The sequence below is a fragment of the Nocardia wallacei genome (genome assembly GCF_029869545.1).
In the GTDB taxonomy this organism is placed as follows: Bacteria; Actinomycetota; Actinomycetes; order Mycobacteriales; family Mycobacteriaceae; genus Nocardia; species Nocardia wallacei_A.
Genome location: NZ_JARWQD010000090.1, coordinates 1 through 56465, shown reverse-complemented (window position 1 = coordinate 56465; position 56465 = coordinate 1). Strand labels below are relative to the sequence as shown.

Annotated in this window: 58 protein-coding genes (1 of these 58 running past the window's edge); 21 read left to right on the top strand and 37 right to left on the bottom strand. The window is 70.4% G+C overall.

The window, feature by feature from the left end; genetic code table 11:
* From QH290_RS05820 to QH290_RS05805, 4 genes are all read left to right on the top strand, one after another.
* Window positions 1–766, top strand: the 3' portion of a protein-coding gene (locus QH290_RS05820) for a phytoene desaturase family protein (RefSeq protein WP_280382183.1). It extends 821 nt beyond the left edge of the window; only the last 766 of its 1587 coding nucleotides appear in the window; its start codon lies off the left edge, out of view; it ends in the stop codon at window positions 764–766.
* Window positions 763–1527 carry a carotenoid biosynthesis protein gene (locus QH290_RS05815; protein WP_280382182.1) on the top strand — a complete coding sequence of 255 codons (765 nt, stop codon included), beginning with the start codon at window positions 763–765 and terminating at the stop codon, window positions 1525–1527. Before QH290_RS05820 ends, QH290_RS05815 begins: the two co-directional genes overlap by 4 nt.
* A gap of 251 nt (window positions 1528–1778) precedes the next feature.
* Complete coding sequence (locus QH290_RS05810) at window positions 1779–2429, top strand: LppM family (lipo)protein (RefSeq protein ID WP_280269922.1); 651 nt, start codon at window positions 1779–1781, stop codon at window positions 2427–2429.
* A gap of 43 nt (window positions 2430–2472) precedes the next feature.
* Complete coding sequence (locus QH290_RS05805) at window positions 2473–3687, top strand: glycosyltransferase family 2 protein (protein WP_280382181.1); 1215 nt, start codon at window positions 2473–2475, stop codon at window positions 3685–3687.
* A gap of 41 nt (window positions 3688–3728) precedes the next feature.
* Here the strand turns inward: QH290_RS05805 and QH290_RS05800 are convergent, their stop codons facing one another.
* Together QH290_RS05800 and QH290_RS05795 are read right to left on the bottom strand one after the other, a co-directional pair.
* Window positions 3729–4241, bottom strand: a complete 513-nt coding sequence (locus QH290_RS05800) for a hypothetical protein (protein ID WP_280382180.1) — start codon at window positions 4239–4241, stop codon at window positions 3729–3731.
* 282 nt (window positions 4242–4523) lie between these two features.
* Entirely contained in the window at window positions 4524–5522 is a 999-nt protein-coding gene (locus QH290_RS05795; protein WP_280269908.1) for a methylenetetrahydrofolate reductase, read from the bottom strand.
* A gap of 164 nt (window positions 5523–5686) precedes the next feature.
* Here QH290_RS05795 and QH290_RS05790 point away from each other — a divergent pair, with 164 nt between their 5' ends.
* The 4 genes from QH290_RS05790 (at window position 5687) to QH290_RS05775 (ending at window position 10997) form a co-directional block, all read left to right on the top strand.
* Entirely contained in the window at window positions 5687–6796 is a 1110-nt protein-coding gene (locus QH290_RS05790; RefSeq protein WP_280269907.1) for a polyprenyl synthetase family protein, read from the top strand.
* Entirely contained in the window at window positions 6793–8385 is a 1593-nt protein-coding gene (gene crtI, locus QH290_RS05785; RefSeq protein ID WP_280382179.1) for a phytoene desaturase family protein, read from the top strand. Before QH290_RS05790 ends, crtI begins: the two co-directional genes overlap by 4 nt.
* An 84-nt stretch (window positions 8386–8469) precedes the next feature.
* Window positions 8470–10074, top strand: coding sequence for an alpha-(1->6)-mannopyranosyltransferase A (locus QH290_RS05780; RefSeq protein WP_425301902.1), 1605 nt, complete (start codon window positions 8470–8472; stop codon window positions 10072–10074).
* Entirely contained in the window at window positions 10071–10997 is a 927-nt protein-coding gene (locus tag QH290_RS05775; RefSeq protein WP_280382178.1) for a phytoene/squalene synthase family protein, read from the top strand. The genes QH290_RS05780 and QH290_RS05775 overlap by 4 nt, the downstream gene beginning before the upstream one ends.
* A gap of 61 nt (window positions 10998–11058) precedes the next feature.
* Here the strand turns inward: QH290_RS05775 and QH290_RS05770 are convergent, their stop codons facing one another.
* Entirely contained in the window at window positions 11059–11427 is a 369-nt protein-coding gene (locus tag QH290_RS05770; protein WP_280269904.1) for an Rv2175c family DNA-binding protein, read from the bottom strand.
* 163 nt (window positions 11428–11590) lie between these two features.
* Here QH290_RS05770 and pknB point away from each other — a divergent pair, with 163 nt between their 5' ends.
* On the top strand, window positions 11591–13543 hold the full coding sequence (pknB, locus tag QH290_RS05765; protein WP_280382186.1) for a Stk1 family PASTA domain-containing Ser/Thr kinase: 1953 nt from the start codon (window positions 11591–11593) through the stop codon (window positions 13541–13543).
* On the opposite strand, the gene QH290_RS05760 is transcribed toward pknB, so the two are convergent.
* The 3 genes from QH290_RS05760 to QH290_RS05750 all read right to left on the bottom strand — a co-directional run bounded on the left by QH290_RS05760 (window position 13518) and on the right by QH290_RS05750 (window position 15748).
* Window positions 13518–13928, bottom strand: coding sequence for a hypothetical protein (locus QH290_RS05760; RefSeq protein ID WP_280269903.1), 411 nt, complete (start codon window positions 13926–13928; stop codon window positions 13518–13520). The two genes, pknB and QH290_RS05760, sit on opposite strands and share 26 nt — an antisense overlap.
* A 132-nt stretch (window positions 13929–14060) precedes the next feature.
* Window positions 14061–14360: a hypothetical protein gene (locus tag QH290_RS05755; protein ID WP_280269902.1), complete on the bottom strand. Its 300-nt coding sequence runs from the start codon at window positions 14358–14360 to the stop codon at window positions 14061–14063.
* Between the two features lie 2 nt (window positions 14361–14362).
* Complete coding sequence (locus QH290_RS05750; RefSeq protein ID WP_280269901.1) at window positions 14363–15748, bottom strand: class II 3-deoxy-7-phosphoheptulonate synthase; 1386 nt, start codon at window positions 15746–15748, stop codon at window positions 14363–14365.
* Between the two features lie 162 nt (window positions 15749–15910).
* Here QH290_RS05750 and QH290_RS05745 point away from each other — a divergent pair, with 162 nt between their 5' ends.
* Window positions 15911–16408 (top strand): polyadenylate-specific 3'-exoribonuclease AS, encoded by a 498-nt coding sequence (locus QH290_RS05745; protein ID WP_280269919.1) that lies wholly within the window; start codon window positions 15911–15913, stop codon window positions 16406–16408.
* Between the two features lie 12 nt (window positions 16409–16420).
* Here the strand turns inward: QH290_RS05745 and QH290_RS05740 are convergent, their stop codons facing one another.
* From QH290_RS05740 to QH290_RS05695, 10 genes are all read right to left on the bottom strand, one after another.
* On the bottom strand, window positions 16421–17146 hold the full coding sequence (locus QH290_RS05740; RefSeq protein ID WP_280269918.1) for a lysophospholipid acyltransferase family protein: 726 nt from the start codon (window positions 17144–17146) through the stop codon (window positions 16421–16423).
* Window positions 17147–17279: 133 nt separating this feature from the next.
* Window positions 17280–18386 (bottom strand): ROK family protein, encoded by a 1107-nt coding sequence (locus QH290_RS05735; RefSeq protein WP_280269900.1) that lies wholly within the window; start codon window positions 18384–18386, stop codon window positions 17280–17282.
* The gene (locus QH290_RS05730) at window positions 18383–18970 is read right to left on the bottom strand and encodes a hypothetical protein (RefSeq protein ID WP_280382177.1); all 588 of its coding nucleotides are present in this window, start codon (window positions 18968–18970) and stop codon (window positions 18383–18385) included. Before QH290_RS05730 ends, QH290_RS05735 begins: the two co-directional genes overlap by 4 nt.
* Window positions 18967–20256 (bottom strand): ArsA family ATPase, encoded by a 1290-nt coding sequence (locus QH290_RS05725; RefSeq protein ID WP_280382176.1) that lies wholly within the window; start codon window positions 20254–20256, stop codon window positions 18967–18969. Before QH290_RS05725 ends, QH290_RS05730 begins: the two co-directional genes overlap by 4 nt.
* A gap of 8 nt (window positions 20257–20264) precedes the next feature.
* Window positions 20265–20702: an SRPBCC family protein gene (locus QH290_RS05720; protein WP_280264962.1), complete on the bottom strand. Its 438-nt coding sequence runs from the start codon at window positions 20700–20702 to the stop codon at window positions 20265–20267.
* A 55-nt stretch (window positions 20703–20757) separates the two neighbouring features.
* Window positions 20758–21165, bottom strand: coding sequence for a polyketide cyclase / dehydrase and lipid transport (locus QH290_RS05715; protein ID WP_280382175.1), 408 nt, complete (start codon window positions 21163–21165; stop codon window positions 20758–20760).
* A gap of 79 nt (window positions 21166–21244) precedes the next feature.
* Window positions 21245–22396, bottom strand: a complete 1152-nt coding sequence (locus tag QH290_RS05710) for a glycosyltransferase family 4 protein (protein WP_280382174.1) — start codon at window positions 22394–22396, stop codon at window positions 21245–21247.
* A gap of 67 nt (window positions 22397–22463) precedes the next feature.
* Entirely contained in the window at window positions 22464–23471 is a 1008-nt protein-coding gene (locus tag QH290_RS05705; RefSeq protein ID WP_280264965.1) for a hypothetical protein, read from the bottom strand.
* A 48-nt stretch (window positions 23472–23519) separates the two neighbouring features.
* Window positions 23520–24530: an NlpC/P60 family protein gene (locus QH290_RS05700; RefSeq protein ID WP_280382173.1), complete on the bottom strand. Its 1011-nt coding sequence runs from the start codon at window positions 24528–24530 to the stop codon at window positions 23520–23522.
* A 303-nt stretch (window positions 24531–24833) separates the two neighbouring features.
* Window positions 24834–25433, bottom strand: coding sequence for a C40 family peptidase (locus QH290_RS05695; RefSeq protein ID WP_280382172.1), 600 nt, complete (start codon window positions 25431–25433; stop codon window positions 24834–24836).
* 551 nt (window positions 25434–25984) lie between these two features.
* Between QH290_RS05695 and QH290_RS05690 the strand changes: the two genes are divergently transcribed.
* Both QH290_RS05690 and QH290_RS05685 read left to right on the top strand, forming a co-directional pair.
* Window positions 25985–27802, top strand: a complete 1818-nt coding sequence (locus QH290_RS05690) for a DEDD exonuclease domain-containing protein (protein ID WP_280382171.1) — start codon at window positions 25985–25987, stop codon at window positions 27800–27802.
* Window positions 27803–27825: 23 nt separating this feature from the next.
* Complete coding sequence (locus QH290_RS05685; RefSeq protein WP_280264968.1) at window positions 27826–28101, top strand: Lrp/AsnC family transcriptional regulator; 276 nt, start codon at window positions 27826–27828, stop codon at window positions 28099–28101.
* Window positions 28102–28158: 57 nt separating this feature from the next.
* On the opposite strand, the gene qcrB is transcribed toward QH290_RS05685, so the two are convergent.
* The 4 genes from qcrB to ctaE form a co-directional block, all read right to left on the bottom strand.
* Window positions 28159–29790: a cytochrome bc1 complex cytochrome b subunit gene (gene qcrB, locus QH290_RS05680; protein WP_280264969.1), complete on the bottom strand. Its 1632-nt coding sequence runs from the start codon at window positions 29788–29790 to the stop codon at window positions 28159–28161.
* Window positions 29787–30932 (bottom strand): cytochrome bc1 complex Rieske iron-sulfur subunit, encoded by a 1146-nt coding sequence (gene qcrA / locus QH290_RS05675; protein WP_280264970.1) that lies wholly within the window; start codon window positions 30930–30932, stop codon window positions 29787–29789. The genes qcrB and qcrA overlap by 4 nt, the downstream gene beginning before the upstream one ends.
* Window positions 30933–30952: 20 nt before the next feature.
* On the bottom strand, window positions 30953–31834 hold the full coding sequence (gene qcrC, locus QH290_RS05670; protein ID WP_425301627.1) for a cytochrome bc1 complex diheme cytochrome c subunit: 882 nt from the start codon (window positions 31832–31834) through the stop codon (window positions 30953–30955).
* Between the two features lie 69 nt (window positions 31835–31903).
* Entirely contained in the window at window positions 31904–32515 is a 612-nt protein-coding gene (gene ctaE, locus QH290_RS05665; protein ID WP_280264971.1) for an aa3-type cytochrome oxidase subunit III, read from the bottom strand.
* A gap of 239 nt (window positions 32516–32754) precedes the next feature.
* Here ctaE and trpD point away from each other — a divergent pair, with 239 nt between their 5' ends.
* From trpD to QH290_RS05650, 3 genes are all read left to right on the top strand, one after another.
* Window positions 32755–33810, top strand: coding sequence for an anthranilate phosphoribosyltransferase (gene trpD, locus QH290_RS05660; protein ID WP_280264972.1), 1056 nt, complete (start codon window positions 32755–32757; stop codon window positions 33808–33810).
* 293 nt (window positions 33811–34103) lie between these two features.
* Window positions 34104–34565, top strand: coding sequence for a nitroreductase/quinone reductase family protein (locus QH290_RS05655; protein WP_280264973.1), 462 nt, complete (start codon window positions 34104–34106; stop codon window positions 34563–34565).
* A gap of 195 nt (window positions 34566–34760) precedes the next feature.
* Window positions 34761–35417 (top strand): ElyC/SanA/YdcF family protein, encoded by a 657-nt coding sequence (locus QH290_RS05650; RefSeq protein WP_280264974.1) that lies wholly within the window; start codon window positions 34761–34763, stop codon window positions 35415–35417.
* A gap of 18 nt (window positions 35418–35435) precedes the next feature.
* On the opposite strand, the gene QH290_RS05645 is transcribed toward QH290_RS05650, so the two are convergent.
* The 3 genes from QH290_RS05645 to QH290_RS05635 form a co-directional block, all read right to left on the bottom strand.
* The gene (locus QH290_RS05645) at window positions 35436–35888 is read right to left on the bottom strand and encodes a MaoC family dehydratase (RefSeq protein WP_280264975.1); all 453 of its coding nucleotides are present in this window, start codon (window positions 35886–35888) and stop codon (window positions 35436–35438) included.
* A 55-nt stretch (window positions 35889–35943) separates the two neighbouring features.
* Complete coding sequence (gene fabG, locus QH290_RS05640) at window positions 35944–36702, bottom strand: 3-oxoacyl-ACP reductase FabG (RefSeq protein ID WP_280264976.1); 759 nt, start codon at window positions 36700–36702, stop codon at window positions 35944–35946.
* Between the two features lie 81 nt (window positions 36703–36783).
* Window positions 36784–37935, bottom strand: a complete 1152-nt coding sequence (locus QH290_RS05635; RefSeq protein WP_280382170.1) for an acyl-CoA dehydrogenase family protein — start codon at window positions 37933–37935, stop codon at window positions 36784–36786.
* Between the two features lie 93 nt (window positions 37936–38028).
* Between QH290_RS05635 and QH290_RS05630 the strand changes: the two genes are divergently transcribed.
* Complete coding sequence (locus QH290_RS05630) at window positions 38029–38751, top strand: TetR family transcriptional regulator (RefSeq protein ID WP_280382169.1); 723 nt, start codon at window positions 38029–38031, stop codon at window positions 38749–38751.
* A gap of 25 nt (window positions 38752–38776) precedes the next feature.
* Here QH290_RS05630 and QH290_RS05625 read toward each other — a convergent pair whose 3' ends face one another.
* The 5 genes from QH290_RS05625 to cysD are packed head-to-tail and all read right to left on the bottom strand — an operon-like array spanning window position 38777 to window position 44751.
* Window positions 38777–39913: a sulfotransferase family protein gene (locus QH290_RS05625; RefSeq protein ID WP_280269309.1), complete on the bottom strand. Its 1137-nt coding sequence runs from the start codon at window positions 39911–39913 to the stop codon at window positions 38777–38779.
* Between the two features lie 15 nt (window positions 39914–39928).
* Entirely contained in the window at window positions 39929–40714 is a 786-nt protein-coding gene (locus tag QH290_RS05620; protein ID WP_280382168.1) for an SDR family oxidoreductase, read from the bottom strand.
* A 17-nt stretch (window positions 40715–40731) separates the two neighbouring features.
* Window positions 40732–41925 (bottom strand): hypothetical protein, encoded by a 1194-nt coding sequence (locus QH290_RS05615; protein ID WP_280382167.1) that lies wholly within the window; start codon window positions 41923–41925, stop codon window positions 40732–40734.
* A gap of 40 nt (window positions 41926–41965) precedes the next feature.
* Window positions 41966–43846, bottom strand: a complete 1881-nt coding sequence (gene cysC, locus QH290_RS05610) for an adenylyl-sulfate kinase (RefSeq protein ID WP_280382166.1) — start codon at window positions 43844–43846, stop codon at window positions 41966–41968.
* Window positions 43846–44751: a sulfate adenylyltransferase subunit CysD gene (cysD, locus tag QH290_RS05605; protein ID WP_280269313.1), complete on the bottom strand. Its 906-nt coding sequence runs from the start codon at window positions 44749–44751 to the stop codon at window positions 43846–43848. The genes cysC and cysD overlap by 1 nt, the downstream gene beginning before the upstream one ends.
* Before the next feature lie 165 nt (window positions 44752–44916).
* On the opposite strand from cysD, the gene QH290_RS05600 reads away from it, so the two are divergent.
* Entirely contained in the window at window positions 44917–45741 is an 825-nt protein-coding gene (locus QH290_RS05600; RefSeq protein WP_280382165.1) for a helix-turn-helix domain-containing protein, read from the top strand.
* Between the two features lie 115 nt (window positions 45742–45856).
* Here QH290_RS05600 and QH290_RS05595 read toward each other — a convergent pair whose 3' ends face one another.
* The 3 genes from QH290_RS05595 to QH290_RS05585 all read right to left on the bottom strand — a co-directional run bounded on the left by QH290_RS05595 (window position 45857) and on the right by QH290_RS05585 (window position 48378).
* Window positions 45857–46756: an SGNH/GDSL hydrolase family protein gene (locus QH290_RS05595; protein ID WP_280382164.1), complete on the bottom strand. Its 900-nt coding sequence runs from the start codon at window positions 46754–46756 to the stop codon at window positions 45857–45859.
* Window positions 46757–46868: 112 nt separating this feature from the next.
* Complete coding sequence (locus tag QH290_RS05590) at window positions 46869–47777, bottom strand: cutinase family protein (RefSeq protein ID WP_280269316.1); 909 nt, start codon at window positions 47775–47777, stop codon at window positions 46869–46871.
* A gap of 181 nt (window positions 47778–47958) precedes the next feature.
* Window positions 47959–48378: a DUF4440 domain-containing protein gene (locus QH290_RS05585; protein WP_280382163.1), complete on the bottom strand. Its 420-nt coding sequence runs from the start codon at window positions 48376–48378 to the stop codon at window positions 47959–47961.
* A 248-nt stretch (window positions 48379–48626) separates the two neighbouring features.
* Here QH290_RS05585 and QH290_RS05580 point away from each other — a divergent pair, with 248 nt between their 5' ends.
* Window positions 48627–48923: an excalibur calcium-binding domain-containing protein gene (locus QH290_RS05580; RefSeq protein WP_280382162.1), complete on the top strand. Its 297-nt coding sequence runs from the start codon at window positions 48627–48629 to the stop codon at window positions 48921–48923.
* A 37-nt stretch (window positions 48924–48960) separates the two neighbouring features.
* Window positions 48961–49830 (top strand): alpha/beta fold hydrolase, encoded by an 870-nt coding sequence (locus tag QH290_RS05575; protein WP_280382161.1) that lies wholly within the window; start codon window positions 48961–48963, stop codon window positions 49828–49830.
* Window positions 49831–49839: 9 nt separating this feature from the next.
* Here the strand turns inward: QH290_RS05575 and QH290_RS05570 are convergent, their stop codons facing one another.
* From QH290_RS05570 to QH290_RS05545, 6 genes are all read right to left on the bottom strand, one after another.
* Window positions 49840–50070: a hypothetical protein gene (locus tag QH290_RS05570; RefSeq protein ID WP_280382160.1), complete on the bottom strand. Its 231-nt coding sequence runs from the start codon at window positions 50068–50070 to the stop codon at window positions 49840–49842.
* 106 nt (window positions 50071–50176) lie between these two features.
* Window positions 50177–50509, bottom strand: a complete 333-nt coding sequence (locus tag QH290_RS05565; RefSeq protein WP_280382159.1) for a hypothetical protein — start codon at window positions 50507–50509, stop codon at window positions 50177–50179.
* Window positions 50510–50560: 51 nt separating this feature from the next.
* Complete coding sequence (locus tag QH290_RS05560) at window positions 50561–50947, bottom strand: hypothetical protein (RefSeq protein ID WP_280382158.1); 387 nt, start codon at window positions 50945–50947, stop codon at window positions 50561–50563.
* A 121-nt stretch (window positions 50948–51068) separates the two neighbouring features.
* Entirely contained in the window at window positions 51069–53021 is a 1953-nt protein-coding gene (locus tag QH290_RS05555; RefSeq protein ID WP_280382157.1) for a VWA domain-containing protein, read from the bottom strand.
* A 36-nt stretch (window positions 53022–53057) separates the two neighbouring features.
* On the bottom strand, window positions 53058–54452 hold the full coding sequence (locus tag QH290_RS05550; protein ID WP_280269324.1) for an ATP-binding protein: 1395 nt from the start codon (window positions 54450–54452) through the stop codon (window positions 53058–53060).
* 96 nt (window positions 54453–54548) lie between these two features.
* Window positions 54549–54887 carry an MmcQ/YjbR family DNA-binding protein gene (locus tag QH290_RS05545; RefSeq protein WP_280382156.1) on the bottom strand — a complete coding sequence of 113 codons (339 nt, stop codon included), beginning with the start codon at window positions 54885–54887 and terminating at the stop codon, window positions 54549–54551.
* 190 nt (window positions 54888–55077) lie between these two features.
* On the opposite strand from QH290_RS05545, the gene QH290_RS05540 reads away from it, so the two are divergent.
* Both QH290_RS05540 and QH290_RS05535 read left to right on the top strand, forming a co-directional pair.
* Window positions 55078–55803 (top strand): DUF6008 family protein, encoded by a 726-nt coding sequence (locus tag QH290_RS05540; protein ID WP_280382155.1) that lies wholly within the window; start codon window positions 55078–55080, stop codon window positions 55801–55803.
* A gap of 104 nt (window positions 55804–55907) precedes the next feature.
* The coding region (locus tag QH290_RS05535; RefSeq protein WP_280382154.1) for a cytochrome b at window positions 55908–56465 on the top strand (558 nt) is incomplete at its 3' end.

The window sequence follows — 56465 nt, the reverse complement described above, 5'->3', positions numbered from 1 at the left end:
GGGGCGAAACCTGCGGGCGCGCACCGTGATCGCGGGCACGCACATCGTGACCACCCTGGAATTGCTGCGGCGCGGCGGCTTCGATCCGGCCACCCTGGACGACTGGCGGCGGCGCATCCGGATCGGGCCCGGCATCGGCATGGTGGTGCGGGCGGCGACCGACGCGCTGCCCCGCTATCCGGGCGCGGCCACCGAGGAATCGGCGCACGGGCTGCAACTGCTGGTCGGCGATCGGCGGCAGCTGCGCCTCGCGCACGGCGCGGCGCTCGCCGGGGAGCTGCCGCCGCGGCCGGTGGTGCTCGCGATGAGCTTCAGCGCCCTGGATCCGTCGATCGCACCCGCGGGCCAGCACCAGCTGTCGCTGTGGTCGCAGTGGCACCCGTATCGGCTCGGCGACGGCTCCGACTGGAGTGCGCACGCGGAGCGGGAGGGGGACCGCATCATCGCCGAGGTCGATTCCCTCGCACCGGGTTTCGCCGATTCGGTCCTGCGGCGGTTCGTGCAGACACCGGCGGATCTGGAGCGGGAGATGGGGTTGATCGGCGGCAATGTGATGCATGTGGAGATGTCGCTCGACCAGATGTTCCTGTGGCGGCCGGTGCCGGAGCTGTCCGGGCAGCGCGTGCCGGGCGCGCCCGGCGTGTATCTGACCGGCGCCTCCACCCACCCCGGCGGCGGTGTCTCGGGGGCCAGCGGCCGCAGTGCCGCCCACCTGGTGCTGCGTGATCTGCGGCGGCCTCGGCTGCCCCGGCTCGGACGGCGATGACCGCCCGGCGGCTGCCCGCGCTCACGGCCGCCGCGCTGGTGCTCGCGCAGATCGCCTACCCGCTCACCGAGGGGGCCGGGCGGGACCGGGTCACGGTCGTGGTCGTGTTGCTGTCGGCGGCAACGGCTCTCGCGCACGCCGCGACTACCCGGGGCCTCCGCTTCGCCGCCGGATTGCTCCTGATCGTCTCGGGGCTCGGGCTCGCCGCCGAGATCCTCGGCACCGCTTCCGGATTCCCGTTCGGCTGCTACGCCTACGCCTCCGGAAGGCTGGGTCCGGCGGTGGCCGGGGTCCCGCTGGTGGTGCCGCTGGCCTGGACCGGCGGGCTGTATCCGGTGTGGGTGGTGGCCGGTCGGCTGTATTCCCGTGCCCGCCTGCGCATTCCGATGACGGCCGTCGGCGCGGTCGGCTGGGATCTGTTCCTGGATCCGCAAATGGTCGCCGACGGCCGGTGGACCTGGTGCGCGACCGCGCCGGGACTGCCGGGCCTGCCGGAGATTCCGTGGACCAACTACCTCGGCTGGCTCGTGCTCGCCGCGCTCATGGCCGCCCTGCTCGAACTGCTCGCCCGCCGTTCCCCCGTGACCACCGGCACCGCCGCAATCCCGACCGCCGTCTTCCTGTGGACCTGGCTCGGCTCCACCCTCGCGCACGCGGCCTTCCTGGACCTACCCGCCTCGGCCCCCTACGGGTTCCTCGGTATGGGGATCCTCGGAATGCCTCTGGTAAGTGGATTCCGGCCAAAAGCGTGCCGGAAATGATGGAGGGGGCACACGCGGCGTGCCGGAAATGATGGAGGGGGCACACGCGGCGTGCCGGAAATGATGGAGGGGGCACACGCGGCGCGCCGGAAATGATGGAGGGACGGTAGGTCCCGGCCCGTCGCGTGCCGGGAGGACCGGCGTGTCATGGCACGATGTGAGCCGTGCAGCCGAGTCCGACAACATCGAAGCCCGGCGGCGCGCGCGTGGTCGCGCCGCGTCGGCGTCGTCATCGTGCCTGGTCCATCGTGATGCTGGCGGCGTTGCTGCTCCCGTTACTGACCGGCTGCCTGCGGCTGCAGGTATCGATGGGCGTGTCGACCAACGACCGCGTGTCGGGGCGCATCGTCGCGGCGGCGGTACCCGCCACCGACAAGGACAAGGGCCCGCAGCTCAAGGTGCCGGAATCGCTGTCCAGCAAGGTGCGGGTGGAGCCGTACACGCAGGACGGATACACCGGCAGCCAGGTCTATTTCGACGATCTCACCTTCGGCGAGGTGCAGCAGCTGGGCCAGCTGTCGGACCAGACGCAGGGGATGTTCAACCTCTCGTTCAACCGCACCGGCGACCTGGTCACCCTCAGCGGCCGGGTGGATCTGCGCAATGTGCCGCCGCAGGGCTCGGACGTGCAGTTCACCGTCGCGTTCCCCAACCGCGTCGCCACCACCAACGGCACCCGCGAGGGCGATTCGATCGTGTCCTGGAAGCTGCCGCCCGGCGATGTGAGCACCGTGCGCGCCGAGGTGAAGTACGCCGACCCCAACACCCGCTCGTTCGCGGGCTGGGCCGGGATCGTCGGCGGCATCACCCTCGCCGTCGCCGCCATCGTCGCGGTCCTGGCCTACGTCAACCGCAATCCCGCCCCGCCGCCGCCCGCGCCGCGGCCACGCCAGCGCGCGTAACGCGCGAGACAGCCGCCGCCGGGTGTGGAAGGCTGGACTTCGCATGATGAGAACACGTGAGGAAGCGACGAATCGGCGGATTCGCTCCGCGTTCGACGGACTGGTGGCCGGAGGCACCCTCATCGCGGGCGCCGGCGCCGTGCTGGCGGCGGTCAACCGGGCGACGATACGGCAGCTCGACCCGGTACCCACCACCGTGATCGAGCCGGTGACGGTCTGCGTTCCGGCCCGCGACGAGGCCGGGCGGCTCCCCGAGCTGATCGCGGATCTACGCGCGCAACACGGGGTTTCGCGATTGCGGGTGCTGATCCTCGACGACCGCTCGGGCGACGGGACCTACGCGGCCGCCGTGCACGCGGTGGGCGGCGACGAGCGATTCACGGTGATCGCGGCCGAATCCGAACCGGAGCCCGGCTGGACGGGGAAGAACGCCGCGTGCGCCCGGCTCGCCGAAATCGCCGGGGTCACAGCCGATTCCGACGCGGCACCGGCGGGTGTGCTGATATTCCTCGACGCCGATGTGCGGCTCGCGCGGGGGGCGATCGCCGCCGCGGTCGGCGAATTGCGCAGGGCCCGTGCCGGATTGGTCTCGCCCTGGCCGTATCAGCGGGCCGGATCGGTGACCGAGGCGCTGGTGCAGCCGCTGCTGTGCTGGTCCTGGGCGGCGACGCTGCCCATCCAGATCACCGATCGCGGCCTGCGGCCGTCGACGGCCGTGTCGTGCGGTCAGTTTCTGATCTTCGACGCCGCCACCTATCGCGCCGTGGGCGGGCACAGCGCCGTCGCCGGGCAGGTCACCGAGGATCTGGCGCTCGCGCGGGCGCTGCGCCGCGCGGGGCATCGCACCGTGCTGGTCGCGGCGGGACGCGTCGCCACCACCCGGATGTACCGGAGCGCGGCGGCGCTCGAGGCCGGGTACACCCGCTGGCTGTGGTCCGCGTACGGTTCGGCCGCCGGTAGCGCGGCCGTCGGCACGGTGACGGCCCTGGCGTTCTGGTCTCCCCCGCTGGCGGCCCTGTTCGCCCGCGGCCGCACCCGGCATATCGGGCGGGTCGGCTACGCCTGCGCGATCACCGGACGCCTCCTGGCCCGTTCCCTGGAATCCGGCGGCGCGCCCAAGGCCGCGGATATCGTTGCCGCCGTGGCACATCCGCTCTCGATCGCCGCCTACCTGCGACTGTCGGTGCGCTCCCACCGCCTGCACCACGCGGGCTCACTGAGCTGGAAGGGACGGTCCCTGCCCGCCCGCGCCATGTGATCGGCCGCGGCGGGCGACGATGCGTCGGGCGATACCGCCGCTCAGGACACCGGGACGATGCCGACCGTCGGCAGGAAGAAACACGTGTGGTTGCCGTTGCGGACCGAGCCGAAGACCGCCGCCAGCACGGTGCCGGACCCGGTGTTCACCGGGACCGCGCGAACACCTCCGGCCGGGAGGGCGGCGGCGAAGAAGTTCTGCACGGCCTGTTCGGCCAGCGGGCGGATCTCGGCCGGGACCTCCGGCGGCACCATCGCGCGCACCACCTGCGACAGCGGGTTCATGGCGGCGAATCCGCCCCGGCCGGTGCTGGTGTTGAGCCACGCCACCTGCATGCCCGACGTGTCGGTGCCGTCGGGGCCCAGACCGTAGGGCACGAACGCGAACATCGTCTGCCCCTTCTTGACCGCCGACAGATCCAGCCCGGGCATCGACACCGTCGTCTTCGGCCATGGGCCGGGCAGCGCTCCGGCCAGCGCGGGCACCAGGCCCAGGGTGGTGCCGTCGTGGCACAGCGCCGACGCGGACGGGTACAGGAACGGCTGCACTCCCACCTGCTGCAGGCTCTGAACCGCGGTCTGGTAAGCGGTGAGCAAATCGCCGACGCCGATGTCTCGACCCGGCCCGCCGCGGCGATGGCGGCCTCCGGCCCGGATGGCCCCGCCACCGCGGTGACGGATCCGACGCAGGCCAGCGCGACGGACGCGCCCACCACAGCGGAGACACGGAGCAGACTGCGCAACACGGTCATCGGAGTACTCCTCGTCGTCACGGTCGAGACGTGACGGTACTCCGAGAATGGGGCACACCCCTCGCTATCGGCCGCGAAACGCCGATCAGGCGCTCACCGGGGTGGCCGTCACCGTGTAGCCGAGATTGGTCAGCACCTCGGTGGTGGCCTTGGCGAAGTTGAGCGTGATGAAGTGCAGGCCGGGCGCGCCCTCATCGATGAGCCGCTGCCCGATCTCGGTGGCGATCTCGATGCCGACCGCGCGCACCGCGTTGCGGTTGGCCTCCGGGTCGTTGCCCGCGGCCTTCTCCAGCCGCTGCAGCAGCCGCGCGGGCAGCGGGCGGCCCGACAGCTCCTCGGCCCGCTGCACCGTCCGCAGCGAGGTGATCGGCATCAGCTCCGGGATGATCGGCTTGGCGCCCTCGACCGGATCACACGCCACCACGCGGTCGCGCAGGCGCAGGTAGTCGTCCACGTCGAAGAACATCTGGGTGATCGAATATTCCGCTCCCGCACGCAGTTTCGCGCACAGGTAGGCGGTGTCGCGGTCGAGGTCCGGGGAACGGTGGTGCCCCTGCGGGAACGATGCCACGCCGACGTGGAAGTCGCCGAGCCCGCGCACCATGCGCACCAGCTCCTCCGCGTACTCCAGCCCCTCGGGATGTTTGCGCCACTCCCCCAGCGGATCCCCCGGCGGATCGCCGCGCAGCACCAGCAGGTTGCGGATGCCCGCGTCGGCGTAGGTGCCGACGATCGAGCGCAGTTCGGCGACGCTGTGCTCGACCGCGGTCAGGTGCGCCACGGTGAGCAGCGTGGTCTCGCGGGCCAGCTGCCCCGTCACGCGGGCGGTGCGGTCGCGGGTGGATCCGCCCGCGCCGTAGGTCATGGACACGAACGCCGGGTGCATGCGCTCGAACTCGCGTGCCGCCCGCCACAGCCGCGCCTCGGCGGCCGCGTCGCGGGGCGGATTGAACTCCACGGAGAAGGGAATGGTGCCGTCGGGGCGCCGCACCAGCTGCTCCACGATGGACGGAGTTCCGGAAACCTGCGGCGTCCGGGAAGGTCGGCCTGGGGTCGAACGTCCCCGTACGTTGTCGAAACTCACCGAACCAGTGTAATCGGCACGACGCCCCATCTCGGGGGCGTGGGCCTGTGCGGGACGAATCGGGAGGTCGGTAAGGTTCGATGGCGGGGTGCTGGTGCCCCGAACCATATGTCGCTGCGCACGATCGGCTTGCCGACGCGTCGGATCACCTTGGGAGGTTCCTGATGGCCGCCGGACCGGGTACCCCGACACGGCCGGCTCCGGCCGGTGCCGCCCTGGTGGGGGCCGTCGAGGGCGCCCTCACCGACTTCTTCGCCGCGCGCCGCGAGTCCGTCGCCGAACTCGGCCCGGTCTTCGTGGACGCCGTCGCCGAGCTCGAGGATTTCGTGCTGCGCGGGGGCAAGCGCACCCGCCCGTCCTTCGCCTGGACCGGGTGGCTCGGCGCCGGTGGCGACCCCGCGGGACCGGAGGCCGACGCGGTGCTGCGGGCCTGTGCCGCATTGGAACTGGTGCAGGCCTGCGCGCTGATCCACGACGACATCATCGACTCCTCGCGCACCCGGCGCGGCTTCCCCACCGTGCACGTGGACTTCGAACGCCGCCACCGCGACCGCGAATGGACCGGCGACTCAGCGCATTTCGGCATCAGCGTGGGCGTGCTGATCGGCGATCTGGCGCTGGCCTGGGCCGACGACATGGTCTCCGACGCGGGGCTGACCCCGGCGGCCCGCGCCCGCTTCGCCCCGGTCTGGGCGGCCATGCGCACCGAGGTCATGGGCGGGCAGCTGCTCGACATCCACGGCGAGGCGGGCGCCGACGATTCGGTGGAGGCGGCGCTGCGCATCAATCGCTACAAGACCGCGGCGTACACGATCGAGCGGCCGCTGCACCTGGGCGCGGCCCTGGCCGACGCGGGCCCGGACCTGATCGCGGCCTACCGCGAATTCGGCACCGACATCGGCATCGCCTTCCAGCTGCGCGACGATCTGCTCGGCGTCTTCGGCGATCCGGAGGTCACCGGCAAGCCCTCGGGCGACGACCTGCGCGAGGGCAAGCGCACGGTGCTGGTCGCCGAGGCGCTGCGCCGCGCCGACGCCACCGCCCCCGCCGCGGCCGAACTGCTGCGCACCTCCCTCGGCACCGACCTGACCCCCGACGAGGTGACCCACCTGCGCGACCTCATCACCGACCTCGGCGCCGTCGACGAGGTGGAACGCCGCATCGCCGACCTCACCGACCGCGGCCTGTCGGCCCTGGCATCCAGCTCGGCCGCCCCCGAACCCAAACAACGCCTACGCGACATGGCCCTCGCCGCCACCCGACGCGTCGCATGACCCCGCCCGAAACTTCCCGCACCGGGGATGCGTCAGGTGCGGGGCGGGTGGTTGTGGTCGGGGGTGGGCTGGCCGGGTTGTCGGCGGCGCTGTATCTGGTCGGCGCCGGGCGCACGGTGACGCTGGTCGAGCGGGGGGATCATCCCGGTGGGCGGGTCGGGTTCTATCGGGGGGCCGATTATGAGATCGATTGTGGGGCGACCGTTCTCACGCTGCCGGGGTTGATCGATGAGGCGCTGGGGGCGGTGGGGGCGAGTGCGGACGCGCAGGGGTTACGTATTCACCGGCTTGCGCCTGCCTATCGCGCGCGGTTCGCCGATCATTCGACGATCGATGTCTTCGACGATCCGGACGAGATGGCCGCGGAGGTGGCCCGGGCCTGCGGGGGCGCCGAGGCCGGGCGCTACCGGGAGCTGCGCGACTGGCTCGGCAGCATCTACGGCGCCGCCTACGACCAGTTCATGGACACCAACTTCGACTCGCCGCTGGACATGATCCGGATCCCGGAGAAGCGGGCGGCGCTGATCGAACTGATCCGGCTGGGGGCGTTCGGGCGGCTCGGGCCGCGGGTCGGGCGCATCCTGCACGACGAGCGGCTGGCCCGGCTGTTCACATTCCAGGCGCTCTACGCGGGCATGGCACCGGCGCAGGCGCTCGCCGTCTACGGCGCCATCCCGCACATGGACACCTGCCTGGGCGTCTATTTCCCCGAGGGCGGGATGCGCGCGATCCCCGCCGCCATGGCCGCCGCGCTCACCGCCGCGGGCGGCGACCTGGAGCTGAACACCGAGGTGACCGGCATCGACTACGCCGATGGCCGGGCCCGCCGCGTGCGCACCGCCGACGGCCGCGCCTTCGACTGCGACGCGGTCGTGATCACCGCCGACCTCGGCTCCCTGGACCGCTTCGGCATCGCCCGCCGCCGCCCGCTGCGGGCCGCGCCCTCGGCGGTCGTCGCCCACGGCACCGTCCCGGCGGACGTGGCGGCCGCCTGGCCGGTGCAGGCCCATCACACCATCGACTTCGGCGCCGCCTGGGACCGCACGTTCGCCGAGATCGCCGCCCGGCCCGGCCGCGGCCGCACGATGAGCGACCCGTCGCTGCTGCTGACCCGCCCCGCGCTCAGCGATCCGGCACAGTTCATCGACCGCCCGACCGGCCGCCACGAACCGCTGTCGCTGCTGGCACCGTGCCCGAATCTCGATGCGGCCCCGATGAATTGGACCCGGCTGGGCCCCGCCTACCTGCGCGAGCTGCTCGGCGTCCTGGAGCGGCGCGGCTACCGCGGCATCGCCGAGCATTTCACCGTCGACCACCTCGACACCCCGCAGACCTGGCGCGACCAGGGCATGCTCGCCGGTACGCCGTTCTCCGCGGCACACCTGTTCCGCCAGACCGGCCCGTTCCGCACCCGCAATCTGCCCCGCACCGCCGAGAACATCGTGCTGGCCGGGTGCGGCACCACCCCGGGCGTAGGGGTTCCGACGACGCTGCTGTCGGGAAAACTGGCCGCGCAACGCATCACCGGCGCGCGCCGACCGTGCGATCTCCGACATGCCAGGCATGATCCGTGCCGACCGACGCGCTAGGGTTCCGGTCGACCAATTAAACTAGCGGCCGACCTGTTGACAGCGGTTACGGCCGCACCGATTTCCGGGGGGAACCGACGACCTATGCCTACCCCCGAACCCGATACCGCCACCGTGGCGGCCCCAGTGATCACCGCGGCACCGCATCCCGGCGCCACGGCGACACCGCACACCCTCCGCTGGTGGATGCGGTTCGCCGCCGACTTCTTCCGCAGCCCCGAGGGCCACGCCGCGCTGCTCGGCTGCGCCGGGTCGCTGATGATCACCTGCGGCGGCCTCGGCGCCGGTGCCACCCGCCGCAGCGACCCGCTGCTCGAGGCGGCGCACCTGTCCTGGCTGCGGTTCGGGCACGGCTACGCGCTGGCCACCATGGTCGTCTGGCTGGGCGTGCTGGCGATGATCGTCGGCTGGGTGCGCCTGGGCCGCATCACGATCGGTAACGGCAGGTACGGCGGCAACGTCACGCTCAACGAGCTGCGCGGGATCGTGGGCCTGTGGGTCTTCCCGCTGCTGTTCGCGGTCCCGATGTTCAGCCAGGACGTCTACTCGTATCTGGCGCAGGGCGCCCTGCTGCGCGACGGCTACGACCCCTACACGGTCGGCCCCGTGGTCAACCCGGGCGTCCTGCTGGACAACGTGAGCTCGGTGTGGACCACCACCACCGCGCCCTACGGCCCGATCTTCCTGCTGCTGGGCAAGTGGATCACGATGATCACCGGCGACAACGTGGTGGCGGGCACCTGGGCGATGCGCCTGGTCATGCTGCCCGGCCTGGCGCTGATGATGTGGGCGGTGCCGCACCTGACCAAACACCTGGGCGGTAAGCCGACCGTCGCGCTGTGGCTGGCGGTGCTCAACCCGCTGGTATTGATCCACCTGATCGGCGGCGTGCACAACGAGATGCTGATGGTCGGCCTGATGGCCGCGGGCATCGCGCTGGTACTCGAGCGCCATCACGCGGCCGGGATAGTGGTGGTCGCGATCGGCGTGGCGATCAAGGCCACCGCGGGCGTGGCGCTGCCGTTCCTGGTGTGGATCTGGATGATTCACGAACGCGAGCGCCGCGCCGCGGAGAACAAGGGCCCGCTCCCGCACCCGCTGTGGACCTTCGCGAAGATCGCCGGGCTGGGGCTGTCGGTATTCGCGGTGGTGTTCGCCGCCGCCTCCGCCGTCGCCGGGGTCGGGATCGGCTGGCTCACCGCGCTGTCGGGCTCGCAGAAGATCATCAACTGGCTGTCCCTGCCGACGATCATGGCGCACATGGTGACCTGGGTGACGCCGTTCCAGCTCGGGTCGATCCTGGATTGGACCCGCGCCCTGTGCGGGATAGCGCTGGTGGCGGTCCTGGCGTGGACGTGGTGGCGGTTCAAGCACAGCGAGCGCGAGGCGGTGCTGGGCATCCTGATCGCCTTCGTCGCGATCGTCATCCTCTCGCCCGCCGCGCTGCCCTGGTACTACTCCTGGCCGCTGGCCCTGGCCGCCGGATTCGCGCTGTCGACCTCGACGCTCATGGTGCTGGTGGGGCTGTGTACCTGGCTGATGCTGGTGTTCCAGCCGGGCGGCGCGATCGGCCTGTACAACATCTGGCATGTCGCCGTGGCCACGTTCATCGCGGTCGTGGCGGCGCTGTCGCTGCGCACGGTGGACCCGCTGCGGCTGCGCGCCGACGCCGGTAAAACCAAGCAATGAGCGGCAGCGCGGCCGGAACACCTGCCGCGTACCGGCACTGCCGGGCGATCGCCGCCGAACACGGCCGCACCTACTACCTCGCCACCCGGCTGCTCACGCCCGAGCAGCGCCCGGCCGTGCACGCGCTGTACGCCTTCGCCCGCACCGTCGACGACATCGTCGACCACGGTGCGAACGATGCCACGGAGCAGCTGGACCGGATCGAGAAGCAGCTGCGCGAACGGCTGGCCGCGCACCCGGAACCGATCCCGCACGCCGACTCGCCGGACCGCGAGCTCGTGCTGTCGGCCGTGGCCGACACCATCACCCGGTTCGGCATTGCGCCGCAGCACTTCTGGACCTTCCTGGACGCCATGCGGATGGATGTGCCGGACAGCCCGCTGTTCCGCAATCGCTACGCGACGATGGCCGAGCTGCGCGAGTACATGCGCGGGTCGGCGGCCGCGATCGGCCTGCAGCTACTGCCGGTGCTCGGCACGGTGGTGCCCGCCGCCGAGGCGGAACCGGCGGCCGCCGCGCTGGGCGAGGCGTTCCAGCTGACGAACTTCATTCGCGACGTCGGCGAGGACCTGGACCGGGGGCGGGTGTATCTGCCGTCGGCCGAGCTGGCCGCCTTCGGTGTCGACGAGCAGCTGCTGGCCCACTGCCGCCGCACGCACCGCACCGATCCGCGACTGCGCCGCGCGCTCGCCCACCTGATCACCACCAACCGGGCACTGTACCGCCTGGCCACCCCGGGGATCGAACTGCTGCGGCCGCGCGTGCGCCCCGCCATCCGGACCGCCGCCGTGCTCTACGCCGCAATCCTCGACGAGGTGGAACGCTCGGAGTACGCGATCTTCGACCGCCGCGCGACGGTCCCCCGGCGGCGCCGCCTGCGGGTGGCGGCAGCCGAGTTCGCCGCCGCGGGCCTGAGAAGGTAGCGACAGCGCGCGTCCGTGCCCCCTGTCGTTCCGGCATGCCCTCGGCCGGAATCCAACCGCCTCAGAACGGCTCGGCCGCGGCGCGGCGCACGACCTCACGGGCCAGCGGGCCGTGGATCGCGTCGACGGGACGGCCGGGCAGGCTGTCGTCGTCGGTGTAGATCCACTCCAGGATTTCCTCGTCGGTGTATTTGGCGTCGCGCATCACGGTGATCAGGCCGGGCAGCGGCTTCACCACCGCCCCGGTGGAATCGAAGAAATCCTTGGGGACCCCGGCGACTCCGTCCCGGCGCACCGCGAGCAGCTGATGGTCTCGCAACATCTGATGCACCCGGGTCACCGCGATACCGAGTTGCTCGGCCACATCCGGCAGCGGGAGCAAGGTCACCGACTCCGGAAGAACATCGTCGCTGCAAGGAAATGCACTCACCCGCATAACGGTAGCCGGTTCTCCCGCGCACGTCGTGAGAGACCCGGACCCGCCGCGCCTATACCATCGGGAGTGCCGCCACCGGGGCGGCATTCGCTTGTCGCAGCCGAAGCGAGAGGTGAGAGCTTTTGTGAAAGTCGGAGGACATCTGTTGATCGGCCAGATGCTGGACGGGCGCTACCGCATCGACGCGCCGATTGCGCGGGGCGGCATGTCGATGGTGTTCCGGGGGGTGGACACACGCCTGGACCGGCCGGTCGCGATCAAGGTGATGGATCCGAAATTCGCCGGCGACCCGCAGTTCCTGAGCCGGTTCGAATTCGAGGCCCGCTCGGTCGCCAAGCTGAAGCACCCCTCCCTGGTCGCGGTCTACGACCAGGGCATCGACGGCGACTACCCGTTCCTGATCATGGAGCTGGTGGAGGGCGGCACCCTGCGGGAGCTGCTGCGCGAGCGCGGCCCGATGCCGCCGCACGCGGTGTACGCGGTCGCCGAACCGGTGCTGCAGGCCATCGGGGTGGCGCACGCGGCCGGGCTGGTGCACCGCGACATCAAGCCGGAGAATGTGCTGATCTCCGACGCCGGTGAGGTGAAGATCGCCGACTTCGGCCTGGTCCGCGCCGCGGCCGGGTCGAATATGACCTCCGCGAGCGTGATTCTCGGGACGGCCCAGTACCTGTCGCCCGAGCAGGTCACCGACGGCAATGCCGACGCGCGCAGCGACGTGTACTCCTTCGGCGTCCTGATCTTCGAAATGCTCACCGGCCGTACCCCGTTCACCGGCGACACCTCGCTGTCGATCGCGTACCAGCGGGTGGAGAAGGACGTGCCGAGCCCCGGCCGCCTCATCGCCGGGGTGCCACCGGAATTCGACGAACTGGTCGCGCACGCCACCGCCCGCGAGCCCGCGCACCGGTTCGCCGACGCCACCGCCATGGCGGGTGAACTCCGGCACATCGCCTCCGAGCTGCAACTGCCCGAATACCGCGTGCCCGCGCCGAAGGAGTCGGCGGAACATCTGTCGTCGCGCTACCGCATCGGCCCGACGCCCGCCCCCGCCCCGCCGCCCGGACCGGCCGATGCGACGACCCGGTTCGCGGCCGAACAGCCCGGCCCGCAACGCACCCGCGTAATGACGGCCACGCAGCCGCGCGCCGAGCCGCACCCGCCCGACTACGCCCCGGCGCCGGATCACCGGCAGCCCTATCCCCACAACTTCGACGCCGACCGCGAACGATCCCGGCGGCGGGTGCTGATCTGGGCGGCCATCGTCGTCGCGCTGGCCCTGCTGCTCGGGGCGGGCGGCTGGTGGCTGGGCGTCGGGCGATATTCGGCGGTACCGCCGATCGCGGGCATGGACACCGACCGCGCGACCGTCGCCCTGCGCGATGCCGGATTCGATACCACCATCCGCAACAGGGCCTCCGACACCATCCCCGTCGGCGGCGTGGTCGGCACCGATCCCGCGGCCGGTACCCGGGTGGTGAAGGGCTCCACCGTCGCGGTGCTCGTCTCCAGCGGCAAACCGCGGGTGCCGCAGTTTCAGCCCGGCGACGACGTGAAGACGGTGGAGCAGGCCATCCGCGACGCCGGGCTGAAACCGGTCGCCAGCGGCGAGAGACCCAGCACCGCACCCAAAGGTTCGGTGGCACACCTGGAGCCGGGTCCCGGGACGGTGCTGCCGATGGGTGCGTCGGTCAAGGTGTTCCGCAGCAAGGGGTCCGCGCCGGTGAAACTGCCCGATGTGCGGGGCAAGACCGTCGACGAGGCGCGCGCGTCGCTCGAGCAGGCGGGAATCACCGTGCAGGACACCAGGACCGAGTTCGATCCGAAGGTCAAATCCGGTGACGTCGTCGGCACCGACCCCGCCGCGGGCACCAGCCTGCTGTCCGGCGCCGCCGTCACCCTGCTCGTCTCCAATGCCGTGCTGGTCCCCGATGTGGGTGGCAAGAGCGTGACGGCCGCCCGCAGCGAGCTCGAGGGCCTCGGGCTGCAGGTCGTGCTGAGCAATATCTTCACCGGCAACGACCGCGGCACCATCCGCGGCCAGACCCCGATCGCCGGGGCGCACGTGGCGCCCGGCAGCACCGTCACACTCGTCGTTCTGCCGTTCTGACCGGCGAGTCCGGCCCTCGTTCACCGCGGCGCGACATCGGCAGATCCGAACCCACGCTGGCACCGCCGAGCACCTCGGCCACGGTCAGCCCGACGCGCGCCGCGACCAGATCCAGGGCCTGCTCCAGCACCGAATTCGCGCTGGTCCCGACGACCTGCGACTGTTCGAGCCGGCCGATGCCGCGGGCGATCCGGATCCGGCAGCGCCAGGCGCGCGCGGGGCGATCCGCCTCGGGTCTCTCGATGACCACCGACGCCGGGACGCCGTCGATCACCAGATCGTGCTGCACCAGGGCGGCCCGGTCTCGTCCTACGAATCGGCCGCGGCCACCGCCGAGCCGATCGGCGCCGGGTAGTAATTCCTCGGCCACCGTAACCACCTTCATCGGTCCTCCCAGGGCAGATCCCGCAATCAGCCCATTGCCGCCGGCAACGGACGGGATAAACCTAACCCAACCGTCCGGTATCAGCAACAGTTCAGCTAACTTCGGCGGTGTGAGCCTGTCCTGGACAAACGCTCAGGCGACGGCGAGCAACGGCGTCCCGGTCTCCGGATCGTTGATCGCCACGACGGCCGCGGTGCTGAACACGTCGACCGGCATACCGCCGATGCTCGGGCTGATATTGGTCGTCACCTGGGCCGAGACGACGGCCGGGTCGTAACCCCAGGAGATGTTGAAGATCAGCAACCGGCTGCCGTCGCGCAGCACCACCTCCGACGGGATCCCGTCGCGGTCGCGATCGCGCAGCAACCGCAGAATGGTGCGGTCCGTCCCGTCGACCTGCAGGGCGCCGACACTGCGAAAGACGACGTTCACCGCTACCGCAGCATCTCCGCGACCAGGAACGCCAGTTCCAGCGACTGCTGGGTGTTCAGGCGCGGGTCGCAGGCCGTCTCGTAGCGGTCCTCGAGGTCCAGATCGGAGATGTCCTGGGCGCCGCCGAGGCATTCGGTGACGTTCTCGCCGGTCAGCTCGATATGCAGGCCGCCCGGGTGGGTGCCCAGGGCGTGGTGCACCTCGAAGAAGCCCTGCACCTCGTCGACGATGCGGTCGAAGTGGCGGGTCTTGTAGCCGGTGGACGACTCGTGGGTGTTGCCGTGCATCGGATCGCACTGCCAGATCACCTGGTGCCCGGTGGCCTGCACCTTCTCGATGATCGGCGGCAGCACGTCGCGCACCTTGGTATTGCCCATCCGCGCCACCAGGGTGAGCCGCCCGGGCTCGTTGTTCGGGTCGAGCCGCTCCACGTACTCCATCGCCTGCTCCGGCGTGGTGGTCGGCCCGATCTTGAGGCCGATGGGGTTGGCCAGCAGCTCGGCGAAGGCGATATGGGCGCCGTCGAGCTGGCGGGTGCGCTCGCCGATCCACAGGAAGTGCGCCGACAGGTCGTAGAGCACCGGATCGCCGGCGGCGTTCTCGGCCAGCCGCAGCATGGCGCGCTCGTAGTCGAGCACCAGCGCCTCGTGGCTGCAGTAGATCTTCGCCGACTGCAGGCTCGGGTCCTGCACCCGGCAGGCGCTCATGAACGCCAGGCCGCGGTCGATCTCCTCGGCCAGCTGCTCGTAGCGGGCGCCGGCCGGGGACTGGGCGACGAAGTCGCGGTTCCAGTCGTGCACCTTGTGCAGGTCGGCCATGCCCGCTCCGGTGAGCGCGCGCACCAGGTTCATCGCGGCGCTGGCATTGGCGTAGGCGCGGACCAGCCGCGACGGGTCGTGCTCGCGCACGGCGGCGTCGGCGACCAGCGAATTCACCATGTCGCCGCGGTAGGACCGCAGGCCCAGCGCGTCCACATCGGCCGAGCGCGGCTTGGCGTACTGCCCGGCGATGCGGGCCACCTTCACCACCGGCAGGCTGGCGCCGTAGGTGAGGACCACGGCCATCTGCAGCAGCGTGCGGATATTGCCGCGGATATGCGGTTCGGTGTTGTCGGCGAAGGTCTCGGCGCAGTCGCCGCCCTGCATCAGGAATGCCTCGCCGCGAGCCACCTCGGCCAGGCGCTCGCGCAGTTCTTCCACCTCGGCGGGCACGCAGATCGGCGGCACGCTCTCGAGTACGGTGCGCATCTTCCCCGCCAGGTCGGGGTCCCACGACGGCTGCTGCAGGGCGGGGCGCGCGAGCGCATCGTCGAGCCGCCGACGGAGTTCGGCAGGCAGCGGAGGCAGTTCCGGCAGGCGGTCGATCGGTACGTCGACGGTCCAGTTCACCAGCTCAGGATAGTGACTTCCCGCGACACTGTGGTAACGCGGAGGTAGGGGGGTGCGCAAGCACACTGTGGCGGGCCGTAACCTCGAAAAGCCCCGCGGCATCGGATGCGGGCGACGCCGCCGGTGGAGATTCCGTCCGGCCGACCACGAGGAGCGATCGCGCTGAAATACTTTTACGACTGCGAATTCATCGAGGACGGCAAGGTGATCGACCTGGTCTCGATCGGCGTGGTCTGCGAGGACGGGCGCGAGTACTACGCGGTGTCAACGGAATTCGACCCCGGGAAGGCGGGACCGTGGGTGCGGCGCAATGTGCTGCCCAAGCTGCCCGCGCCCGCGTCGCCGCTGTGGCGCAGCCGGGCACAGATCCGCGACGACCTGTACCGGTTCCTGGTGCCGCGGCCGACCGTGGAGCCGGAGATGTGGGCCTGGGTCAGCGCCTACGACCACGTGGCCCTGTGCCAGCTGTGGGGTTCGATGGTCGACCTGCCCAGCACGCTCCCCCGCTACACCAACGAACTGCGCCAGCACTGGGAGATGTCCGGCCGCCCGCCGCTCCCCCCGGTCCCGCCCGACGCCCACGACGCCCTCGCCGACGCCCGCCACAACCTGGCGAAATACGAAGCGATAGAGGCATTCCGCCGCCGCGAGGCCTCCTAGCCACGGCCGGAATCAGCCCGCGAGGGTCTCCGGCATGCGGTCGGCGTCGGGGCGGGCGTCCTTCGGGGCGCCCTTCTTGAGGCTGGAGGCGTAGACGTCGACGTATTCCTGGTCGCCCATGCGCATCAGTTCGTACATGATCTCGTCGGTGACGGCGCGCTCGACGAAGCGATTGCCGCCCATGCCCTCGTAGCGGGAGAAGTCGATCGGCGCACCGAATTTCACGGTGACCTTGCGCGCGCGCCACTTGAACGGCCCGGGCGGGCACACCTCGTCGGTGCCGATCAGCGCCACCGGGATCACCGGGACACCGGTCTCCAGGGCGAGGCGTGCCACACCGGTCTTGCCCTTGTACAACCGGCCGTCGGGCGAGCGGGTGCCCTCCGGGTACAGGCCCACCAGGCGCCCCTCGCCCAGCAGCTTGCGGGCGGTGTTCAGGGCGCTCTCGGCGGCGTCGGCACCGCTGCGGTCGATCGGGTACTGCCCGGCGCCGGAGAAGAACCACTTCTGCAACCGGCCCTTGAGGCCGGGGGTGGTGAAGTACTCGGCCTTGGCCAGGTAGGTGATCCGGCGCGGGCTCATCAGGGGGGTGAACAACCAGTCGGTGAACGACAGGTGGTTACCGGCGAGGATGGCTGGGCCGTCGACCGGAATATTCTCGACACCCTCGGCCTTGGGCCTGTTGACCAGGTGCATGAACGGTCCCGGAAACACGAACTTCAGCAGCCAGTAGAACATCGCGTCCTTTCCCAGGTGAGCATGTACGGGACCGGCCTCCTTGCAGGCACCTCCGTCGGTGCCGACTCTACCGCCGCCGACCAGCTGTGACCAAGCCCGCACGGGCGATTTCATACGGCCCGAACCACACTCGTCAGCGCCGCGCCCCGGCGCGGCCGTCCGCGGCCGACCCGCGTCGCGCGCGCTTGCCGTCTCCGCTCTCGGCGGCGCCCTTTCCACCGGATTTCGCGGAGCCGACCGCGTAATCGCGCCGCGCGCCCTTCGCCCCGGGCTGCAGCGCGGCCCGCGCCAGTTCCGCCGCGCCGATCATGCCCGCCGCCTCGCCCAACTGCGTGGTGCGGATGCGGGCCAGCGGCCGATGCCGGGCGCCGGTGATCGCGCCCGCGTAGTGTTCGCGCGCGTCGTCGAGGAACAGCGGCGCCGACGAGCTCACGCCGCCCGCGATCACGATCAGGTCCGGATCGAAGATGTCGCCGACGAAGGCCAGCCCGAGCCCGAGCCAGCGCGCGAAGTCGGCCATCACCTCCGCGGCGACCGGATCCCCGTCCTGCGCGGCGCCCGCCACCCTGCGCCCGGTGAGCGAGCCCGGATCGCGAAATACCTCGCGTGCCAGGATGGTCGAGCGCATCGGGTCGGTGGCCAGCATCTCGATGGCGGTGTCCACCAGAGCCGTTCCGCTGCAATACCGTTCCCAGCAGCCGCGTTTGCCGCACGGGCAGGCGCGGCCGTGCGGCACCACCTGCAGATGCCCCAATTCCGGTGCCACACCGTAACTTCCGCGATACAACCGGCCCTCGACCAGCAGTGCCGCGCCGATTCCGGTGCCGATCGCCACCAGCACGCCGTTGTGCGCCCCCGCGGCGGCGCCGAACCGGTATTCCGCCCACATCGCCGCGTTGGCATCGTGTTCGAGGATGACCGGCAGCCCGAGCCGCCCGGTGAGCCGGTCCGCGACGGCGCTGTCCTCCCACGGCAGGTGCGGCGCGAACCGCACCGCCGACCGGGTCTCGTCGACGAATCCGGCCACGGCCAGGCCGACCGCGCCGATGGTGTGGCGGGCGCGCAGTTCCCGCACCGCGCGGTCCAGCCCGTCCTCCAGGGCCTGCTCCGAATGCGGGGTCGGGGCCTGCACGGTGTCGAGCACCTCCCCGGCGCCGTCGACCACCGACGCGCGAATGTTGGTGCCGCCGACATCGATGCCGACGGTCAGCGGTGCCTCCCGCCCGATGCGTGTGGTCATGCCTTGATCTGCACCGGAATCGAGACGTATCCGGACCCGCCCGAGCGGGCACCGGGCGACGGCGCCGGGCCGCGCGAACCACCGTGCGGCGCATCGCTTTCCGGATCGCCGACCACCGGGTCCACCGGGACCCCGGCCAGGGCCTCGCGCAGCACCGTCACCACGGCGGTGCCGTGCTCGGCGACCGCGGCGACGACGTCGTGATGCTCACCGCGGATCAGCGCGGCCGCGGCACACACCGGACACCAGCTGCAGCCGCCCCACTCCGCGCGGCCCTCCGCGGCGGCCCGGCGCAGCACCGGCTCCACCCGCTCCAGCACCGCCTCCGCCAGCAGGCGCATCTCCTCGGTGAATTCCCCCAGCTGGTCGCCGTGCCGGTGTTCGCCGGTCGCCGCGCCGCCCGCCCGCGGGCCGTCGTGCGGTCCCGTCGATCCACCGCGTTCGCCGGAATCCGTTGCGCCCACCGGGGATTCGTCCGCGCGCCGACGCCGGGCTTCGATGAATTCGTGGTCCGGGCCGCCAGGTGTCGCGCGGTCGGCCCACGGCCGCTCCGGCGCTTCCCTGCCGTCCTCGAACTCACTCATCGCGGCCATACCTCGGGGTCGGGGCGGAAGCGGACGATCAGCTGGTCGCCGTCGAGTTCGGCGGCGTCGACCGTGCACCGGCGCAACACCGGGGCCAGGCGCATGCGGCGCCGCACTCCGTCCGCTCCCACGATCAAATCGTCCTCCACTCGTCCCAGTCGCAACGTCGCCGGGTCGACCACGGGCAACCGCATCCGCAGCGTGTACACCGACTGCGGGCCGGTGCCCGATTCCCGCCGCACCACCGGTTCGCCGTCCCGCGCGCGCTCGGTGTTCGTGTCGTCGCCAAGCATAGGGTCTGCCGGAGTTACTACCCGGTTCCCGCGCGAATCCACCGCATACGACAATTCGGTCAGCGAATCGATACCGACCGGTTCCGGGCCGCTGTGGTGGGCCACCGTCACGGTGACATCGGGCAGCCGCCCGCGCAACTCGCCGATCACGTCCAATTGCTCGGCGCGGCGGGCCAGATACCACTGCACGGCAGGGTGGTCGACACCGTCCGGCGCGGGCATCGGCGCCAGCACCTTGTTCACGATCACCTCGTCCAGCCGCAGGCCCAGCAGCGCCGCCGCCGACCGCACCCGCGCGGTCTCCGCGAGCGCGACCCGCTCGGCGCCCGTGATCAGCCGGGCACCGGTGCGGTCGCGGTCGCCCAGCAGGTCCCGCACGCCCGCGACCGCGGTCGCGATCCGTTCCACCGCCGCCGCCAGCACGGCCCGCCGCAGGTCCGGGCCCCCGGCGCTGAGCGCACGGGACTGCGCCGGCCACAGCCGCTCCAGATAGCCGAGCAGGGTCTCCGGGGCGGTCACGATGCGCAGCATGTCCGCCGAGGGCGGGCAGTCCACCACGATCACGTCCCAGTCGTCCTCGTCGGCGAACTCCGCGATCTCGGTGAGCATCAGCAATTCCTGCACGCCCGGCAGCCCGGTCAGCTCGGCGGGATCCAGCGCCGCCAGATCCACCCCGTGCTCGTGCCCGGACCCGCTGCCCAGCATGCCGACCACGTCGCGGAACCGATCCTCGAGCAGCGCCAGCGAATCGATCTCGATCACATCGAGTCCGGGCAGCACCGTGGCCACCCCGGCGACGGTGCCCGGATCGTGCGGGAACCGGAAGCCGAGGGCATCACCGAGCGAATGGGCCTGGTCCAGGGAGGCGATCAGCACGCGGGCGCCCGCGCGGGTGTGCGCCATCGCCGTGGCGCAGGCCAGGGTCGTCTTCCCCACCCCGCCCTTGCCGATGAACAACTCCAGGCGGGTCCGGCCCGCCGAGCGATCAGCCACCCGCCCCGTCAGCCTTCGACCCGTTTCTTGAGTTCCTTCAGCGCCGTATCGGTGATCACCTTCTCGGCCTTGCGCTTGAACATCCCGATCATCGGGATCGTCAGGTCCACGGTCAGCTCGTAGATCACCTGGGTGGTGCCGTCGGGCTGGTCGATCAGCTCGTAGGTGCCGTCCTGCGCCTTCTGCAGATCGCCGCTGACCAGCTGCCAGCTCACGGCCTTACCGTCCGGGCGCCAGGTGTAGGACAGCAGGTAGGTGTCCTTGACGACACCGGCGTCGAGCACGAAGCGGGCCGTGCGCGCGCGGCCGTCGGGGAATTTGTCGACGACCTCCACCGACCGCGCGGCCGACACCCATTCCGGATACGACTCCAGATCGGCGATGACGCTCATCACCCGATCCGACGGGGCGTCGATGATGATCGACCTCTGGGTCCGGTCGGCCATGAGTGGCTGGGTGTCCTTTCCGGCTTGCGGTGCGGGAGAACAGGATTCGGACGAGCTAGGGCGAGACTGCGGTGATGCGGGACGGCCCGGGGGCGATCCCTGCCGCCCGGCCCGCCTCGAGGCGGGCCTTGATCTCGAACGACATCTTCTTGCCCGCCACGCGCCGCGCCCGGTTGGCGGCCATCAGCTCGCGCATCGGCAGCCGGGACGCGTCACCGGGCTCGGCGTGCAGGAAGTAGTGCAGGATGACGCCGTCCAGGCAGGGCTGCAGCCACACCTCCATCGTGCCGTCCAGGGGGCCGCTCACGCTCCAGCGAATTCCCTTGTCGCCGCGGTCTTCCCGCAGTTCGAGGGTGAGGTCGGGCCACCACTGCCGCCAGCGGGAACGATCGGCCAGTACCTCGGCGACCGCGGCGCCCGGCGCGGCGACGAACGTCTGATCGGCGACCTGGATGGTGCTCATGCCTCCGCCTCGCCAGCGCTGGCTGTGCCGATGATTCGCTCGCTTCGCTCCCTCATAAACGCTGAGCCTAACCCAACCGCTACCGCCGCCCCGATCTCGCGTTCGCATCCAACAGGGTACGCAGGCGGCCGCCGAGCACATCCCAGCGCCACTGCTCGGCGACCCAGGCGCGGCCCGCGGCGCCCATGCGGGCGGCGGCGTCGCGGTCGCTCAGGATGCCCACGATCGCGTCGACGATCTCGCTGTTCGAACGCCCGTCGACGACACGCCCGGTCCGCCCCTCCTGCACGGTTTCCGGTGCGCCGCCGGAATTTCCCGCCACCACCGGGACCCCGCTCGCCGACGCCTCGAGGTAGACGATGCCCAGCCCCTCCACGTCCAGGCCCGCCCCGCGGGTTCGGCAGGGCATGGCGAACACGTCGGCGAGGGTGTGGTGTGCCGCCAATTCCGACGACGGCACCCGGCCGGTGAACACCACGTGGTTGTCGAGGTCGAGCGCGTGGGCGAAGGCGCGCAACTTCTCCTCGTAGGGCCCGCCACCGGCGATCACCAGCACCGCGCCGTCGATGCGCTGGATGATCTCGAGCATCGCGATGAGCAGCATGTCCTGCCCCTTGCGCGGGACCAGCCGCGACAGGCACAGGATGGTGGGCCGGTCCCCCAGCCCGTAGCGCGCCCGAAGTTCTTCCCGCGCCGCCGGATCCGGGCGGAACACCGTGGTGTCGACGCCGGGCGGCAGGTACTCGAGCGCCGCGTCCGGGCCGAACGCGGCCGCGAACCGGCGCCGGGTGTACTTGCTGACGTAGGTGACGACGTCGGTGTGGTTGCCGATCGCCCGCAGCGACTGCCGCGCCGCCGGCAGCATCGACCAGCCCACCTCGTGGCCGTGCGTGCTGGCCAGGATCCGCCGCGCGCCCGCGCGCCGCAGCAGCGGCGACATCAGCGCCAGCGGCGCCGCGGCACCGAACCACACCGTCTCGCACCGCTCGTCGCGCAGCAGCTTGGCCGCCCGCCGCAGCACCAGCGGCGTCGGCAGCATCAGCGTCGTCGGGTGGCGGACCACCTGGAACGGCTGCTCGGCGTCGAATCGCAGATGGCTGTCGCCCTTCCACCGCGGCGCGTACACCACCAGTTCGTCCGGGGGTAATTGCAGCGCCAGCGAATGCACGTACGACTGGATACCGCCCGGCCGCGGCGGGAAATCGTTGGTAACCAGCAGGGTACGCGCCATGGGGGCAATCCTATCCACGCCGCCGCGCGCCGCGGTCGTGGGACGGAGGAGGCGTAATCCCTTGGCGCTAGGCGAGGATGCGGGAGCGGATCCAGTCGCGCCAGCGGACGACGAAATCGTGGTGGCCGATGCCGAGACAGGAGCGCAGGGTGCCGTCGAGGGCGTGCGCGTCCTTCGGCCCGCTGGCCATGCGGTGGTACAGCTCGACCAGCTTCGGCTCCCCGAACTGGCTGGCGGTGAAGGCATTGACCGACCATGCCTCCTCGTAGGCGAGGACGGCGTCGTTGCCCGATCCCGGCGCGAAGGCGGCATCGGGGGGCAGATCCTCCGGCAGGTCGCCGGTGCGGGCGCGGGCGGCCAGGGTCGGCGCCTGCTGCGCGAACGGGTCCCGCTCCTCGCGCCGGGCCGAATATTCGGCGAACCCCTCCAGCACCCACTGCGGCGAGCCGTCGGTGGTCCGCGCGCGGGCGGCGACGTGGGTGAGTTCGTGACGCAGGGTGTCGCGCAGCCCCTCCGGGCCGAGCCGGCGGATCGCGTCGGGGGCGAACACCACGCGCTGCCCGGTGGGCCGGCTGCCGGGCAGGAACGGATCCGAGACCGACGCCGCCGCCACGGCGGCGGACACCGTTCCCGTCGCGTGGGTGAGCGCGGCGAATTCGGCGGGGCCCGAGGCGATCGCCACGACCGCCGACTGCGACCAGTCCGGCCCCCACAGGCCGGTGATCTCGGCGACCGCGGGACCGATCTCGCGGGACAGGGTGTCGACGTCGCCGCGCTGGCGCGAATGCCCGAACACCGTCGACAGTCGGCCGTCCTCACCGGAAACCTGCTGGGTGACAACGGGTCCGTAGGATTCCATGACCCGGCGCAGCTCGGCGAGCTGTGGATCCGGATCCACCGGGGCGGCGGCCTCGGCGGCCGCGGGCGCCGGATGAATTCTGGTCAGCGCCGCCTTGGGCAGCAGGACCAGCGCGCCGCCCGCCGCGGTCAGCGCGACGATCATGGCGACGGTGGCGACGAACTCGAATCGCCGCCGCGCCCGCATCCACTGACGGACCCGCCACCGCGCGGTCATACCGCGCCCGTGCTGCACTCGTTCATGCCTCGGCTCACCTCGGTGTGATTAGGACATGCCCTTCCAATATCGCCGCGCGGAGTGGTACGGGGTCGAATCCATCGGCGCCACCGCGACCGGAACGCCGAAGGTCGAGGCGTGCAGCATCAGGCCGTTCCCCGCGTAGATCCCCACGTGGGTGATGTCGGGATAAAAGAAGACCACATCCCCCGGCTGCAGGTCTTGTTTGCTCACCGGCGTGCCGACCGACGCCTGCGCCTGGCTGGTCCGCGGCACATTGATGCCGACCTGGTGGAAGGCCCATTGGACCAGGCCCGAGCAGTCGAACTGGTCGGGGCCGGTGGCGCCCCAGACGTACGGGTCGCCGATGCGGGTGAGCCCCGCGGCCAGCGCGCTGGTGCCGCTGCCGGGGACCAGGCCGTTGAGCAGCCGGTCGCGGTCGAAGCCGGGCGGGAACAGCGACCCGGCCAGCGCGGATTTGTCGCCCGCCGACAGCTGGCCCCAGGCGCCGATCACCTGCGCGATCGACCCTTGCAGGTCGGCGCGCTTGCGCTCCAGATCCGTGCGGACGGTGTCGGCCTGCTGCGCGGCGGCGCGCGCGGCGTCGGCGGCGGTGCGGGAGGTGGCCTGCGCCGCGGTGGCGGCGTCGGTGGCCTTCTTGTATTGCGAGACCTGGGCGGCGGTCTGGGTCGACAGCACGTCGAGGGTGGACATCTGGTCCAGCAGTTGCTGCGGCGAATCGCTGACCAGCACCGAGAACAACCGGTTGGTGCGGGCGCCCTGGTAGGCGGCCACCGCGGTGCGGTCGATGGCGGGCTGGAACTTGCGCACCTCCGCCTGCGCCGCGTCGACGACCTCGGTGGCGCTGGCCAGCTCGGCGTCGGCGTCGCGGGCCACGGCCTGCTTGGCGTCGAGGTCGGACTGGGCGGCGAGGGCCTGCTGGTTGAGCTGCTCGGCCTGATGCGACAGCTCGATGAGCCGCTGCACGGCGTCGCTCGCGCTGGTCGGCTGGGCGACCGGATCGGCGACGGCGCCGCCGCCGGTACAGGCCCCGAACACCAGGGCTCCTACCGCGAGGGACCCACCCACCACGCGTCTGGTTCGATAGTTGCGGTGCTGCGCTGTCACTGCCTGCCGTGCCCCGTTCTCGCTGAAATCCGATGCGGTGTCCGCGGAATCCTGCTGCGCGGAAATCACGAAGGTCTCGATCAGGTTACGGAACGGCTACCGTGGATGTCCAGTAGGCCACGAAACGATCACAGCCGCCGAGGTCGGAGGCCGCCGCACGGGCGTGACGGCAGCTCGCGCGCACAACGCCGGGCACGCGAGCGCCGCCGTCGGCACCACCCGATCGAGCAGAGATCAGTAGCGGCTGGCGCCGTCGACCGGCATCGAGGAGATCGGCGCGACGGCCACGGGCTGGCCGTAGGTGGAGGCGTGCACCACGTTGCCGTCGCCGACGTACAGGCCGGAGTGGCCGCCGCCGTAGAACGAGACCACGTCGCCGGGCTGCAGATCGTCCATCGACACGGGGGTGCCCGCGCTGGCCTGCGCCTGGCTGGTGCGCGGCAGGTCCACTCCGGCCTGCCCGTAGGACCACTGCACCAGACCGGAGCAGTCGAAGGCGTCCGGACCGGTGGCGCCGTAGGAGTACGGGGTGCCGACCCGGCTCAGCGCGGCATCGGCGGCGCGCTGGCCCGCCGACTGCTGCGGGGCGGGCGCGGGCGCGACGCCCGGCAGCTCGACGCCCGGGGGCAGCACGCCCGGCGGGATGGCGCCCGGCGGAATCGCGGCGAGCATCTGGTCCGGCACGTCGACGGTGCCGACGCCCGGCACGGTGACCGGCGCCGCCGAGGCGGGCGCCGTGGGGAGCAGCAGTGCGCTGAGGGTGGCTGCGCCAACGGCTCCGGCAGCCACGGCCCGGTGTGCGATGCGCCCCTGGCCCTGTCGCTTGTTCGCCATGATGCGGTACTCCTCATCTGCCCCACGACGCCGCACCCGGTGGTGCGTCGGACTCCGTGAGGTCTCAGGAAGATTACGAGCACATAACGGTGTGTTGTAAAGCCGCGAACAAGCGAAACGGGACTGGACAAGATTTGCGGGCCACGCGGGCTGCGACATATCTCACAGCAATCACGAAACGATAACGTGGCGCAGCTACCAGGGCGTTTTCCGGCGGCAACCGAACCCCGCGAGCGGCGCGCCGATCTTGTGTTTACACCGCGGTAATTCGGGAAATCAGCATGTCGGGAGGAGCCTTCCAACCCGAACACGACCGATCAGTTTGTGTTTTGTGATCGCCCACGACGACACGTCGTAGCACGCCTCGGGCAGTGCCCCGCCGTTATCCGCGAAGTCCCGCGAATTGATCCGGACTACGCATGAATGTGACCCTGGTCTCATTTCCCGAGATTCCGGCAATTCGAACCTCGCAGCCCGAACACTCGACCGGAACTTCAGGCAAATACCACGTCGCGGCGTATCTGTCGGACCTCGCCGTTACGCTCCCCGCCGTGCCCGACACCGCGTTCGATGCGACGTCCGGATCCGCCGCGCCCCGTCCGGCCCAACTGGCGTTCGACGACCTGGATACGCCGCTGTACGCCACCACGTTCGTCGTCGTGGACCTGGAGACCACCGGCACGAGCCCGGAGCGCGACGCCATCACCGAGATCGGTGCGGTGAAGGTGCGCGGCGGCGAGGTGCTGGGCGAGTTCGCCACCCTGGTCAATCCGGGCTGCGCGATTCCGCCCCAGATCGTGCACGTCACCGGGATCACCACGGCCATGGTCATGGAGGCCCCGCGCATCGATGCGGTGCTGCCCGGATTCCTGGAGTTCGCCGCGGGCGCGGTCCTCGTCGCCCACAACGCCCGGTTCGACACCGGATTCCTGAAGGCCGCGGCGGCCCGCTGCGCCGCCGCCTGGCCCGCCTTCCAGGTGCTGTGCACGGTGCAGCTGGCGCGGCGGATCCTGGCCCGCGACGAGGCGCCGACCGTGCGGCTCTCGGCGCTGGCGCAGCTGCTGGGCGCGTCCACCCGTCCCACCCACCGCGCGCTGGACGACGCCCGCGCCACCGTGGACGTGCTGCACGCCCTGATCGAACGGGTCGGCAACCAGGGCGTGCACAGCCTGACCGAACTGGTCGACTATCTGCCCGAGGTGAGCCGGCGGCAGCGGTCCAAGCGCTTCCTCGCCGCCGATCTGCCCGCCGCGCCCGGGGTGTATCTGTTCCGCGGGCCGTCGGAGGAGGTCCTCTATATAGGGACGGCGGTACACCTGCGCCGCCGAGTGCGCAGCTACTTCACCGGATCCGAAACCCGCACGCGCATGCGGGAAATGGTGGCGCTGGCCACGCGGGTCGACCATGTGCGATGCGCGCACGGGCTGGAGGCCGGGGTGCGGGAGCTGCGGCTGCTGGTCGCGCACACCCCGCCCTACAACCGCCGATCGAAGTTTCCCAAGCGGGCCTGGTGGCTCACGCTCACCGCCGAGCCCTTCCCCCGCTTCGCGATCACCCGCACACCGACCTGGGACGCGCTGGGCCCCTTCGGTTCCCGTGCCGAGGCGGCCGAGGTGGCCGCCACCGTCGCCGAGTACTGCGGGCTGCGCACCTGCACCGCGCGCATACCGCGGCACGGCCGCCACGGGGCCGACTGTCCGCCGGAGGCGGTCGGGGGCTGTCCGGCGGGCACCGGCGAACTCCGCGACGCCGCGCAGTACGCCCCCGCGCCGCAGTCCGTGCGCGAGCTGTTCACCGGGGTCAGCGACGCGGCCCTGCACGCCATCCGGGACCGCGTCGAAACCTACGCCGCCGCCGAGCATTTCGAGGCCGCAGCCCGGCTGCGCGACCGCCTGAAGGCGGTGATCCGCGCGCTGCGCCGCACCCAGCGCCTCGCCGCGGTGGCCCGCCTCGCCGAACTGGTCGCCGCCCGGCCCGACGGTTCCGGCGGATGGGAATTCGCGGTGATCCGCTATGGTCGCCTCGCCGCCGCGGGCACCGCCGCCCGAGGCATCTCCGCCATGCCCGTAGTCGAATCCCTCGTCGCGTCCGCGGAAACCGTGGTGCCCGCACGGTTCGAAGACTCACTCGATCTCGGTTCCGCCCACGTCCTCGCCGACCCACGCCATCCCCCGCTGCGCGGCGCCTCGCCGGAGGAGACCGGCCTCATCGCCCGCTGGCTGGAACAGCCGGGCACCCGCATCGTCCGGACCACCGACGGCTACCACGAGCCCCGCCTGGGCGCCGGTCCGTGGCTGCGCTGGCTCGACCGCGCCGAGGCCGCCACGCGCACGGAATCCGCCAGCCACGACTACCTCGCCCACACCTGAACCACGGCAATAGACTCGGCGGCATGATTACCGCGATCGTATTGATTCACGCCGAGGCCGCGCGCATTCCCGAGACCGCGCAGGCGCTGGCCGACCTGGACGGGGTGGCCGAGGTGTATTCGTGCGCCGGAGACGTCGACCTGATCGCGGTGGTGCGGGTCCGCGACCACGAGCAGATCGCCGAGGTGGTGACGGGCCGCATCAACAAGACCCCCGGCGTCCTGCGCACCGCCACCCACATCGCCTTCAAGTCCTACTCCCGCGCCGACGTCGAGGCGGGCTTCTCCATCGGCGAATAGCCCGGCACAAAGCGAAGGCCCCGAGCCGATATCGACTCGGGGCCACGCTGAGCGGGGTCAGTGGCCGTGTTTGCCGCTGCCCTCGCCGCTGCTCTGCTCCTGGTACTCGGCCAGGATCTCCAGCTGCTTGTGGTGCTCTTCCTTCTCGTAGGCGGTGAGTTGCTCCGCCTGCGGCGCCGGGTCGGCACTGAGGAACGAGCCCAGGCCCGGCTTGCCCGCCCAGCCCAGCTTGTTCATCTTCTTCGGCACCGGCGCACCCTGGTACTCCAGCGGAATCGGATGACCGTGGTCGTCCACCGGGCCCAGCGGCTGGTGCACCTCGATGTACTCGCCGTGCGGCAGCCGCTTGATCACACCGGTCTCGATGCCGTGCTCGAGCACCTGCCGGTCGCTGCGCTGCAGCCCCAGGCACATCCGGTACGCGAGGAAGTACGCGATCGGCGGGCCCACCAGCAGCGCGATGCGGAAGAACCACGTCGTCGCGTTCAGCGAGATGTCGAACTGCAGCGAGATGATGTCGTTGACACACGCCAGGGTCAGCACCAGGTAGAAGGTGATCGCCATGGCGCCGATCGCGGTGCGCACCGGCACATCCCGCGGCCGCTGCAGCAGGTTGTGGCGGGCGTCGTCACCGGTGAGCCGCTTCTCGATCCACGGGTAGGCGATCAGCACCGTGAACACCAGGCCCATGACCAGCGCCACCCAGAACGCCGCCGGAATGGTGTAGCGGCCCAGGTACAGCTCCCACGGCGGCATCAGGCGCGCCATGCCGTCGGTCCACATCATGTAGAAGTCGGGCTGCGAACCCGCCGACACCTGAGAGGGGTTGTAGGGACCCAGGTTCCAGATCGGGTTGATCTGCAGCACGCCGCCCATGATCGCGACGATGCCCAGGGTGAACATGAAGAACGCGCCCTGGTCGGCGGCGAACACCGGCACGATGCGGGCACCGACCACGTTCTTCTCGGTGCGGCCCGGGCCGGGGAACTGCGTGTGCTTCTGGTACCACACCAGCGCCACGTGCGCGGCGATGAGCGCCAGGATGATGCCCGGCAGCAGCAGCACGTGCGCGATGTACAGGCGCGGGATGATGATGTCGCCGGGGAAGTCGCCGCCGAACAGCAACCAGTGCAGCCACGTACCGATCACCGGCACACCGATCGTGATGCCCGAGAACGCCGCGCGCAGACCGGTTCCCGACAGCAGGTCGTCGGGCAGCGAGTAGCCGAAGAAGCCCTCGAACATCGCCAGGATCAGCAGCAGCGAACCGATCACCCAGTTCGCCTCGCGCGGCTTGCGGAACGCGCCGGTGAAGAAGATGCGGAACAGGTGGATGATGATCGACGCCGCGAACAGCAGCGCCGCCCAGTGGTGCACCTGCCGCACGAACAGACCGCCGCGCACCTCGAAGGAGATGTTCAGCGCGGTCTCGAACGCCCGCGACATGGTCACGCCGCGCAGCGGCTGATAGGACCCGTTGTAGACGACCTCGCTCATCGACGGATCGAAGAACAGGGTCAGATACACGCCCGACAGCAGCAGGATGATGAAGCTGTACAGCGCGATCTCACCGAGCAGGAACGACCAGTGCGTCGGGAAGACCTTGTTGATCGACCGCTTGACGAACGCCGCCATGTGGTAGCGCTCGTCCATTTCGTTGGCCTGTGCGGCCGCTTTCGAGGGACTCATGAACGACGCTCCCAGTAGGCCGGGCCGAGCGGCTCGATGAAGTCGCCGTTGGCGACCAGGTAGCCCTCGGAGTTGACGGTGATCGGCAGCTGCGGCAGCGCACGGGCGGCCGGACCGAAGATCGGCTTACCCCACTCGGTCGCCGAGAACTGCGACTGGTGGCAGGGGCACAGGATCCGGTTGGTCTGCTGCTCGAACAGCGAGGTCGGGCAGCCCAGGTGGGTGCAGATCTTCGAGTAGGCGAAGTAGTCGCCGTAGTTGAAGCTCTCCTGGCCCTTGCGCTTGATCGCCTTCTGCGCGTCCTCGGTGCGCAGCCGGATCAGCATGACCGCGTTGCGGATTCCGCGCAGCGACTCGAGGGTCTCGTGCTCGTTGCCGCGCCATTCCTCTTTCCAGGGGAACACGGTCTCCATGGCGCCGGCGTCGAGATCCTCCGGCCGCACCAGCACGACGTCCTCGGGGCGGCCGGTGTCCTTGCGGATGTAGATGGTCTGCCCCGGGAAGTCCGGCGTCCAGCCCGACACCCACAGCGGCGACTTGTCGCCCTTGGCCCACGGGTTCTTGACCAGGCCGCCGACGAACAGGAACAGCGCGCCGATGCCCAGCACGCCCACGCCCAGACCGGCGGTGCGGGTGATCATCTTGCGGCGGCCCAGCGTCGAGGTCTCGAGCGCGTCCTGCAGCTCGGCGACCAGGGTGCGCCGCTCCACCTCGTCGGACTTGCCGTCGTGGCGGTCCTGGATGGAGATCTCCGGCGGGATGAACTTCTTGCGGATCAGCACCACGGCGACGCCGATGGCCAGCACCGCCACGCCCAGCGTGATGCCGTAGAGCGGGGTGGTCAGCGAGTAGATCCCGGCGCCGTCCTCGTGCCGGCTCTTGTACTGCCAGGGCCAGAACAGGAACACGCCGATCAGTGCGAGGGCCGCGATCGCCGAGATGGCGAACCACAGCGACACCTGCCGCTCGGCCCGCTTCTCCGCGCGGGTCCCCGGAACCGGCCAGCGCGGCGAGCGGTAGGCGACGTCGACGCCGTCGCGCTTGGTGCCGAGCTCGACCAGCTCGGACTGCGACATCGCGTCGAGCTGCTCCTCGGTGGGGCTCAGGTCGTCCCCCGGCTTGCCGTCAGCAGGCGCGCCCATGTCGTTTTGCTCCTTATCACTCATGAGCGGGATCCGATCCACATCGCCGAGCCGACCAGCGCCACGATGCCGACCACCCAGATGGCCAGGCCCTCGGTCGCGGGGCCGAAGCCGCCGAGGCCGTAGCCGCCCTCCGGCTTGGACTCGGTGCGGTCCTTCACGTAGGCGACGATGTCGCGCTTCTCCTCCGGCGTCAGCTGCCGGTCGGAGAACTTCGGCATGTTCTGCGGGCCGGTCAGCATCGCGGTGTAGATCTGCTGCTCGCTGGCGGGGCCGAGCGGCGGTGCGAACTTACCGGACGACAGGGCGCCGCCCTTACCGGTGAAGTTGTGGCAGGACGCGCAGTTCATCCGGAACAGCTCGCCGCCGCGGCCGAGGTCGCCGCCCTGGATCAGCGACTCCTGCGCGATCTCGCCGTTCGGGTCGCGCACGACGGTCGGACCGCCACCGTTGGCCGCGATGTAGGCGCCCAGCGCATCGGTCTGGCGCTCGTCGAACTTCGGGGGCTTGCGCTCGATCTGCGCGCCGTTGACCGCGGCGGGCATGCGGCCGGTGGAGACCTGGAAGTACACGGCGGCCTCGCCGACGCCGATCAGGCTGGGACCACGGTCCTGCACGCCCTGCAGGTTCGCGCCGTGGCAGGTGATGCAGGAGGTGTCGTAGATCTGCTTGCCCTCGCGGATCATCGCGGACTTGTCCTCGTTCGCCGTCGCGACCTGCGCATCGGGGGTCAGCGCCGACGCCGCGAAACCGGCTCCGACGAGGCCCATCAGAAGAACCAGACCGCCCGCGACCTTGCGGCGCATCCGGCGCTGCCTGCGGGTCTTGGTGGCCTGGTTATTCCGAGCGCTGCCGATCCCCGGGCTGGTGGGATCTGGCGCTGACGGGGGAGATGAACTCATCTGTGTCCCTTTGGAGTAGACGGAACCGACTGATGCTTGGGCTGGTGCTTGCCGAGAAGCGTAGGTGTCCTATCGGACGAAGTAGATCGTGGCGAACAACCCGATCCACACGATGTCGACGAAGTGCCAGTAGTAGGAGACGACGATCGCCGCGGTGGCCTGGGCCGGCGTGAACTTACTGACCTTGGTGCGAACCAGCAGGAAGATGAACGCGATGAGACCGCCGATGACGTGCAGACCGTGGAATCCGGTGGTGATGTAGAACACCGAGCCGTACACGCTGCTGGAGATCGAGGTGCCCTCGTGCACCAGGTTCATGTACTCGTAGCCCTGACCGGCGACGAAGAAGGCGCCCATCAGGAAGGTGATCACGTACCAGCGCCGCAGCCCGAACACGTCGCCCTTCTCGGCGGCGAACACGCCCATCTGGCAGGTGAACGAGGAGGCGACCAGCACCGCGGTGACGGGCACGGCGAGCTTCAGGTTCAGCTCCGTCGGCTCCGGCGGCCAGTTGCCGTGGGCCTGGGCGCGGGCGACGAAGTACATGGCGAAGAGGCCGGCGAAGAACATCAGCTCGCTCGACAGCCAGATGATGGTTCCGACGCTGACCATGTTGGGCCGGTTCAGCGAGTGCACGCGCTGAGTAATGGCCGATCCTGGGGTCCCTACTGCGGTCGTCACGCGGGTAAGTATGACTCGTCGTAGTACGACAGGCGTAGCCGGGTACGAAACTTCCTGTCGCGTGTCGGAAATCCCACGGCGAGAGGGGGTCTCGCCGACCCTCCGGCGTGTCACCCGAATATGCAGTTCGGAGGCGGTTCAGCGGGCTTTCCGGCGTGCGTAGCCCCGCAACCGGGGGCATAACGAATTGCCCCGCCCCACTAGGCTGCTACCAAGCGACACCGCGACAGGAGATTGTGATGAGCGCGCGCACCTGGCCCCAGATCCTCGGGGCCCTCACCGATGGGGTCGACCTGACCGCGGACGAGGCGGCGTGGGCCATCGACGAGATCTTCTCCGACAACGCCACGCAGGCACAGATCGCCGCGTTCGGCGTGGCCATGAAGATGAAGGGCCCCACGGCCTCCGAGCTGTCGGGCCTGGCGGCGGGCATGCTGGGGCACGCCCGGCGGGTGCCGCTGGAGGGCCCCGCGGTCGACATCGTCGGCACCGGCGGCGACCGGTCGGGCACCGTCAACATCTCGACCATGTCCGCGATCGTGGTGTCGGCCGCCGGGGTTCCGGTGGTCAAGCACGGGAATCGGGCGGCGTCGTCGAAGAGCGGCGGCGCGGACGTGCTGGAGGCGCTGGGGGTGCGCATCGCGCTGGGGCCGCAGGCGGTCGCGCGGTGCGTGCGCGAGGTGGGCATCGGATTCTGTTTCGCCCCGCTGTTCCACTCCGGGCTGCGGTTCGCCGGTCCGGCCCGCAAGGAGATCGGCGTGCCGACCGTGTTCAATGTGCTGGGCCCGCTGACCAATCCGGCGCAGCCGCAGGCGGGGCTGATCGGCTGCGCGTTCGCGGATCTGCTCCCGGTGATCGCGGGCGCGTTCGCCGAGCGCGGGAACAACGCGCTGGTGGTGCGCGGCAACGACGGCCTCGACGAGATCACCACCGCCGACACCACCACGGCCTGGGTGGTCACCGGCGGCCATCTCACCCAGACGACGATCGACCCCACCCGGATCGGCATTCCGCGCGTGTCCGAGGAATCGCTGCGCGGCGGCGACGCCGAGACGAACGCGGTCGTCGCGCGCAACATGCTGGGCGGCCAGCCCGGCCCGGTCCGCGATGCGGTGCTGCTGAATTCGGCCGCCGCCATCGTCGCCTACGACCTCACCCCGGAGACCGCCGAGAAGGACATCCACGACGTCCTGGCCGGTGCGCTCGACCGGGCGGCGCACGCCGTGGACAGCGGCGCGGCGGCACAACTGCTGGACCGCTGGGTCGCCCTCACCAACGAACTCGGCTCGGACTGAGCGGTCCCGGCGGCCTCAACCGCCCCTGCCTCACGGCCCTCGGGGGCCGTGAGGCAGGGAAACAGAAACGGGCCGTGAGCCAGGGGAGGCTGGAACGGGCCGCGATCGGGAGGCTGGAACGGGCCGCGAGACACGGCAGGCTGGAACGGGACGCGAGCGGGAGGCTGGAAGGAGCCTTCGATGTATCAGCTCCTGTCGGTCCTGGAATCCGATTGATCTCCTCCCGTCCGTCGCTTTTGCGCATGTCGGGCGGGCGGAGTTCTTACAATGCGGGAAGCAGGCAGGAGCGGGTCATGAGCTTCCAGAAGATTCCGCCCGGCACGCGGGGTCCGGCGGGCATGCACTCGAACTATTTCAGCCGGTTCACGATGCGGATGATGGAGCAGTTGCATCGCTTCCGCGGGGATCGGTTCCAGGGCATGGACCTGCTGTATCTGACCACGGTGGGCGCCAGGACGGGGCAGCGGCGCCAGGCGACCCTCACCCGCTTCCCCGAGGAGGACGGCTGGCTGGTGGTGGCCTCGATGGGCGGCGCCATCCGGCACCCGGCCTGGTACCACAACATCGCGGCGCACCCGGACCAGGTGTGGGCCGAGGTCTGCGCCCGCGAATTCCGGGTCGAGGTCGAGCAACTCGAGGGCGCCCAGCGGGAAACGGCATGGAAGCGGATCACCGCCGAACAGCCGCGCTACCTCGACTACGCGGCCAAGACCGACCGCCTGATCCCGATCCTGAAGTTACGCCCCGCCCTCTGATCTCGGCGCCGGGCGGTTCGCGATAGCACCGGCTCGCCGACCGATGGTACCGGATCGCACGGCGGCTCCCGCCGCCCTGGCACATTCACGCCGATGTGGCGTGTTCCCCTGTCCCCCAGCTCATTACGAGTGATCATGGACTGATGGCCCGTCTCCGCACCGGGTATCCGGCGCGGCTGTCCTGGGGAGGTTCGATTGTTTCCGACCGTCCGCTCCAACCGAATTCCGGCCCTCATCCGATTCCCGAAGCTCACCGCCGCGCTCGCACTGGCCGCCGCCGCGCTCGGCGCGGCGCTCACCGCGGCTCCCGCCCGCTCGGACACACCCCCCGATCCGCTCGGCGCACTCTCCGAAGACGTTCTGGCGGCGTTGAATTCGGCCCGGTTCCAACTGCCCGGCCTGCCGCTGGTCGCGGGCCTGGGCGCCGACACCGCGATCGTGGTGCTGGGGTACGGGCTGGAACCGGACGGCGCGATGCGACCGGAGCTCGCCGACCGGCTGTCCGCCGCGCACGTGCAGGCGATGCTGACCCCGAACGCGCCGATCGTGGTGACCGGTGGCAACCCCGAGAACGGCATCACCGAGGCGCGGGTGATGGCGGATTGGCTTGTCGCCCGGGGTATTCCGCCGCACCGGATCCATATCGAGGATCGCGCGGAGTCGACGCTAGAGAACGCCGAGTACTCCGCGCAGATGATGGGCACGATCGGCGCGAACAGCGCGGTGCTGGTCACCTCGTCCGACCATATGCCGCGCGCGCAGGGCGATTTCGTCGCCGCGGGCGTCACGGTGGTGGCGACCCTGACGCCCGATCAGGCACCCTCGGCCGTGGTGCCGTTCGGGTCGCCGTGAGCCCGCGCCCGGTGTGGCTCAGGTGAGATACCGGACGATGCCCTGGGCGACGCAGGCCGGTTTCTCCGCGCCCTCGAGTTCTATGGTGACGGTGCGTTCGGCCTGCATGCCGCCCGGGATCTCGTGCACCGCGTCGAGGGCGACGCGGGCTCGGATGCGGCCACCGGAGGGCACCGGGGTGATGAAGCGAACCTTGTTGAGGCCGTAGTTGATTCCCATCCGGATGCCGCCGACCGTGACGGCCTGGTTGGCCAGCGGTACCGACAGCGACAGGGTGAGGAAGCCGTGCGCGATGGTGGTCCCGTAGGGGCCCTGCGCCGCCCGCTCGGTGTCGACGTGGATCCACTGGTGGTCGCCGGTGGCCTCGGCGAAGGTGTCGATGCGGTCCTGATCGACGCGCAGCCAGTCGCTGACGCCGATCTCCGTACCCACCGCGGCCTTCAACTCCGCGAGATCAGCGAATTCCGTCATGCGAAGCGCTCCTTCGGTTCTCGTTCGAGGATAGACGGGTTCTCTGCACGGGGCCTCAGAGACGGCGGCCACCGTCGACGTAGAGGGTCTGGCCGGTGATGAACGAGGCCTGGTCGGAGGCCAGGAAGGCGACCGCGTTCGCGATGTCCTCCGGCCGCCCGACCCGGCGCACCGGGGTGATGTCGGCGGTCTTGGCCTGCAGCTGCTCGGGGGTGACGCCGAGGCGGGCCGCGGTGGCGGCGGTCATCTCGGTGACGATGAAGCCCGGCGCGACGGCGTTGACGGTGATGCCGAACGGGCCCAATTCCATGGCGAGCGTGCGGGTCAGGCCCTGGATGCCCATCTTGGCGGCCGAATAGTTGGCCTGGCCGCGATTGCCGAGCGCGGACACGCTGGAGGTGTTGACGATCCTGCCGTACTTCTGCGCGACCATGTGCCGCTGGGCGGCCCGGCAGCACAGGAACGCCCCGCGCAGATGCACCGACAGCACGGTGTCCCAATCCTCGGCCGACATCTTGAACAGCAGGTTGTCCCGCACCACACCGGCATTGTTGACCAGGATGTCCAGCGAGCCCAGCTCGGCGGCAACGCGATCCACCGCCGCGTCGACCTCGGCCTCGTCGGTCACGTTGCAGGCCACCGGGATCGCGGTGCCCCCGGCGGCGGCGATCGCCTCGGCCGTTGTCTTGCAGGCGGTTTCGTCGAGGTCGGCGATGGCGACGGCGGCGCCGTCGGCGGCGAGTTTCGCTGCCGTCGCGGCACCGATGCCGCGGGCGGCGCCGGTGATCAGGGCTACTCTCTGTTTCTCCGTCATCGGTCCTCCTGGAGTGGATCCCGGCCAAGTGCGTGCCGGGACGACGTGGTTGGGGTGCGCCCGGACGACGCGGTCGCGTTGCTACACAAAGGCACTCACGCCCGTGAGCGCGCGGCCTATGAGCAGCTTCTGGATCTGGCTGGTGCCCTCGTAGAGGGTCAGCACGCGCGCGTCGCGCAGGTACTTCGACACCGGGTACTCGTCGATGTAGCCGTAGCCGCCGAACACCTGAATCGCGTTGTTGGCGGCCTTCACCGCGGCCTCGCTGGCGAACAGCTTCGCGACCGAGGCCTCGGTACCGAACGGCTTACCTCGATCGACGAGTCCGGCCACCCGCCAGGCCAGCAGCCGCGCCGCCTCGACGTCGACCGCGATATCGGCGATCAGCTCCTGCACCAGCTGATACGAGGCGATCGGCTTGCCGAACTGCTCGCGTTCGCGTGCGTATCGCACCGACGCCTCCAGGCATCCGCGCGCCACACCGACGCATCCGGCCGCCACCCCCATCCGCCCCTTGTCCAGCGCCGCCATCGCGATCCGGAAGCCGCCGCCCTCCGCACCGAGCCGCGCCGCATCCGGCACCCGCACACCGTCGAGCACGATCTCCGCGGTGGCCTGGCCGCGCAGGCCGAGCTTGCCCTTGATCTCGGTGCGCCCGAAGCCGGGCGCATCGGTGGGCACGAGGAACGCCGTGACGCCCTTGGGACCCGGACCGCCCGTGCGCGCGAAGACCACCGCGACCTCGGCCCAGGTACCGTTGGTGATGAACATCTTGGTCCCCGACAGCACCCAGTCGTCACCGTCGCGGACCGCGCGGGTGGTGAGATTGGCTGCGTCCGAACCGGTTTCGGGTTCGGTCAGCGCGAAGCAGCCCAGCGCCTCCCCCGCGCACAGCCGCGGCAGCCACCGCCGCTTCTGCTCCTCGCTGCCGTAGCTCTTGATCGACTTGGCGACCAGCCCCAGCGAGACCGACACGATGCCGCGCACCGAACTGTCGCCCCGGCCGAGCTCCTCGAGCAGCACGCAGTACGACAGCGCGTCGCCGCCGGAACCGCCGTACTCCTCCGGGATCTCGATGCCGAGGAAGCCCATCTCGCCGAGCTTGCGCACGATCGCGATATCCACCGCCTCGGCCCGGTCCCAGGCCGCCGCATGCGGGACGACCTCCTTGTCGACCCAGGCGCGGGCGACCTCACGCAGGGCGGCGTGGGCGTCGCCGAGTTCCAGATCCATCGCGGGAAACTCCCAACCGAACGGTGTTAGGTTTGTGCCGCCACGGTATCCTAACGGCGTTCGGTTTTTCAAGGGAGTCCGGGAGGTGTGCTCATGGCCAGGCCGCGCGTGCCACTGCTGAGCCGCGAGCGCATACGCGACGCGGCGCTGGAGCTGATCGACCGCGACGGCCTGGGCGAGCTGTCGATGCGCAAGCTCGCGGCCGAACTCGGCGTGCAGGCCGCGTCGCTGTACGGGCACTACCCCACGAAGGACGACCTGCTCGACGACATCGCCGGGGGGATCATGGCCCGGGTCGACACGTCGGGATTCGATGCCCCCGGCTGGCGCACCGGCCTGATGTCGTGGGCCCGCTCGTATCGCGCCGCGCTGGTCCGGCACCCCAATTTCGTGCCGTATCTGGCGGCGGGCCCGGGGCGGCGCGAGGAGAATCTGCGCCACGCCGACGCCGTGCACGGCGGCCTGGTGCGGGCCGGGTGGCCGCCGCGCCAGGCCACCATGATCGGCGCCGCCACCCGCTACGTGGTCATGGGCTCCACCATCGGCTCGTTCTCCCGCGGCTTCGTCGACGACGTCCAGGTCTACCGCGACCGCTACCCCCACCTGGAGCAGGCCCATCTACTCCGCGCCAAGGCCGACGAAATCGACGCGGAGAGTTTCGAATTGGCCCTCGAATCGTTCGTCGACGGCCTGCAGACCCGTTTCGCCACCATCACGCGGCGCCGGGCCCCGCGCCGCGGTCAGGGGGGCGGGGGGGGTTGTCCCCCCCCCCGGGGGCGGGGCCCCGGCCCCGGGGGTCTGGGGGGCTTTGGGTGATCGCCCGCCCGTCGTGGCGAACGATTCAGGGCAGCCGGAACTCCTGCCTGATCCGGTCCTCGGTCAGCCCGTAATCGGACAGGTCGTATCGGTGCACGGGTCGGCGGTCGCCGGTGCGGCTCTCCTCGTCGAGGGCGGACATGGCCGCGCGGGCCGCCTCGGTGAACTCGATGCCGAAGGCCCGGTAGATCGATTCGACCGTGCCGAGCGGATCGGCGCGCAGGTCCGCGAAGTCGACGTCCAGGAACTGCGCCTGGTCGTAACGCTTACGCGCCGTGGTGAATTCGTGCAGCCCCCGCGACCACAGCTCGAGCTGGCTCTCGCCGATGCGGGACCCGGTGAAGGTGTGCGACCAGCCCCGGGCGGCGTGCTCGGACAGGCTGCACACCGAGGCCAGGACGGTGGCGGGGTCGCGGTGGGTCTGGATCACCAGCGCGTCCGGGTACACGGCCATCAACGCGTCGAGGGCGAACAGATGGCTGGGGTTCTTCAGGATCCAGCGGCGCTCGTCGCCCAGGCCGATCAGCTGCAGATTGCCGCGGTGGCGGGCGTAGGCGTCGGTCCAGTCCTGCCGCCGCAGCCACTGCGAGTAGGTGGGCAGGTAGGCCAGGCATTCGTAGGACACCGATTTCACCGTCTGCCGCAGCAGCTGCCAGCACTCCTCCACCTCGGCGGCGGACATGTAGTGCAGGCCCATGAATTCCGGGTTCTCGATGTGATGCTGGGCGAATCCGGCGTCGATCTGCCGGTATACCGGGTTGTCGGCCCAGGTTTCGCGCGGCGGCCGGGGCTGCGGGAACTCGGTCAGCCACATCTCCAGGGCCTGGTGGCGCGGATCGGCGGCCAGCAGGCGATGCAGCGCGGTGGTGCCGGTGCGGGGCAGGCCGGTGACGAAAATCGGCCTGGTGACCGGGGTTTCGTCGTAGGCGGGGTGGGCCTTCCAGGAGGCTTCGCTCAGCGCGCGGGCGACCAGGGCGCCGCGCAGGAAGTAGCGATTCATCTTGCTGCCGAGCTCGGTCAGGTCGGCATCGCGTCGATAGGACTCGAGCAGGACGCCGAGGGCCTCGTGGTAGTCGGGGGAACCGAAGTCGGTCAGGCCGCAGGCCCTGGTGGCCGAGGCGTGCAGATCCTCGACCGTGCCTACGTCGGTGCGGGTGGTCATGGAGCGGTCCTTGTCTCAGGCGTGGTATTCGCCGCAGTTGACGTCGAGGGTCTGGCCGGTGATGGCGCTGGACCAGTCGGAGGCGAGAAACACCACGGCGTGCGCGATCTCGTCCGGTTCGGGCAGGCGTTTGAGATCCGATCGGGCGGCGGTCTGCTCGTATACCTGGTCGACGGTGATGCCGTACTTCTCGGCGACCTCGCCGAAGTACCACCTCAGCTGGTCGCTCCAGATGTATCCGGGCGCCACGCTGTTGACGCGGATACCCTTGTCCCCCAGCTCGGTTGCCAGCGTCTGCGACATCGCCAGCAGGGCGGATTTGGCCATCTTGTAGCTGCCGTAGCGGGGTTCGGAGTGGCGCAGTACGGCCGAATTGATCATCACCACCGCGCCTTTGGTCTCGGCCAGCGCGGCGGTGAATGCCTGTGTCATGCGCAGGCCGCCCAGCACCGTCAGGTCCACGCTGTCGCGGATCTGCTGAAAGTCGGTGCGGGCCAGCGGTTTCATCGACGGTACCGCGAAGGCGTTGTTGACCAGGGCGTCGACGCGGCCGAAGGTGTCGAGCGTGCGCCGCACCAAATTGTCGACCGCGCCGTCGTCGGCGATATCGGTGGGCACGCAGAGGGTTTCGCCGCCGACGGCCTCGATCTCGGCGGCGACCTCCTTCAGGCGGGACTCGGTGCGGGCGGCCAGCACCACCTTCGCCCCGGCCGCGGCCGCCTCCAGGCAGATCGATCGGCCGAGCCCGGGCCCGACGCCGCTGACCACGACGACCTTGTCCGCCAGCAATGCGGTGCTCATAGTGTTTCCTCCCACGCTCATCCGAGCATCCTCGCCGCGAAACCACGCTGCCGCGTCGCGATCCGCTCGCGCCACCCGGCCTCGTCGACGGCGTTACTCTCGTAGTGCGGCAACAGATCCCGCACCTTGCCGAACGGCACCACCTCGGCCACCGGGCCGTCCGCGGGCGTCATCGCGCGATCGGTGCGCTGCCAGCGGAACTGCAGGATGCCGTGCGTGCATCCGGTCGTCTCGATCCAGTTCGCCACGCCCGGGTTGCGCGCCGACACCACCATGCGGATCATCCCGTCGGGATCGACCTGTGCCTGGGCGCTGTTGAGGCTGGTCTGATGGTGGACGTAGTCCAGCGAGATGTACCAGCGGCTGCCGAGCTGGAAACCCTGGTAGGGCGCATCGGATTTCGGCACCGTGATCAGCAGCGCCTGATCGTCGGCGAGGTCGAAGTGGCCGACCGAGGAGTACTGGGTGCTGAGCCCGCCGGGTGTCAGCCGCGGCTCGGTCAGCGTGTTCACCGGCAGGTCCAGATAGAACCACTTGGGGAAGTTGAACCAGGTGTGGATGCGCTGCATCAGCATGCGAGCGGCCGCGCGGTAGCGCTTGCGCAGCTGCTCGACACCCGGTGCGGCAGGGGCGGTTCCGACGGTGTCGACGCGCTCGATGCGGATGCTGCCCTTGTGCTCGGTGCTCCAGTCGCCGTACACCTCGCGGACCGCGAGCATCGACGCGCCCTCGCCGAGGGCGAAGTAGTTCGGCTCCGGATCGTCCTTCGGCGGACCGAATCTCAGCCGATACGAGCCGTCCGCGGCGATGTCGAGGCGGCGATCGTCGAACGCGTCCTCGCCGCCGGGCACATCGGTGGCGGTGTAATCGCCCTTGAGCACTTGGAAACTCAGATCCGCGGTGGTGCCGCGCGTGCCGGTGACCAGGTATTCGGCGCCCGGTTCGATATTGGCGTGGTAGTAGAGGGTGTCCGGGTTGTCCAGGGCCATCTTGGTGTACGGGCCGGTGGAGGTGACGAAGTACGGGTGACTGGTGCCGTGCACGCCGGACAGCTGCAGCACGGCCTGGATGCTGCCCGCGAGATACTCGTAACCCTCGGCCAGGTCGCGCTCGTCGCGAATGAATTCGGCCGTGGCGATGAGCCTTTCGGCCTCGGCGATGGCGGCGCGCAGCGGCTCGGTCAGGGGCGGATCGGGCTGGGATGGTTCCATCGGATTCCTGTTCTCGATGCGGAATGTGCTTGCCGCACGGCTACAGTCGCAGTTGGCGACGGATGTGCGCGGCGATCTCGGCGGGCGTGCCGTGGCCGGGGGTGACCACGAGATCCGGATGCTGGGGCGGCTCGTAGGGTGAGTCGATGCCGGTGAACTCGCGCAGCTCCCCCGCGCGGGCGCGGGCGTACAGCCCCTTCGGGTCGCGGCGCTCGCACAGCGCCAGGGGCGTGTCGACGAAGATCTCGTGGAACGGTAATCCCCTGTCGCCGTGCACCGCCCGGGCGAGCTTGCGCTGGGCGGCGAACGGGCTGATCAGGGAGACGATCGCGGTCACACCGGCATCGGCGAACAGGGCGGCGACCTCGGCGACGCGGCGGATGTTCTCGCGGCGGTCGTCGTCGCCGAAGCCGAGATCGTTGTTCAGCCCGTGGCGCAGGTTGTCGCCGTCGAGCAGGTAGGCGGGGCGGCCCGATTCCACCAGCTGCCGCTCCAATTCCACTGCGATCGTGGACTTTCCGGAGCCCGACAGGCCGGTGAGCCAGAGCGTGGCGCCCTCGTGCGGGCGTTCGGCGCGGGTGACCGCCGAACTCTGCCAGACCACGTTCGCGCTGCGGCCGCGGCGCTCGGATTCCGGCGCGGCCCCCGTGTCGCGCGCCAGGATCATCCCCGCCGCCACCGTCTGATTCGTCGCCTCGTCGACGAGGATGAAGCTGCCCGTGCGGCGGTTGTCGCGGTACGCATCGGCCATCAGCGGTTGCCGACCGGCCAGCGAGACGCGCGCAATGTCGTTGAGCGCCAGGCTTTCCGCCTCCGTGACGCGGTGCAGCGTGTTCACGTCGAGGCGATAGTCCAGCCCGGTGACACGCACCCTGCCGGACTGCGCGGCGGTGCGCAGCTCGTAGTCCCCGCCGACCCGCAGCACCGTGTCGTCGGAGAACCAGCACAGCATGGCGTCGAGATCGCGGGCGATGTGCGGGCGATTCCCGGGGCGCGCCAGCATATCTCCGCGCCCGACATCGATATCGTCGTCGAGGGTCAGCGACACCGCCATCCCCGTGAACGCCTCGTCCACCTTGGTGCCGCCCGGGCCCCAGATGCGCGCCACCCGGGTCGTGCGGCCCGAGGGCAGCACCACCACCTCGTCACCCGGCTTGAAGATGCCACCGGCCACCGTGCCCGCGTAGCTGCGCTGCGCGGCGTCGGTCTCCTCGTGGCCCATACTCCGCGGGCGGATCACGTACTGGATCGGCAGCCGGGCGTCGATCAGGTTCCGGTCCGAGGCGATGTGCACGTCCTCGAGGTGACGCAGCAGCGGCGGGCCGGGGTACCACGGCATATGCGGTGACTGGTCGACGACATTGTCGCCGTGCAGCGCCGAGACCGGCACGAAGCTCAGGTCGCCGACGGTCAGTTTGGCGGCGAAACCGGCGAATTCCGTACGGATCTCGTCGAACCGGCTCTCCGACCAGCCGACCAGGTCCATCTTGTTCACGCACACCACCAGGTGCGGCACCCCGAGCAGCGCGGCGAGGAAGGCGTGGCGGCGGGTCTGCTCCACCACGCCGTGGCGCGCGTCGACCAGGATCAGGGCCAGGTCGGCGGTGGACGCGCCGGTCACCATGTTCCGGGTGTACTGCACGTGCCCGGGGGTGTCGGCGATGACGAATTTCCTTCGCGGCGTGGCGAAGTAGCGATAGGCCACGTCGATCGTGATGCCCTGCTCGCGTTCGGCGCGCAGCCCGTCGGTGACCAGCGCCAGATCCGCCGCGGCGGCGCCGCGTTGGACGCTCACCCGCTCGATAGCGGCCAGCTGATCGGTGAACAGGCTCTTGGAGTCGAACAGCAGGCGCCCGATCAGCGTAGATTTCCCGTCGTCCACACTCCCGGCCGTCGCCAGCCGTAACAGGTTGCGGCCCATCAGAAGTACCCCTCCCGCTTGCGATCTTCCATGCCGGACTCGGAGATTCGGTCGTCGGCACGCGTGGCACCGCGTTCGGTCACACGGGTGACGGCGGTTTCGGCGATCACCGCGGCCGGGTCGGCGGCGGTGCTCTCGATGCAGCCGGTGCAGGTGGCGTCGCCGACGGTGCGGAAGCGCACGGTGGCCTCGAGGACCTCCTCACCGGCGCGGGGTGCCAGGAATCGCCCGGCGGCCAACAGCATTCCGTCGCGGCGCAGCACCGTGCGGCGGTGCGCGTAATACAGGGAGGGCAGTTCCACCGCCTCCCGATCGATGTATTCCCAGATGTCGAGCTCGGTCCAGTTCGACAGCGGGAACACCCGGATGTGTTCGCCCGCACGGTGTCTGCCGTTGTAGAGGTTCCAGATCTCCGGCCGCTGCGCCCGCGGCTCCCAGGCCCCGAACTCGTCGCGGAAGCTGAACACCCGCTCCTTGGCGCGGGCCTTCTCCTCGTCGCGGCGGGCGCCGCCGAAGACCGCGTCGAACCGGTGCTCCGCGATGGCGCGCAGCAAGGTCGTCGTCTGCAGACGGTTGCGGGTCTCCCCCGGCCGCTCCGTCACGCGCCCGGCATCGATATCGTCCTGCACCCGCGCCACCAGCAGCCGCGCCCCGATCCGCGCCGCGGTGCGATCGCGGAAGTCGATCACCTCGTCGAAGTTGTGCCCGGTGTCGATGTGCAGCAGCGAGAACGGCAGCGGCGCGGGCCAGAACGCCTTGCGCGCCAGCTCCAGCATCACCGCCGAATCCTTGCCGCCGGAGAACAGCAGCACCGGCCGTTCGAAGGTCGCCGCGACCTCTCGGAAGATGTGCACCGATTCGGCCTCCAGGGCCGCCAGATGCGACAGCTCGTATCCCGTCCGCATCACTGCGCTCTCTCACTCACCGCGCCGAACACTCAGACTTGCAGTGTCGAATATTCGACGCTATCGTTCGATATTGTGACACCGACGATAGGCCGGTCCGGGCCCGCCGGTCAAGAACCTGTTTCAGAAAATGGGTCCGCGGCCGCCTCGCCACCCACCCACCGCGTGGTCCGGGTCATCGAGCTGCTGTCCCGCCATCCGGCCGATCACCTGTCGCTGGCGCGCGTCGTCCGCGATACCGGGCTGTCGCGCGCCACGGCGCACGCCGTGCTCACCCAGCTCACCGCCGACCGCTGGACGGTCCGCGACGCCGAGGGCAACTACGGCCTCGGCCTCGGGCTGCTCACCGTGGCGCGGCGCGCGGAGGCCGCCTTCCCGCTGCGGCGCCTCGCCCTGGAGCCGATGCGGGAGCTGTCAGCGCGCCGGGGTGTGCCGGTCTTCCTCGCCGAGCGCGACGGCGACGCCGTGCTCGTCACCGAGGTCGTCGGCACGCCGTCGGTGCCGTGGATCCGCCAGGGCCGCCGCCTCCCCCTTGCCCCGCCCGTGGCCCGCGAATTCGTCGCCTGGGCACCGGATTCCGAGCGCGATGCCTGGCTGGATCACGCCGACCCGGCCCACCGCGACCGCCTGCACGACGTGCTCGAGGCCGTCCGCACCCGCGGCTACTCCGTCGAACGTCTCGCCGACGATTCCGCCCCCATGCTGGAAGCCCTTGCCGCCCTGCGCAATTCCCCCGTCACCGACCCGCTGCGCCACCGCCTCGGCGGCATGATCGCCGACCTCATCACCATCGACTACCTCCCCCGGGAGCTGGGCGAGGAGAACGCGGTGGTCACCGTCGCCGCGCCGATCCACCACGGCGGCACCGTCACCGCCGCGATAGTCGCCTGCCCCGACACACGCCTGTCCGCCACCGCCCTCGCCGACCTCGGCGCGGCCGTCAAGTCCACCGCCGACGGCCTCGCCTCGGCATTGACCCGCACGCACTGAGTCGGCACGTGCGGGCGGCCGGGTGTTCGTCCCGCGCTATACGACGACGGTCTCGGCGTTCACTTTTCGCACTCGAACGGCAGGATGTCCGTAACCCGAAACGTATACGCCGGATTCAGGGCCGGGTGAGAACCGGCAGGAAGGCGTCGGCGATTCGGCGGTATCCGGCGGGGGTGGCGTGGCCGTCGTTGTCGGTGCACTGGGAGGTCCAGGCGCAGATGCGGGCGACGTTCAGGGGGATGGTGCCGTAGCGGGGATCGGTGATCGGCGTGAAGTCGTGGGTGTCGAAGGCGGCGTTGACGTCGGCTACCTCGAAACCGTTGGCGTGGTAGACGGTTCGGCCCCAGGTGTTGAAGGTGTCCACCAGGGGGACGGAGGCAGCCGCGATCGCCGGGCCCGGGATGCCGGAGAGCCACGCGGCCAACCCGGGGTCGTAGTAGGTCATCGCCGCGTAGATCGGTGTGTCCCCGCCTGCCTGCCGCAACCGGGCGGCGATCCGCGTCAGCTCGGTCAGCAGCGCGCCGCCGCCGCGCACACCGCAGGCCAGGTCGCCGTCGAGGACGCATTCGGTGTTGTTGGCGCCGATGTCCAGGGTGACGTAGGCGACCCGGCCCGCATGCCGCTCGAGGAAGGCGGCCGCGGCGCTCATCTGAGATCCCTCGGGGTACGGGCAGATCCCGCCCGCGAGCATCGTCGTGGTGGTCTCGCCGCCGCAGCCCAGCTTCACCAGCCGCAGGCCGGGCTCGCGGTCCCGCAGTGCGGCGTGGAGGTGGTCGGCGTAACCCTCATCGGTGGGGCCCTTGCCGAACTGGGAGCCCACGGCCAGCGAATCCCCCAGCGCCAGATAGTATTTCGGCTCGTCGGCGCGAGCGGGCGCGGCTACCGGCAGCAGGAGCGCAGTGGCCGCGGCGAGGGCGAGCGCGGCCAACCGGATCCGCGGACTCCGATCGTGGCGGTGTCCGCGGATCGCATCGGTGTGGCCGGGCATGGCGCCGTCCGGAATGAGCTGGGGCACAGTGGTTTCTTCGCGCGTACGTCCCGATACCAGTGTCCGCCCGGACGGCCACCCCAGGCCCGCCGATGCACTATCGAAGGATTGCCGTGACGCCGCCGTGACGCCGCGGACCTCAGTTCCGCGTCGAGTTGATCAACTGCTGGCGCAGGAACGTCACCGGGGTGGCGCCCCCGGCACCGATCACGTATCCGGGGTAGCTCTGGTGGATTCCGGACTTGACGAAATCGTCGATCTGCTGCTTGCGCTGGTCGTAGGCGGAGGCGTTGAGCTGGTCGCCCAGCAGGCCGAGTCCGCCCGCGGCGAGGGCGTCGCCCAGCAGGTTCGAGCCCTGCTGCTGGTACAGGCCGAACTGAGCCGGGTCCGGATTCGAGATCTGCGCGAAGAATCCGGCGATGCGACCGGCGAAATCGCCATCGGGCATGGCGCAGTACAGGTCTCCCGGGGCGCAGAAGGTGTAGGTCTTGGGGGTCAGCCAGCCGAAACCACCCAGGCGCGGACCACCGGCACCGGCGCCCGGCACGGGCGGGCCGATCAGGTTGTCGGCCGGGGACCGGCGCGGGTCGGCGATCAGCCCGACCAGTGAGACGCGGCTCGGCGGGACGACGCCCAGCCCGGTGCCGATCTCGTTCGCCAGATCGCCCGCGGCGTCGGCGCCCTGGCTGTAGCCGAGCAGCGCGATCTGCGTCGCGCCGCACTGCTGCGCCATCGCGCCGACCAGTCCGCGGGCACCGTCGAGGGCCTCGCGCTTGGATCGGCCGTAGACGTCGCCTTCCCACGGGAACGCCGTCGCCGGATAGGCGACGTAGTCCGTCCGCACAGTGCCGGGGAGGTTGTCGGTGACGGCGGCGAGCATGCCCTCGCCCGGCTCGGATTTCGAGGTCTCCCAGGTTCCGGGGACCGCCACGACGTAGGTGTCGGGGCACTGCGGGGCGGCCTGCGCGGGCGTGGCCGCGGCGATCGGAAGAATGGTGGTAACCGCGGCGGCCGCGCACAGGGCGGCGCCCTTCCATCGAGATAACATCCTGCTACTCCGGGTGCTCACGGCCGGCATGGGTGGCCGACCGGCAAAATCAACTCTGTGAGTGTAAACGGCAGAGCGGAATTGCGCCGGGGTAACCAATCGACGAGAAGAATGTCCGATACAGCGGGGCACAGGTAGTCGGGCGCCCGCGCGGGGATTCACCCGTTTGTTGCGCGGATGTTCATCTCCCGGACCGGATTCGGTTCGGCGCCGCGGTCTCGTGGACGCTGCGCCAGCGAAAGCCGTTGCGGGCCTGCGGGTCCGGCAGCAGCAGCGCGGTCGTGAGGCGCGCCGCCGTCCCCTCCGGCCCGCGATGGACCTCCTCGAACCGCATCACCGCCCCGTCGGACGTCCGGTGCAGCTGCTCGATATCCACGATCTCGATCGTCAAGCCCGGTGCCGTCCCACCCCCACCCCGCAGCCCCTCGACCAGCCGCGCACGCGGCACCACCACCCCATCGAGCCCGACCATCGAGAAATCCGGATGCAACTGCGCCACAAACCGTTCCACCGCCTGCCCATCCGCCCCGCCCAGCCACCGAGCCAGATCGCGATGCAGAGTATGGATCTCGTCGACAACAACGTCGTGATCGATGCTCACGGTTCATAAAGATACCGCGCCCCGTGCTCAGCGCCCTCGGTACGAGATAGGACCTTCGTCCCTGGGCTGAGGACGAAGGTCATTTGTTCGGAAAATTCTCCTGTATTTGCCGGGGGTTGCCCGTGGATGGTGCTAGCGTCAGGTTCGCGACGACCGGTCGGGGGGAAGCCGCAGCCCGTGCCTCGGGCGATTGGAAGATGCTGTCTCGCACGGTGATTCACCTCGTGCCCGTATTGAGGATTGTCGTCATGATCAGTTCGTATGCTCGCAGGGCGTTTGCCGCGGCCTGTCTGGGCGCGGCTTCGGTAGTCGTGCTCGGCGCACCCGTCGTTTCCGCCGACCCGCTGACCGACCTGCTGTGCAGCTCGGGTTCGGCCCAGTTCTGCCCACAGCCGCGGCACCCCGCGCCCCCGCGGTCGAATCCGGCGCCCTACTACAAGAACTGCGAGGAGGCGCGGCGGGCGGGCGATACTCCCCTGTACCGCGGGCAGCCGGGGTACGCGCCGCATCTCGATCGGGACAACGACGGGATCGGGTGCGAATAGGGCGATGAGTTCTCGGTGGGTGGGGCGTCCTATGGGTATGACGACACATGTGCTCGAGACGGACGAGGCGGATATCGCCTACGACGTGCACGGACCGCTGCCCACCGCGGGCGGGCGTCCGCCGCTGGTCATGATCGGCCAGCCGATGGATGCCAGTGGGTTCGGCGCGCTGGCCTCGCATTTCACCGATCGGACGGTGGTGACCTACGATCCGCGCGGGCTCGGCCGCAGCGTCCGCAAGGATGCCCGGGTCGACCATTCGCCCACGGTGCAGGCTCGCGATGTGCACGCCGTGATCGAGGCGCTCGGCGCGGGGCCGGTCGAGATGTTCGCCAGCAGCGGCGGTGCGATCACCGCGCTGGCCCTCGTGACCGCCCACCCCGGCGACGTGACCACGCTGGTGGCCCACGAACCGCCGCTGATCCCCGTACTCCCCGACGCCGAGGCCGCCGAGCGGGCGCGGGCCGGTTTCCGTGATGCGTACGAGGCCAAGGGATTCGGCGCCGGTATGGCGGCCTTCATCGCCATGACCTCGTGGCAGGGCGAGTTCACCGACGCCTATTTCGCCCAGCCCGCCCCGGATCCCGCGCAGTTCGGCCTGCCGTCCGAGGACGACGGCACCCGCGACGACCCCCTGCTGTCGGATCGCTCCTGGGCGGTCAGCGGCTATCGCCCCGACGTCACCGCGCTCACCGCCGCGCCGACGCGGATCGTGATCGCGGTCGGCGAGGAGTCGCGGGACGTCTTCACCGGACGCACGGCCGTCGGCACCGCCGAACTGCTCGGTCAGCGGCCGACGGTCTTCCCCAGCCACCACGGCGGCTTCCTCGGCGGCGAATTCGGCTACGCCGGACAGCCCGCGGCCTTCGCCCGCAAGCTGCGCGAGGTTCTCGACGAGCGGCAGTAACGCGGCCTGTCAGGCCCCGAGCAGGCGAATCTCCGTATTCAGCAGCTCGGCCTCCGTGGCCAGCTGCGCGATGTCGGGCTGATCGCCGATGCGGTCGGCCAGCTCACCGCGGGTGACCACCGGCATCGCGCCGTCGTCGCCACCGGCGCCCGGCGCCAGCCGGATCTCGCCCTCCGCCAGGACCAGCTGCGTCCCCGGGCTACCCGTCTGCAGCAGTTGCCGCAGGTCGGCCTCGGTCACCTGCGGCCGTGGACGCGTCGTCGAGTCTCGTGCTCTACCAATCTCTTCGGCATTCATGTTGTCCCGGGTGCCCGGACCAGCCGGACCGAAACGATCCGGCGCCGAGTCAGTTCTGCCGCGGCACCAGTTCGGTCACGAAGCGGTCGATGAACGAGTCGATCGGCCGCCCGCCGACGGACCCGACGACGAACTTGGTGAGCCCCGCGTCGAGATGACCGTCGATCAACCGATGCAGCTCCTTCCAGCTGCCCGCGACCACGTCACCCGGATCGGCACCGGGTCGGCGGCGCTCGATCGCCGCCGCCAGCTCGGCGGGTATGCCGTCCTCGGCGAGCACCAGGCTGATGCCGAAATGATCGGCCTCGATCTCGCGCCCGGCCTCGGCGGCGGCGGCCTGAATCGCCTCCCGACCGGCCCGGGCCTCGGCGGGCACGGGCACGGCGCATTCCGCATCGGAGCGGGACGGCGCATGCGGACTCGGATCCGCCTGTTAGAACGCGCTTCCGGTCGACGGCGGCACGACGGGCCAGCCGTACCAACCGGGGTAGACGTAGCCGGGACGGTGCCAGCCGCCCCAGCCGTTCCAGCCGCCCCAGCTGTTCCAGCCACCGTGGCCCCAGCCGCCGTGGCCCCAGCCGCCACGGCCCCAGCCACCACGGTGGCCCCAGCCGCCGCGATGGCCGCCCCAGCCGTGCACCTCCTGCGCGGAGCTGTCGGCCTCGAGCTGGACCGGCTGTCCGGGCGCGGCCGGTGCGCTGGCCGCCGGAGCGGCGAGCGCGGGTGCCGCGACGGCCAGCGGCGCGGCGGCCACGGCGAGCACGGCGGCGACCCGGAAGGCGGTCTGCCGGGAGCGTACGGGGATGTGATTCCGAGTCATCGGAACTTCCTTACCTGCGGTCGTTTTCAGCGGATGGCCGATCTGACCGGCCATCCTCCTGCCACAGATTAATGTACCGCTATTTAACGGCACGTTCAATGGGGGTGTTCGCCCGGGCCGCCTACCCCCGGCGCCCTCGCAGATAGTCGCGCACCACCGCCGCACCGAGCCCGTCGAGATCGGGCGCCACCACACGCCCGCCGCTGCGCCGTGCCACCAGGTCGACGAAGGCGGCCAGGCGCGGATCCTCACCGAGCATGAACACCGTCACCGAGGCGCCCAGCTTGGCCAGCACGTCGACCTGGTTCATGGTCACGCCGAGCGTGCGCGGCTCGGGCGGCCAGTTGAAGTACGCCTCGCCGTCCGGCCGCAGATGCGCGGTGGGCTCGCCGTCGGTGACCACGAGGACGACGGGCACGGCGTCCGGATGGCGGCGCAGATGCCGGTCGGCCAGCAGCAGCGCGTGGTGCAGATTGGTGCCCTGCTCCCAGATCGGTTCCCGCGCGGTCAATTCGCCGATATCGACGGTGGCGGCGTGGCGCCCGAAGGTGATCAGGCTCAGCGCGTCGGAGCGGAAGCGGGTGCCGATCAGGTGATGCAGGGCGAGCGCGGTGCGCTTCATCGGCACCCACCGGCCGTCCTGCACCATCGACCACGACGTGTCGACGCACAGCGCCACCGCCGCCCGCGCGCGCTGCTCGGTCTCCATGATCTCGACGTCCGAAACATCCAGCGCCACACCGCGACTGCCGGTCGACGCCGACCGCAGCACCGCATTGCGCACGGTCCTCGGCACGTCCCAGGGTTCGGTGTCGCCGAATTGCCATGCGCGCGAGGCGCCGGTCGGTTCGCCCGCGGCACCGGCCCGGGCGGTGTCCCGCTCGCCGCGCCGGGAACGCAACTGCCCGATCACATCTCGCAGCGCCGTCTCCCCCAGCCTGCGCAATGCCCTGGGCGTCAGCCGCAGCGATCCGTCGGGAGCGCGCTCGAACAGCCCCTGCCTGCGCAGCTCGCGCTCCAGTTCGGCCAGGCGGGCGGCGTCCACGCGGGCGTCGTCGCCGAGCTGGCGGCCCAGCGCGTCCAGGTCGATGTCCTCGAGCCGGGCGCCGGGATAGGACTGGCCGAGTTGTTCTGCCAGAGCGTCCAATTCGGCCAGATCCTGCAGCGCCTGCGCGCCCTCGCCGAGACCCAGGGGGTCCTGGCCGCGGAATCGCTGTGCCGACTCCCAGTCCTCGCCGGGACGCAGCGCCCGCAGATTGGCGTCGAGCGCGGCGACCTGCCCGGCGATGCGCGGATCGCCGAAGGCCTGGCCGGTCAGCGCGGACAGCTCGGCCCGCTGCTCCTCGGTCATCGAGTTCATCATGCGCTGCGCCGCGGCCGCGCGGGCGGCGAGCGCGTCGATCAATTCCTCTGTGTCGCGGGGGTTTTCGGGGAAGAACTCGCCGTGCTCGGCCATGAACTCGGCGAACTGCCGCTCGGTGTCCTCGCCGCGCGCGTGCGCGGCGAGCAGGTCGTTCAGGTCCGACATCATCCGCCGGATCCGCTCGACGTCCTCCGGCGTGGTGTTCTGCAGCGCCTGTTTCATGCCCTGGAACCGGGACTCCAGCAGGTCGCGGCCGAGCAGGTCGCGGATCTTCTCGTAGTTGGCCCGGCCGGTCTCCGAACGCCACGGATATTCGGCGAGTTCACCGACGGCCGCGGCCGTGCTCGACGGCAGGGCGTCCAGGCGGGCCTCGGCGAATCGGGCGTCGTCGGACGGATCGGGAAACAGCGCCCGGCGCTCGGCTTCCAGTGCCTCGTCCAGTAATTGGCGAATCTGCTGCAGGGATCCGTCGAGCCGATGGCGCCGGGAGATCTCGGCCCGGCGCTGCCACAACCGGCGCGTGAGATCGTCGAGCCCCGCCGTATCGCGAAGTCCGCGCCGCAGCAGCTCCTCGAGCGCGCTGCGCGGCGAACCGCCCTCCATCACATCGCGCCCGACCTGGTCCAGGGCCTCCCGCAGATCGAGCGGGGGCGCCAGCGGGTCGGGCCCGTCGTGGTAGGGGCCGTAGGAATAGCGATCAGCGGAAGTCATTGCGCCTCATCGGTATCCGAGTTTGCGGTGCCGTGATCACTGGCCGTACACCGTCATGCCGTCGTCGGAGTCCTTGGCGATCTGGCGGGCCAAATACAACGATTCCAAGGCGAATTCGACCGCCGCCGCGATCCGGGCCGGGGTGTCGGCGGCGTCCACGCCCAGCCGGTCGGCGACCTCGTGCAGGACGGGCAGTTCCGGTAGGGCGGACAGGACGTCCCGGCCGGGCACGCTCTCGCCGGTGGTGACCAGGTGGCCGTCGCCCACGGCCTCGGACAGCGGGCGTAAGTTCAACCCGCCCAGCCGTTCTCGCGCGGCCTCGGCGAACGAACGACGCAGCAGATGGGTGAGATGCTCCTGCTCGCGACCCTCCTCACCCGATTCGAACTCCAGCTTGCCGCGCAGCACCGCGGGCACGGAGTCGAGATCGACGGGGCGGGCGACGGCGGGCCGTTCGCCCGTGATCGCCGCGCGGCGCAGCGCGGCCGCGGCCACCGTCTCCGCCGCGGCCACCGCGAACCGGGCCGACACACCGGATCGCTGGTCGATCGCCGCGGATTCGCGCAGGTTCCGCACGAACCGGGCGATCACCTCGATCAGCGGGTCACCCACCTCGGCCACCAGCTCGGCCTCCTGCCGGACCATCGCCACCTCGGCCTCGACGGTCAGCGGGTAGTGGGTGCGGATCTCCGCGCCGAACCGGTCCTTGAGCGGGGTGATGATCCGGCCGCGGTTGGTGTAGTCCTCCGGGTTGGCGGTCGCGACGAGCAGCACGTCCAGCGGCAGGCGCAGCGTATAGCCGCGGACCTGGATATCGCGCTCCTCCATCACATTCAGCAGCGCGACCTGGATGCGCTCGGCGAGGTCGGGCAGCTCGTTGATCGCGACGATGCCGCGGTGCGCACGCGGCACCAGCCCGAAGTGGATGGTCTCGGGATCGCCGAGGCTGCGGCCCTCGGCCACCTTCACCGGGTCGACGTCGCCGATCAGGTCGCCGACGGAGGTGTCGGGCGTGGCGAGCTTCTCGGCGTAGCGTTCCGAGCGGTGCCGCCACGCCACGGGCAGGTCGTCGCCGAGTTCGGCGGCCAGTCGGCGACCGGCCGGGCTGATCGGGTCCAGCGGGTGCTCACCCAGTTCGGTGCCCGTGATGACGGGCGTCCATTCGTCGAGCAGTCCGGCCAGCGTGCGCAGCAGCCGGGTCTTGCCCTGGCCGCGCTCCCCCAGCAGCACCACGTCGTGCCCCGCCAGCAGCGCGCGCTCGAGCTGCGGCAGCACGGTGCGGTCGAAGCCGACGATGCCCGGCCACGCGTCGCCGCCGGAACCCAGCAGCGCCAAGAGGTTCTCGCGGATCTCGGTCTTCACGCCGCGCGGCTCGTAACCCGCCGCGCGCAGCTCGCCCGCGGTGGCGGGCAAGTGTTCTGGAACAGTCACGATATCGACGCTACGACGATTCCGCGATCACGTCGACGTGGAGTAACTCCAGGAAACCTGCTGGAAATACGGTTGACAGCGGGGGTAGTGCGGCCGTCAGCCCGCGTTGTCCAGCAGGGTGCGCGGCGCGGCCTGCCGCCACGAATCGGTGACGATGGCCTCCAGTTCGTCCCGGTCGTCGAGGGCGGCCAGGCGCACCCGGACCCAGGCGTTGTTCGCCTCGTGGGAGGCGATCCAGAACTTGCCGGGTTCGGCCAGGACCAGCTCGTCGCGTTCGATGATGGGACAGCGCACCGCCATCGAGGTCTCGTTCTCCGGCAGCGTGAGGTACAGCTTGCCCGCGACCCGGAACGTCGGCATCCCCCAGGTGTATTGCTCGGCGGTCTCCGGCAGCGACAGCGCGAAGGCGCGCACATCATCCCCAGTCGAACTCATGCCCGCGATCTTTCCAGGTGCCGGTGACAGGCGTGCCCGGCATGTCCGTTTCGGACGAATTGTGAAATTGCACAACCATTCTCGATTACCTGATCGCGCTGTATCGCGGACTGTACCTTCGGACCCACGACGATCAGCCTCCGCATCCGACCGTCGCTGTCGGCGGAGAGTGGCCGAAGGGCGGTTGGAGATGGAACACACGGCCGAGGCGAGCGGATGGGAGATCGCGGGGGCGATCGGCATGGTCCTGCTCATGGTGGTGATGTGGGCGTCGGTCGCGGCACTGGTCGTCGGCCTGCGAAAACCCTTGCGGCCGTGGATGTTCTGGGCCGGCGCCGGAGTCGTGATCCTCGGCGTCGTCGCTCAGATCGGCCACTTCCAGGAGCACGTCCTGCAGGCCGGATACTGGATCGGTCATTCGAACGCTCCCGCCTGGATGACGCCGTGGGGCACGGGCCTGGCCAACGGGTTCGGCCAGGTGAACCACGCGCAACCCACCCTGGGCATGGAACTCCTGCATCTGGTCGGCAACTTCCACTTCCTGGCCGGGCTGGCCGGGGTCGCCCTGCTCACCCACCACGCGATGCGGAGCAGGGCGCGGCGCTGGGGCCGGATGGGCGTGCTGATGCAGGGCATCCACGGCCTCGAGCACATCGCCCTCACGGTGTCGGTGCTGCTGGGGTACAAGGCGTTCGGCCTGTCCACCTTCTTCGGCGTGCTCGAGGCCGGACCCGGCCTGTGGACCTTCCGCGTCTGGTGGCACTTCCTCGCCAATGTCATGGGCACCGCCATCTTCGCCATGGCGCTCTACCACCTGTGGCGCGAACGCCACACGATCGCCACCCCCTACCGCGTGACTCTCCCGCAGGCCGAAGCGGCCCTCGCACCCCAGCGAGCCCTCCCCGCGGCCTCCTGACCCCATCCGTTCCGTGTGAGGGCGGTCACACGGCGTCACACATTCGACCTCCCGAACGTCTCATGGGCAGACAGTTCGGCGGCCCAACGGGAGGTCATGGATCCATGAGTACGGTGGCGCACCGGGCGGACGCGGCAGATCAGCGTTATCACGCTGCCGCCTTCGTCAAGCGGTCGATCAACAAGGTCTTCCCGACGCACTGGTCGTTCCTGCTCGGCGAGATCGCGCTGTACAGCTTCATCATCCTGCTGCTGTCGGGCGTGTATCTGACCCTGTTCTTCGACCCCTCCATGACCGAGGTCGTCTACGACGGCGCCTATGAGCCGCTGCGGGGCGTCACCATGTCCCGGGCGTACGAGTCGGCGCTGAACATCTCGTTCGAGGTGCGTGGCGGGCTGTTCGTGCGGCAGGTACACCATTGGGCCGCACTGCTTTTCGCCACCTCGATGATCGTGCACATGTGCCGGGTATTCTTCACCGGCGCGTTCCGGCGGCCCCGCGAAGGTACCTGGGTGCTCGGTTCGCTGCTGCTGATCCTGGCCATGTTCGAGGGCTTCTTCGGCTACTCGCTGCCCGACGATCTGCTCTCCGGCACGGGCCTGCGGGCCGCGTTCTCGGGAATCACCATGGGGATGCCGGTGATCGGCACGTGGCTGCACTGG

Bases quoted from the DNA above. Each gene is read 5' to 3' on its own strand.
- QH290_RS05815 (WP_280382182.1), top strand. From the start codon at position 763: ATGACCGCCCGGCGGCTGCCCGCGCTCACGGCCGCCGCGCTGGTGCTC.
- QH290_RS05810 (WP_280269922.1), top strand. From the start codon at position 1,779: ATGCTGGCGGCGTTGCTGCTCCCGTTACTGACCGGCTGCCTGCGGCTG.
- QH290_RS05805 (WP_280382181.1), top strand. From the start codon at position 2,473: ATGATGAGAACACGTGAGGAAGCGACGAATCGGCGGATTCGCTCCGCG.
- QH290_RS05790 (WP_280269907.1), top strand. From the start codon at position 5,687: ATGGCCGCCGGACCGGGTACCCCGACACGGCCGGCTCCGGCCGGTGCC.
- crtI (WP_280382179.1), top strand. From the start codon at position 6,793: ATGACCCCGCCCGAAACTTCCCGCACCGGGGATGCGTCAGGTGCGGGG.
- QH290_RS05780 (WP_425301902.1), top strand. From the start codon at position 8,470: ATGCCTACCCCCGAACCCGATACCGCCACCGTGGCGGCCCCAGTGATC.
- QH290_RS05775 (WP_280382178.1), top strand. From the start codon at position 10,071: ATGAGCGGCAGCGCGGCCGGAACACCTGCCGCGTACCGGCACTGCCGG.
- pknB (WP_280382186.1), top strand. From the start codon at position 11,591: ATGCTGGACGGGCGCTACCGCATCGACGCGCCGATTGCGCGGGGCGGC.
- QH290_RS05760 (WP_280269903.1), bottom strand. From the start codon at position 13,928: ATGAAGGTGGTTACGGTGGCCGAGGAATTACTACCCGGCGCCGATCGG.
- QH290_RS05740 (WP_280269918.1), bottom strand. From the start codon at position 17,146: ATGTTCTACTGGCTGCTGAAGTTCGTGTTTCCGGGACCGTTCATGCAC.
- QH290_RS05735 (WP_280269900.1), bottom strand. From the start codon at position 18,386: ATGACCACACGCATCGGGCGGGAGGCACCGCTGACCGTCGGCATCGAT.
- QH290_RS05730 (WP_280382177.1), bottom strand. From the start codon at position 18,970: ATGAGTGAGTTCGAGGACGGCAGGGAAGCGCCGGAGCGGCCGTGGGCC.
- QH290_RS05720 (WP_280264962.1), bottom strand. From the start codon at position 20,702: ATGGCCGACCGGACCCAGAGGTCGATCATCATCGACGCCCCGTCGGAT.
- QH290_RS05715 (WP_280382175.1), bottom strand. From the start codon at position 21,165: ATGAGCACCATCCAGGTCGCCGATCAGACGTTCGTCGCCGCGCCGGGC.
- QH290_RS05710 (WP_280382174.1), bottom strand. From the start codon at position 22,396: ATGGCGCGTACCCTGCTGGTTACCAACGATTTCCCGCCGCGGCCGGGC.
- QH290_RS05705 (WP_280264965.1), bottom strand. From the start codon at position 23,471: ATGACCGCGCGGTGGCGGGTCCGTCAGTGGATGCGGGCGCGGCGGCGA.
- QH290_RS05695 (WP_280382172.1), bottom strand. From the start codon at position 25,433: ATGGCGAACAAGCGACAGGGCCAGGGGCGCATCGCACACCGGGCCGTG.
- QH290_RS05685 (WP_280264968.1), top strand. From the start codon at position 27,826: ATGATTACCGCGATCGTATTGATTCACGCCGAGGCCGCGCGCATTCCC.
- qcrB (WP_280264969.1), bottom strand. From the start codon at position 29,790: ATGAGTCCCTCGAAAGCGGCCGCACAGGCCAACGAAATGGACGAGCGC.
- qcrA (WP_280264970.1), bottom strand. From the start codon at position 30,932: ATGGGCGCGCCTGCTGACGGCAAGCCGGGGGACGACCTGAGCCCCACC.
- qcrC (WP_425301627.1), bottom strand. From the start codon at position 31,834: ATGAGTTCATCTCCCCCGTCAGCGCCAGATCCCACCAGCCCGGGGATC.
- trpD (WP_280264972.1), top strand. From the start codon at position 32,755: ATGAGCGCGCGCACCTGGCCCCAGATCCTCGGGGCCCTCACCGATGGG.
- QH290_RS05655 (WP_280264973.1), top strand. From the start codon at position 34,104: ATGAGCTTCCAGAAGATTCCGCCCGGCACGCGGGGTCCGGCGGGCATG.
- QH290_RS05645 (WP_280264975.1), bottom strand. From the start codon at position 35,888: ATGACGGAATTCGCTGATCTCGCGGAGTTGAAGGCCGCGGTGGGTACG.
- fabG (WP_280264976.1), bottom strand. From the start codon at position 36,702: ATGACGGAGAAACAGAGAGTAGCCCTGATCACCGGCGCCGCCCGCGGC.
- QH290_RS05635 (WP_280382170.1), bottom strand. From the start codon at position 37,935: ATGGATCTGGAACTCGGCGACGCCCACGCCGCCCTGCGTGAGGTCGCC.
- QH290_RS05630 (WP_280382169.1), top strand. From the start codon at position 38,029: ATGGCCAGGCCGCGCGTGCCACTGCTGAGCCGCGAGCGCATACGCGAC.
- QH290_RS05625 (WP_280269309.1), bottom strand. From the start codon at position 39,913: ATGACCACCCGCACCGACGTAGGCACGGTCGAGGATCTGCACGCCTCG.
- QH290_RS05620 (WP_280382168.1), bottom strand. From the start codon at position 40,714: ATGAGCACCGCATTGCTGGCGGACAAGGTCGTCGTGGTCAGCGGCGTC.
- QH290_RS05615 (WP_280382167.1), bottom strand. From the start codon at position 41,925: ATGGAACCATCCCAGCCCGATCCGCCCCTGACCGAGCCGCTGCGCGCC.
- cysC (WP_280382166.1), bottom strand. From the start codon at position 43,846: ATGGGCCGCAACCTGTTACGGCTGGCGACGGCCGGGAGTGTGGACGAC.
- cysD (WP_280269313.1), bottom strand. From the start codon at position 44,751: ATGCGGACGGGATACGAGCTGTCGCATCTGGCGGCCCTGGAGGCCGAA.
- QH290_RS05590 (WP_280269316.1), bottom strand. From the start codon at position 47,777: ATGTTATCTCGATGGAAGGGCGCCGCCCTGTGCGCGGCCGCCGCGGTT.
- QH290_RS05580 (WP_280382162.1), top strand. From the start codon at position 48,627: ATGATCAGTTCGTATGCTCGCAGGGCGTTTGCCGCGGCCTGTCTGGGC.
- QH290_RS05575 (WP_280382161.1), top strand. From the start codon at position 48,961: ATGACGACACATGTGCTCGAGACGGACGAGGCGGATATCGCCTACGAC.
- QH290_RS05560 (WP_280382158.1), bottom strand. From the start codon at position 50,947: ATGACTCGGAATCACATCCCCGTACGCTCCCGGCAGACCGCCTTCCGG.
- QH290_RS05555 (WP_280382157.1), bottom strand. From the start codon at position 53,021: ATGACTTCCGCTGATCGCTATTCCTACGGCCCCTACCACGACGGGCCC.
- QH290_RS05545 (WP_280382156.1), bottom strand. From the start codon at position 54,887: ATGAGTTCGACTGGGGATGATGTGCGCGCCTTCGCGCTGTCGCTGCCG.
- QH290_RS05540 (WP_280382155.1), top strand. From the start codon at position 55,078: ATGGAACACACGGCCGAGGCGAGCGGATGGGAGATCGCGGGGGCGATC.